Origin of the sequence: Alkalihalobacillus sp. NPDC127517 (genome assembly GCF_050276055.1) — a bacterium.
In the GTDB taxonomy this organism is placed as follows: Bacteria; Bacillota; Bacilli; order Bacillales; family Bacillaceae_D; genus Alkalicoccobacillus.
Genome location: NZ_JBNNQX010000016.1, coordinates 1 through 57,671, shown reverse-complemented (window position 1 = coordinate 57,671; position 57,671 = coordinate 1). Strand labels below are relative to the sequence as shown.

The following is a 57,671-nucleotide window of genomic DNA, read 5'->3' as shown; positions in this document are numbered from 1 at the left end:
GGTCAGCTGCTCATCTGACCATCTACGTTTTTCGTAGATTTCAGCAACAACACTTTGGTGCCAGCTAATCGAAAGGGCGGTCGCACCATCCATACTTCCTAACGTTTCTTGAAATAAAACAAGGTCAGCAATGGAAAGGCTGCTTCCACCGAGTGGTTTGGGTAGTGGAAGGGATGTATAGCCACTATCGACAAGAGCTTGAATATGGTTAGTTGGGAAGGATCCCGACTCATCATTTTCTCTAGCAGTTGATTCAATTTGTGAACGCATGGCCTCGAGCTTATTCAGCCATGTCTGTTGCAAATCAGTTTTTGCAAATAATGCTTTAGACAAGGTCATCCATCTCCTTTTCTGATATCTCTCTTTACCCTTATTTTATCATGATCATTCGATTTATTCTTACTTAACAGATAAGAATGATACAAATGCCGAAACCTTGCATGGTTCTCTTAAAAAGCGGTAAGATCTTTGGCATAGACACAGATAAAGTGAATGGAGGATCACCATGTTATTTGATACACATGTACATTTAAATGCAGACCAATTTGAAGACGATCTTGAGCAAGTACTTGAGCGAGCGAGTGAAGCAGGAGTAGAACGAATGGTTGTCGTTGGTTTTGATGAGAAAACCATCAAAAAGGCTATGGAATTAGTCGAAACGTATGACTTTTTGTACGCGGCTGTCGGATGGCATCCAGTTGATGCGATTGATATGACGGAAGATCATCTGATTTGGATGGAAGAGCTTGCTGCCCACCCAAAAGTGGTTGCATTAGGTGAAATGGGGCTTGATTACCACTGGGACAAGTCACCAAAGGATGTTCAAAAAGACGTATTTCGTAAACAAATCCATTTGGCAAAAAAGGTAAAGCTTCCTATTATCATTCACAATCGTGATGCAGATCAGGATGTTGTTGAAATATTAGAAGCAGAAGGAGCAGATGAAGTCGGAGGAATCATGCATTGCTTTGGCGGAAGTGTTGAAATTGCCGATCGGTGCTTGAAGATGAACTTTTACATCTCACTAGGCGGACCTGTCACCTTCAAAAATGCCAGACGACCTAAAGAAGTAGCCAAGCATGTTCCGGCAGACAAACTTCTTATAGAAACAGACTGTCCTTACCTAGCTCCACACCCAAACCGTGGAAAACGAAACGAACCAGCCTACGTCAAACTAGTCGCACAAGAAATCGCAGCCCTGCGCGAAACAACATACGAAGAACTAGCAAAACAAACAACAGAAAACGCGAAGAAGTTGTTTAAGATCAAAGATTAATTAAGTTTAATTGGTAAATAGAGGTAGGGTTGTTACTTACTTTTTCTCGGATTTTAAAAAGTCTGAGCACTAAACAACGTACTTCCAACTTACGAAGCGGACGGGCTGACCGGCCGACTCCGAAGGGAAAAAGAGGCAAAGTTGAAATACACTGGCGAAGCCAGTTTAGTTCAACGCCTCCCTCGGAAAGCGTGGCGGCCATTCCGGGAGCGGGGTTAGATAACTTTATTGTTAGCTTTCGACACCTTGTCTCAAATCCTGAGACAAGGCTCTTTTGTTCTACAAATCAAGTTTGGGACATAAGAGTAATTGTCGAAAGAATTTTCTTTTCAATTTCTAATTGTCAAGAGATAATAAGGGCAATATTCACGTTAAAAATGAATTTTTTCTAAAGTTTATTTGACAAGAGGAGGGACAATCAGTATACTTCATAGCGTTAAGAGGAGGAATGTATACATATGGAAGCGACTAAGACATATAGGCTTCTTTTGGATCATGTTTCTAATCATAAGTATCTCATTTCAATCATTGGTTTTGCTTTAGCAATAGTTGCCGTTTTTTATGCGGTTTTTGAAATGACCAAACACACAGTGACTGTCAGCATTGATGGAACAGAAGAAGTTGTCCTATCAACACACGCAGACACGGTTGCTGAGTTATTCGCTAATGAAGATTGGGATACAAACCAATATGATGTCATAGAGCCGTCACTCGACACACAGATAAACGAAGACACAGAGGTTTTATGGAAACAAGCAAAAGAAGTAGCTGTCTCAACCGATGGGGAAACAGAAACGGTTTGGACAACACAAGAAGACGTTCGTGGGTTACTTGACGAATTATCCATTGAGTATAAAGAGCATGACGAGTTAGAGCCACAAGTAGATACTGCTATTACAGATAATATGAATGTTCAATATGATTCGGCCTTTCTTGTTACGTTAAAAAGCGATGGGGAAGAGCAGGATGTTTGGACAACTTCGACGACTGTCGCTGACTTTTTGGATAGAGAAGAAATTGAACTAGGAGATTTAGATCGAGTCGAGCCTGTGGTAGAGGACCGTTTAGATAAAGAATCAATTGTTCAAGTTACACGCATTGAAAAGGTCACCGATGTGGTGGAAGAGAACATTTCGTATGAAACGATTACGAATAAAGATGACACGATTGACAAAGGCAAGGAAAAGGTTGAAGAAGAAGGCGAAGAAGGTACCCTTCAGAAGACCTATGAGCTTGTTCTTGAGGACGGAGAAGAAGTATCACGTGAGCTTGTTAAAACAGAAACAACGAAGGAGCACAAAGATCGAGTCGTTGCTGTTGGTACACGTGAGGAAGCCGTTGTGGCGAAAGCCGAACAAGAGCCTGTAAAGGAAGCAAAACAAGAAACAAAGATCGCCAGTGAACAAGTAGAAGCCCCGGCCGAGGAGCCTGCATCTGAGAAGTCATTTACCATGACAGCTACAGCCTATACTGCTAGCTGTGCTGGATGTAGTGGGGTAACGGCGACTGGTATAGATTTAAATAACAATCGGAATATGAAAGTGGTCGCTGTAGACCCTAGTGTGATTCCGCTCGGATCAAAAGTCCACGTAGAAGGCTACGGAACGGCGATTGCTGGAGATACAGGCGGAGCCATATCTGGGAATAAAATTGACCTACATGTTCCGTCTCAAGCTGAAGCGGAGCGCTTTGGCCGCAAGCAAGTGAAAGTCACAATCGTTGAATAATGTGCGATTACATGAAGTCGATCCATGGATAAGATATCCAAGGTGATCGGCTTCTTTTGTTTTGATCAGAATCAGGATACAATAAGGAACAGAAGACAAGAGAGCGGAGAATCGATATGAAGATAAAAGAAGTCATTGTTGTTGAAGGCAGAGATGACACAACGGCCATCCAACGAGCTGTAGATGCAGATACAATTGAAACAAATGGCTCAGCCATAGGTGAATCGGTACTCGCTCGTATTGCACTTGCCAAAGAAAGACGAGGCGTCATTATCTTAACGGATCCGGACTACCCTGGACAACGCATTCGGAGGATTGTTAGCGACCGCGTACCGGGCTGTAAGCATGCATATCTGCCAAAGCATGCAGCCATTTCAAAGAACGGTGATGATCTAGGCGTGGAAAACGCTACGCCGGATGCCATTCGGGCTGCGCTAAACGCGGTCCAGGAGATCACAGAGGAAGCCCCAGCTCATATTTTTTGGGAGGATCTGCACGCCGCGGGTCTAGTAGCGGGTGCACATGCGAAACAAAGAAGAGAACGCTTAGGCGAGGAGCTTTCTATTGGATATGCGAATGGGAAGCAGCTACTTAAACGACTACATATGTTTCAAATCAAACCTGAGGAATTCAGGGAAGCGTTAATTTTAGTTCTTAAGGAGGAACAACAGCATGACTAAAGATATAGCCACCCCATTACGTACGAAAGAAATCCTACAAAAGCATGGATTTCAGTTGAAAAAAAGTTTAGGACAAAACTTTCTCATTGATACAAACATCCTCACAAATATTGTAGAGGCTGCAGAGATAGATGAAGAAACAGGTGTCATTGAAGTTGGACCAGGGATTGGTGCACTGACAGAATATATTGCCCGAAAAGCGAAAAAGGTTGTGTCCATTGAAATTGATCAACGTCTTTTACCAGTTCTAGCTGATACACTGTCTCCGTACCCAAATGCCAAGGTTGTGCATTCGGATGTATTAAAAATAGATCTTGATCAGCTCATAAAGGATAAATTCTCAGATGTGAAACAGGTAAAGGTTGTAGCGAACTTACCTTACTACGTGACCACTCCCATTCTTATGCGCTTTTTAGAAGGTAAGGTTGATGTAACAAGCATCACAATTATGATTCAATCTGAAGTTGCACACCGCCTTGCTGCTGTTCCGGGAACTAAGGAGTACGGTGCACTCTCTATTGCGGCCCAGTATTATGCTGAAGCCGAGCGTGTCATGACTGTGCCTGCAAGTGTATTTGTTCCACCACCACGCGTGGATTCTGCAGTGCTTCATTTACGTGTGCGGGACGAGCCAGCTGCTAAGGTAATTGACGAGCGCTACTTTTTTGAAGTGTTTCATGCAAGCTTCGCCAACCGCAGGAAGACCATTTTAAATAATTTGGTGCATAATCTTGGTCCGAAAGAACGTAAGGCAGAAATTGAAGAGGCGCTTGCGGAAGCTGCTATTGATCCAAAACGACGTGGAGAAACATTGTCCATTCAGGAATTTGCCACGCTTAGTGATGCGCTGTATTCTCGTTTGAAGGCATAAGGGTGCACCGTTTCCTCCTATGAATCATAGGCTGAACAGGAGGGGGCGGAGCGATGAAGTATATGGTGGGCGATAGTGTAACAAGAAATTCGTACCAAAATGACATGCTGTTTCGGATAGTTGAACTAACAGACAAAACAGCGATGCTCGCAGGAGAAGAAATGAGACTTCTGGCAGATGCTCCATTAGATGATCTGTTACCAGTTTCTGATATAGATAAGCGTAAAAGACGTGAGCTTGGTAAGCAAAAGGAAGATGTATCCTACCGATTATTCCGTCAGGATGCGAAGTTAATGAAGAAAAGGAACGAGTATGCCGCAACATCGGGATACGTTGCAGATGCGTCTTTTTTTGAGTTGAGGGGAAGAGTGCTTCATTTAGATGGAGATGCCTTTTACTTGCAACGGTGTACCGAGCTGTATGAACGATTTGGTGTGCCTGTATACGGCGTTCATCTCGATGAGAAAAAGATGCCAGATCAAATTGGTTCCTTGCTCGAAATGGTTCAGCCGGACATTGTTGTGATTACCGGGCATGATGCTTATCTTGAGACCAGAGGCAACCGGGATGATCTGCGAGCATATCGACATACAAAGTATTTTGCGGAATGTGTGCGGATTGCACGTAAGTACTGTGCGAACAGAGATCAATTAATTATCTTCGCGGGTGCCTGCCAATCTCATTTTGAGACGTTGATTAAGGCGGGTGCAAATTTTGCAAGCTCGCCGGATCGGGTGAATATACATGCGCTAGACCCGGTATATATTGCCTCAAAGGTAAGTCAGACCTCTTACTTAGATGCTATTAAGCTGTGGGAAGTCTTACGTAATACCATCACTGGCGAAAAAGGGTTGGGTGGTATAGAAACAAAGGGTATCATGCGACTTGGAATGCCACTCAAAAACCCTGAATCCTAAAAGAAACACCTCGTTTTCATCAGAGAAACTGATGGAATGAGGTGTTTTTCTATTTTTATACATAACTTTCGTTAAAAGGAGCAAGCTAGTTGTATCTAATAGTTGGAAGATTCTTTTTTTGTGCAAAAACGTTGACATGTTTGAGATAGGATTGTTATAATTAAAAATTTATTTGACGAATTGTGACGAATGTGTTATGATGAGTAAATAGTGAGGTGGGTGTCAGGATGGCAAAAACATTGATTGATATCAAGCGAACACTGGATGCAAACGTAGGGAAGAGAATTACGATCAAAGCAAACGGCGGTCGTCGCAAAACCATGGAGCGTTCTGGATTATTAGAAGAAACATATCCATCGGTATTTATTGTTAAGCTCGACGAAGAGAATGCGTTTGAACGAGTATCCTACAGCTATGCAGATGTATTAACTCAAACAGTTGAACTCCTTTTGACTGAGTCAGAAGAAGGAGACAGCGAGGTAGCACTTAACGCCTAACAACAGGATAAGACCTAATAACGTGACTTTCTGTAAAATACAGGGAGTCATATTTTTTTGTTTTTTAAGCAACCTAATACTGTTGTCGTACACAATACGTTTTGGGGAGATGTTCCGGATGAGTAGAAGACGCGGGGTCATGTCTGAACGATTGAAAGTAGAACTAGCAAAAGAGCTTGGTTTTTACGACACAGTTGAAAAAGAAGGCTGGGGCGGCATCCGTGCCATTGATGCAGGAAATATGGTGAAGAGAGCCATTGAAATTGCAGAAAATCAATTGGCTAACGAGCATAACTCGAAGTAATACATGACGACAACGATTCAAAACAGTCCTGCGAAACGCGGGACTGTTTTTTTTATAGATGTTTAAACAACAGTGAGAAGGGGAATGATAAATCTAACAAACAATTACTAGATTAGGAGGTTAGGTCAATGAGTTTAAAGGAATACATTGAGTCCATTAATGAAATGCTCGAAGAAGCCAAAGAACAAGGCCAAGTGAACGCTAGTGAAAGCTCTAAGTAATCGTTTAGACTTATTACTTAACCCATTAGGTGTGTCGCATACACTCTAGAACCTCTACAATTGTTGAGGTTTTTTATTTTGCAGAAAAAAGCAAAATGGAATGATGGTGGTATGTTCAGGGAACTAGTGATAAAATAGCGTAAGCATATCTATAGAAGGTGAAGACGTGAAATGTTCAGTAAAAGCACCGGCAAAAATCAACCTCTCTCTTGATGTATTGGGAAAACGAGCAGATGGGTATCATGAAGTAGAAATGATCATGACAACGGTTGATTTAGCCGATCGGATTGATTTAACAGAAACGACGGACAGGCGAATCACGGTTGAGGTTTCAGAAGGCTTTGTCCCAAGCGACCATCGAAACTTGGCATGGCAGGCTGGGGATTTGCTTCAAAAACGCTATAAGGTGAATAAGGGTGCGCATATCTACATTACTAAGCGAATTCCTGTTGCAGCAGGACTCGCAGGAGGAAGTAGTGATGCGGCTGCGACACTGCGTGGCTTAAATGAACTATGGGGACTTGGGCTTTCCCTTGATGAATTGGCGAAGCTTGGCGGGGAAATTGGGTCAGACGTTCCTTTCTGTGTATATGGAGGAACAGCCATTGCAACAGGTAGAGGAGAAATCATCCGCCACATCGATGCGCCCCCTCCTTTCTGGGTTATTTTGGCCAAGCCTCCAACAGGTGTATCTACGGCAGATATTTATCGAGGCTTGAAGGTAGATGCCATCGAACATCCGGATACTAGAGGAATGGAAGCGGCGATCGCGAATCAAGACTTTGATCAGATTTGTGGGTTATTACACAATGTTCTTGAATCGGTTACACTCGACCTCTATCCCGAGGTCGATAACATTAAAAAGCAAATGCAAAAGTTTGGTGCAGATGGTGTCTTGATGAGTGGAAGTGGGCCGACCGTTTTTGGTTTAGTTGATAAGGAATCAAGATTAAATCGAATTTATAATGGATTAAGAGGATTTTGTGACGATGTCCATGCCGTTCGATTAATTCGTTCCAGTAATACTTGCTTAAAACCGTACAAAGATGATATGTTATAAACAATTATTCGGTTTTTGGCGGAGGTATTATGAAAAAACTTAAACGAAGTGGTCGCCTTGTAGATATGACTTACTATTTACTACAGCACCCTCATGAGGTCATCTCCCTTTCTCACTTCTCAGAGCGTTATCATTCGGCCAAATCTTCAATCAGTGAAGACTTGGTGATTGTTAAGGAAATCTTTGAAGAAGAAGGATATGGATCTTTACTAACGATCCCTGGGGCTAGTGGTGGCGTAACATTCATTCCTAAAATGAATAAGCAAGACACAATGGAACTCGTGGACAAATTAATTGAACAGCTTTCAGATCCAGAGCGAATCCTCCCTGGTGGCTACCTATATATGATGGATTTACTTGGAAATCCACGACTTATGCATGAAGTCGGTCGATTATTTGCATCTGTTCTTTCAGATAAGCAAATTGATGCGGTATTAACGGTTGCGACAAAAGGAATTCCGCTCGCGTATGCAGTTGGTCATTATTTAGATGTACCAGTACGGATTGTTCGCCGTGATCTCAGGGTTATGGAAGGCTCTATGGTCAGTATTAACTATGTCTCAGGCTCATCAAAGCGTGTTCAAACGATGACACTTGCTAGACGCAGCCTGGAGCCAGGTGCTAGAGTCTTTGTGATTGATGATTTCATGAAAGCGGGCGGTACACTTAAAGGGATGGTCGACCTATTAGAGGAATTTGAAGCAGACCTTGTTGCGGTTGGAGTGTTAACCGAAACAGTAGGTGTTGAAGAACGACTTATTGATGACTATATTTCCATTACCCGTCTTAATGAAATGAACCTGCGAGATCGTACGATTACGATTGAACCAGGTAATGTTTTAGACAAAATAGACAAACAAACAGAATCATAAGGAGGAGAACAAAATGAAAACCGTTTACACAAGTCTTGCTCCAGAAGCGATTGGCCCATACTCCCAAGGAGTGATCGTAAACAATTTATTTTACAGTTCAGGACAAATCCCTCTTAAGCCAAATGGTGAATTATTAGAAGGGGATGTCCAGGAGCAAACACACCAAGTGTTCGCTAACCTTAAGGCAGTCCTTGCTGAAGCGGGCTCATCCTTAGATTCTGTTGTGAAAGCAACAGTGTTCATTAAAAACATGGACGAGTTTCCTCTTATTAATGAAGTGTATGGTTCATACTTTGATACACATAAGCCTGCCCGCTCATGCGTAGAAGTGGCGCGTTTACCAAAGGATGTACTTGTAGAGATTGAAGTCATTGCACTAGTGAAATAACGAGTAAGGTCAGAGTGAACACAAATGTTCGCTCTGGCTTTTTTATTGAAGAAAACTTATAAAGAGACACCTGCGACATCCTAAAAGTATTCCTCTTCAACCAATCTACATATCATTCGACTAATTTCGTGGTAAAAATGGATATTTTAAACGTATTTTTTTATTTTTTTCATTTTTGTTGCAGGAAAACGCATTCTTACAGCGAAATGAATGGGTAGTAAGAAAGTATATAACGGAGGGATGGCTACATGGAAATCACAGATGTCAGACTACGACGCGTACAGACAGATGGACGTATGCGAGCGATTGCTTCAATAACGATGGATTTTGAGTTTGTTGTACACGATATTCGAGTTATTGATGGGAACAACGGTTTGTTTGTAGCTATGCCAAGTAAACGAACGCCTGAAGGTGAATTTAGAGACATTGCTCATCCAATTTCTTCAAAAACACGTGACAAAATTCAGGATGCCGTCCTGAAAGAGTTTGAACGAGCTGGAGCAGCAGAGGAAGTCTCTTATGAAGAGGCCGGTGCCTCTTAATTCAGGATTGTGAGCTACTGCATTTTTTGCAGTAGCTCTTTTTGTTGTAAAACCTTGAAGAACTAGGGGAGTAACAATATATCCCTGTTGAAATAGGTCGATCTTTCCTTGAAAAGACCTGATATTTAGGATATATTCGTAAGGGATATAGAAGATGGGGAGGAAGCTATGACGAATCGTTATGCGGTGATTTTAGCAGCGGGTCAAGGTACTCGAATGAAATCAAAGCTTTATAAAGTACTTCACCCAGTTTGTGGGAAACCTATGGTTCAGCATGTATCAGATGCGCTTAATCAAGTAGGGTTCGATGAAACGGTGATTGTAGTTGGCCATGGTGCAGAATCAGTGAAAGCACAGCTTGGGGAAGAGTTTCATTATGTACTACAAGCAGAGCAACTGGGAACAGGCCATGCCGTTCTGCAAGCAGATGAATTATTAAAGGATAAAAAAGGGATCACAGTTGTACTAGCTGGGGATACACCATTACTTACAGGCGAAACCATTGATGCGTTAATTCAAGAGCATCAAGCAAAACAGGCAAAGATTACAGTACTTACAGCCCTTGCTGAGGATCCAACAGGTTACGGCAGGGTCATTCGTGGTGCAAACGGACTTGTTGAGCGAGTGGTAGAACATAAGGATGCGAGTGAGGAAGAACAAAAGGTACGTGAAATTAATACGAGCACCTATTGCTTCGATAATGAACTCTTGTTTCAAGCGCTAAAGCAGGTTGGAAATTCAAACGCACAAGGTGAGTACTATTTACCCGATGTGATTGAAATTCTGCAAAAGCAAGGAGAAGTGATTGCAGCTTATCAATCTCCTACGTTCTCAGAAACATTTGGAGTAAATGATCGTGTCGCTTTATCAGAGGCAGAATCAATCATGAAAAAACGTATCAATGAACGCTGGATGCGAGCTGGAGTGACAATTATTGATCCGGTACAAACATACATTTCTTCTGAGGCAATAATCGGTCAAGATACGGTGATTTATCCAGGGGCATCCATCCAAGGGGCAAGTGTCATTGGTACTGAATGTGTGATTGGCGCAAACAGTGAAATTAAAAATAGTGTGATCGCTGACTTTGTTGAGGTCAAACAATCTGTTATTCACGATAGTAAGGTAGAGTCTCGCGTAACCATTGGACCTTTCGCTCATATTAGACCAGGGTCTGCGCTTGGAGAAGACGTGAGAATTGGAAACTTTGTTGAAGTGAAAAAATCTTCGCTAGCAAAAGGTTCAAAGGCTGCTCACTTAAGCTATGTAGGAGATGCAGAGGTGGGCCAAAACGTGAATCTTGGCTGTGGTACAATAACAGTTAATTATGATGGTATGAACAAACATAAAACAACCATTGCTGATGGTGCATTCATAGGCAGTAACTCGAATCTTGTTGCACCCGTACACATAGGTGAAAATGCACTGGTTGCAGCTGGTTCAACCATTACAGAAGATGTTCCACACCAAGCATTATCGATTGCAAGAGCAAGACAGGTTAATAAAGAAAACTATAAGAAGTCAAATTGATTCAACAAAAGTGTGGAGGGTACAACAAAATGGCTAAGTATGGCGATCCAAGCTTAAAGGTGTTTACACTTAATTCAAACAAAGATCTTGCCCAGGAAATTACAGAAAATATCGGTGTCTCACTCGGAAAAAATTCCGTTATGCGTTTTAGCGATGGAGAAGTTCAAATTAATATTGAAGAAAGTATTCGTGGGTGCGATATTTATTTAATTCAATCAACCTCTGCTCCTGCTAATGAACATATTATGGAGCTATTAATTATGATTGATGCTCTAAAACGAGCGTCTGCTAAAACAATTAATATCGTTCTTCCTTATTATGGATATGGACGTCAAGACCGTAAAGCGCGTGCGCGTGAGCCGATTACAGCGAAATTGGTTGCAAACCTATTAGAAACAGCTGGCGCTACTCGTGTGCTAACTGTAGATTTACATGCAACTCAAATTCAAGGTTTCTTTGATATCCCGGTTGATCAGCTGATGGGTGTACCAATCTTGTCTGATTATTTTAGTGACAAGCAGCTTGATGACATTGTCATCGTATCTCCAGACCATGGTGGTGTAGTTCGTGCGAGAAAAATGGCGGATCGCTTAAAAGCACCAATTGCAATCATTGATAAAAGACGACCAAAACCGAACGTGTCTGAGGTTATGAACATTGTCGGTAATATTGAAGGCAAAACATGTATCATCATTGATGATATTATTGATACAGCAGGAACCATTACTCTAGCAGCTAATGCGCTTGTTGAATATGGTGCGAAGGAAGTGTACGCATGCTGTACACACCCTGTATTATCAGGACCTGCCATTGAGCGTATTCGTAATTCAAAAATTAAAGAGCTTGTTGTAACAAATACGATTGCTTTAAAAGAAGAGCAGCAAATTGAAAAAATTACTTCGTTATCCGTTGCTCCATTGCTTGCAGAAGCGATCATTCGTGTACACGAGAACTCTTCTGTTAGTACATTATTTGATTGATACCATCTAAAATTGTTCGTTTTTTTGTGAAGTCGGTTTGAAACCTTCTGTTTAGGGGAACACATACAGTAGAGTGTTAATCTAATCAGAGGTGATAAGGATGACAGTTTTAAAAGCAGAAAAACGTACAGATATGAGAGGATCAGGCACTAGAAAAGTCCGTAATGCAGGATTTGTACCTGGCGTATTATACGGAAACAAAACAGAATCTACTCCAGTATCAGTAGAAAGCGTAGATTTCCTAAAAACAATGCGTGAAGTTGGCCGTAATGGTCTTTTCTCTCTAGAAGTAAGTGATGGGAAGAAGCATCAGGTTATGGTGCAGGAAGTTCAAACAGATCCATTAAAGGACTCATTTGTTCACATTGACTTCTTTGAAGTAGATATGAAGTCTGAAATAGATGTTGAGGTTCCTGTTCGCGTGGAAGGTGAAGCTGCGGGAGTGAAGGAAGGCGGAGTTCTTGCACAAGTGAAGCACGAAATCAGTGTAAGATGTCTTCCGGGAGATATTCCTGAAGAACTTGTTGTAGATGTATCTGAACTAGGAATTGGCGACGGATTAACGGTTGCTGACGTGAAAGGTTCCCTTTCAGTTGAAGTAACAAGTGAAGATGAAGAAGCCATCGTAACCGTTCAACCACCAACTATTGAACCAGATCCAGACGAGGAACCAGAAGAAGACGTTTCTCCGGATCAAGTGGAAGCAACAGAAGAACGTAAGGATGAAAATAAAGACGGTAGAGTCGAATAATTTTATCTCCCTAAAAGGTATAGCCGCTGCGGTTATACCTTTTTCGGGAGTATGATTGGTGGGTGTAGGGTAGGTATGAAACTAGTAGTAGGACTTGGAAACCCAGGGGCTAAGTACGCAGGTACACGACATAATATAGGGTTTGATATCCTTGATCATTCGGCAAAGGACTTAGGATTTTCGTTTGATCAGTCCAAATTCAAGGGAGTTTTTGGTACATACCTTCATAAAGGGGAAAAGATTCTTTTCCTGAAACCACTCACCTATATGAACTTATCAGGTGAGTCTGTTGTACCTTTAATGAAGTATTTTCAAATTCCGCTTGAAGATTTGGTTGTTGTATATGATGACCTTGATTTGCCTGCAGGGAAAATTCGTCTGCGTCAAAAAGGAAGTGCAGGTGGGCATAATGGAATTAAATCTCTTATCGCACACTTAGGTACAAATGAATTTAATCGCATTCGAGTAGGAATTGATCGTCCGGAACCGGGAACACAGGTTGTTCATTATGTGCTTGGGGGATATCGTCCGGAGGAAAAAGAAGCGATTCAAGAATCCATCGTTCAATCATCCAAGGCGATCGAAGTTTGGTTCGATAAACCGTTTCTTGAAGTAATGAATGCTTTTAACTAATCACTTTGTATAGCAATTCACCCCTCTGCTTATACTACACCGTAGAATAAGCGCAAAAGAGGTGGACAAGTTGGCTATACATTATACATGCAAACACTGCGAGACAGATATGGGATCCCTGTCACAGACAGTCGAAACAAGTCATTTAGGGATTGATGCACTGGATCACAGTCATCGTGAGGAAGTATTGACATATGATGATAACGGTGATATACATGTGAGAGCAATATGTGAGCACTGTCATGAGGCGCTTACGCGTAATCCGGCGCTCTACGAATTAGATTCATTTATCCAGTAATGTAAGTAGATTTATATACATGAAGCTTTGGCTCATTATGCCAAAGCGTTTTTCTATTCAAACTACCTGTCCGTTGTCATAAGTTCGGGGCAATATGAGTAGCAATAAATAAATAGAAGTGTGTACGACCGATTATATAGGTTTTTTTACGAAACAGGGGGATCCACGATGTTAGGATTGCAATCATATTTTAGTCATAGTCAGGAGCTTAAGACGGTTCTCGAGAGCTTAGAAGCATCAATGAGCGAGCAGCTCATCTCTGGTTTAAGTGGTTCATCGAGAACCTTGGCCATGGCTTCTTTGTATCGGGAAACAAAAAGAAGTCAATTGGTCATCACACATAACTTATTTCAAGCTCAAAAGATTCATGAAGACCTGGTAGACCTTTTGGGAGAAGAGCAGGTCTATTTGTACCCAGTGAATGAACTGATTTCTGCTGAAATTGCCGTCGCAAGTCCCGAAATGAAAGCGCAGCGCCTTGACCTGTTGAACAAACTGGCTGAAGGCTTTTCTGGCGTGGTGATTGCTCCGTTAGCCGGGGTACGCAGAATGCTTACTCCAAAATCGGTTTGGCAGGATAGCTTTTATTCCTTTGAACTTGGGTCAGACATTGGGTCCATTGATCAATTGTTAACCAAGCTTATTAAAATGGGTTATCGTAGAGTGGATATGGTGTCTGCACCAGGTGAGATGAGTGTTCGCGGTGGAATTATTGATTTGTATCCGCTAACAGAATCAAACCCTGTGCGAATTGAATTATTCGATACGGATATTGATTCCATCCGTACCTTTTCATTAGATACACAGCGGTCCATTGAAAATGTTGAGAAGTTAAAGGTGGGTCCTGCAACAGAGATTATCTTATCTGATCAACACTATTCACAGGCGGCCAGTCGATTAGAAGAGAAGCTTGCGGTCACACTCAAGAAGGTCTCAGCAAAAACAACACGAGCCCAGCTTGATGAAAAAATCACAGCTGACATTGATAAATTAAAACAGCGGACTAGCTTTGAAGGTATGTACAAGTATATGTCCTTGTATTTTGATCAGGCAGAATCACTGCTTGATTATATGCCTGAGGGTACGATGTGTATCGTAGATGAATTAACCAGAGTGAAGGAAATGGCAGATAACCTGCAAAAGGAAGAGGCAAATTGGAGTCTTTCACTGATTGAGAATGGAGACCTTGTACATGACGTGCAAATGTCGATTGATGTGCTACCGTCGATTCAAAAATCTCCGTACCCGGTTGTTTATCTATCCTTATTCTTAAAACACGTTCCTTCGACATCACCTCAAAATGTGGTGAGTATCTCGTGCAAATCCATGCAAAACTTTCATGGACAAATGCAGCTTCTTGAGTCTGAGGTAAAACGTTGGCAGAAAGCGGGCAACGCGGTTTTATTTGTTGCAGGGACAAAGGATCGTGCGGATCGCCTATCACTTAACTTAGAAGAAGAGGGTATCGACGTTCACGTGGTAGATCGTGACACAGAGCTGACAGCTGGGAAGATTCACATTATCCAAGGTCAGCTGCATTCTGGATTTGAATTGCCTTCACAGAAGCTTGTCGTTCTGACTGAGGAAGAAGTCTTTGCTAAGCAAACAAAGCGTCCTAAACGAAATCAGAAGCTCTCCAATGCAGAACGTATTAAAAGCTACTCTGAGCTTAAGGTAGGCGATCTCGTTGTCCATACAAATCACGGGATCGGGAAATACTTAGGGATTGAAACACTTGAGATTAATGGCCTTCATAAGGATTACCTGCACCTTCGTTATGCGGCGGATGACAAGCTATATGTTCCGGTGGATCAAATTGATCAGGTTCAGAAGTATGTTGGATCTGAAGAGAAGGACCCTAAGATCTATGCATTAGGCGGAAGCGATTGGAAGAAGGTTAAACGGAAGGTACAATCCTCTGTTGAAGATATAGCAGATGATTTAATTAAGCTATATGCAGAACGAGAAGCAAGTAAAGGACATGCTTTTAGTCAGGATGGACATGAGCAACGTGAATTTGAAACATCCTTCCAATACTCTGAAACAGAGGATCAGCTGCGTGCAACGGAAGAGATAAAAAAAGACATGGAGCTTATCCGTCCTATGGATCGTCTTTTATGTGGGGACGTTGGTTACGGGAAAACAGAAGTGGCGATTCGAGCTGCTTTCAAAGCAATCATGGATGGTAAGCAGGTGGCGATCCTTGTCCCAACAACAATCCTTGCCCAACAGCATTATGAAACCATTGTTGAGCGTTTTTCTGATTTTCCGATTAATATCGGTGTATTAAGTCGTTTCCGTTCACGCAAAGAGCAAACAGAAACGTTAAAAGGAGTAAAAGCAGGCTCCATCGATCTTGTTGTTGGTACACATCGTCTCTTATCTAAAGATGTGGTCTTCAAGGACCTTGCTCTACTTATTGTTGATGAAGAACAACGATTTGGTGTAACGCATAAAGAAAAGATTAAGCATCTGAAAGCGAATATTGATGTTCTAACATTAACAGCTACACCTATTCCACGTACATTACATATGTCGATGCTAGGTGTGCGTGACCTTTCTGTTATTGAAACACCACCTGAAAACAGATTCCCGGTACAGACGTATGTGGTTGAGTTTAATGAATCGCTTGTTAGGGAAGCAATTGAACGTGAGATGGCCCGCGGGGGTCAGGTTTACTTCCTATATAACCGAGTTGAGGATATCGAGCGGATGTCAGAACGGATTTCAATGCTTGTTCCAGATGCAAAGGTTAGCTTTGCCCATGGGCAGATGAATGAACGTGAGCTTGAGTCCATCATGCTCGATTTTCTAGAAGGCAATAGTGATGTCCTTGTGACCACTACGATCATTGAAACGGGTGTAGACATTCCAAACGTGAATACATTATTCATTTATAATGCGGATAAGATGGGACTTTCTCAACTGTACCAAATCCGTGGACGAGTGGGACGTTCGAACCGCGTCGCATATGCGTACTTTACGTACCAGCGTGATAAGGTGTTAACAGAAGTGGCTGAGAAACGTCTGCAGGCTATTAAAGAGTTTACCGAGCTTGGTTCCGGCTTTAAGATCGCGATGAGAGATTTAACGATTCGTGGAGCAGGTAATCTACTTGGGGCCCAGCAGCATGGCTTTATCGAGTCGGTTGGATTCGACCTATACTCTCAAATGTTAAAACAAGCCATTGAAGAACGGAAAGGTGAAACTCCTAAAGAGCCGCCATTCCAAATGGAGATGGATATAAAAGTGGACGCTTATATTCCTGAAACGTATATAACGGATGCCAAACAAAAGATCGAAATGTATAAACGATTTAAAGCGATTGAACAGCTTCAGGAGCTTCAGGATTTAAAAGATGAAATGTTTGACCGCTTTGGTGAATACCCAACCGAAGTCAGTGATTTAATTCGTTTAACAGCGATAAAATTAATTGGTGATGCAGAGCGAATTGAAAAGATAATAGAGAACAAGGATCAGTTGACCATTCTGCTCACTGAAGAAACATCAGAGCAAATGGATGGTAGTAAGTTATTTGATGTGGTGAACACGCTTGGACGTGACGTATCCCTTGGTACAGAAGGCAAACGAATTAAAGTGGTCATTAAAACAAGGAAGCTCACCAACGAACAGCTGCTTGATTTATTGGAGAAAGCGGTTCAGGCCATTCCGCGTTCAAAGAAAAAGAAAAAGTCAAAAACACCTGCTTCCTGACCAGCTCGCTGGTTGATCCATCCAAGACACTGAAACAAATTCAAGAATTGGGGAATAGTTCTTATTTCAAGACAAATACTACCTTTAACCCGAACTTATAGAAGCAGCCAAAAGTGTCCAGGGATTACATCAGCGAAAGTGAGGAAATACAGCATGAAAGCAACTGGAATTGTAAGACGTATTGATGATTTGGGTAGAGTTGTTATCCCTAAAGAGATCAGAAGAACACTTCGAATCCGTGAGGGGGATCCGCTTGAAATTTTTGTGGACCGAGACGGAGAAGTCATCCTTAAAAAATATTCACCAATCTCTGAGCTTGGAGATTTTGCAAAGGAGTATGCAGAAGCCCTTTATGGAAGCTTGAACCACCATATTTTAATTTCCGATCGCGATACGTTTATCGCTGTTTCAGGTGCACCGAAAAAGGAATTTGCGAATAAAGCAGTTGGTGAAGTTGTAGAGTCTGTCATGACCAACCGTAAAACGAAGGTGGAGGCTAACCCGGGAGAATATAATCTTGTCAGTGAACATCACGATGATTATAAGGGCTATGTAATTGCTCCAATTATTGCGAATGGAGACCCGATTGGTACGGTCGTTATTTTTAGTAAAGAACAGACGCTGAATGGGATGCTTGAGCAAAAAATGGCGGAAACCGCAGCAAGCTTCTTAGCTAGACAAATGGAATAGAATAAAAAGAACCGTTACCTACATGGATAACGGTTCTTTTTGTTACGAGGATGCATATGAATTCATTTCTGATAAGATCGTTTGAATGGCGTCCGTTTCACGGGACTCATCCATCTTTTGTATAAAGTCTGTTTCATTCTCTTTTAATCTTGTCAGGTGGTCGAGCAACGTTTCTTTTGTTAAGCTTTCCTCTTCAAGAGTCAGACTGTACCCTTTTTTCTCAAATGATTTGGCATTTAAGATTTGATCGCCTCGACTTTGAGAACGTGAGAGCGGAATGATCAGCATCGGTTTCTTTAATGCTAAAAATTCAAAGATTGCGTTGGAGCCCCCGCGAGTAATGACGTAGCTTGTTGCCGATAAAATATTAGATAGCTCATCATGTACATATTCAAATTGCTTATAACCAGGCTGTTCATTTAAGGCAGGATCTAAGTGACCTTTCCCGCATAAATGAACAATCTGAAATTCAGTCAGCAGTTCTGGTAGTGCGGCACGAACTGCTTCATTCACAGCTTTTGCCCCCAGACTTCCACCCATGATCGTTAAGACCGGCTTACCTGGACGAAAACCAAGAAAGTCAAGTCCGTGCTTCGGGTTGCCTTCAAGTAGCTCACGACGGATAGGGGAGCCGATTGCAGTGGTCTTATCAGCCGGAAAGTGTGCGGCTGCTTCTTCAAATGATGTGAAAATACGAGTGGTAAAACGTTGAGCGATCTTATTAGCAAGCCCAGGTGTGAGATCACTTTCATGTAGAAAAACAGGAATCTTTAAGCTAGAAGCTGCAATCACAACAGGGACGGTAACGAATCCTCCCTTTGAGAAGACAAGATCAGGCTTACGTTTCTTTAGCACTTTACGGGCGTCCAGAATTCCTTTTAGTACGCGAAACGCATCTGTCGCGTTTTTTAAATCAATATACCTGCGTAGTTTCCCGCTTGAGATTGCATCGTATGGAATATTTGTGCGAGCGATTAGTTCTTTTTCAATGCCAGAATGCGATCCGATATAGGAAATGTCCCAAGCGCTTGGATCAAGTGAATCCATAATGGCGATATTAGGTGTCACATGTCCGGCAGATCCTCCGCCGGTAAAGACGATTTTTTTCATTGTTAATTCTCCTTATGCCACATTTAAGAGGGGCGTACTTTCAAACGATTACTCGTTCACTTTACTTGAATTTTGTGTCTAGCTCAACCGCTTCAAGCATGAATGGCGATTTTTAGATAAATTGAGTATGATAGAGACAGGTACCAATGGTAAGGAGGAAGACGTTTGAATAGAAAAAGCAGTCAGAAGACGTCTTTCCTTGGAGGCGCTGTATTACTATCGATTGCTGCGATCTTAACAAAAATCATTAGCGCAGGGTATCGGATTCCATTTCAAAACATGGCTGGTGATTTAGGATTTTACGTGTACCAGCAGGTGTATCCATTCTACGGATTCATGACCATCATTTCATTATATGGGTTTCCGCTTGTTCTTTCTAGACAGCTTGCTGAAAATCCTAAAAAACAACGGGCAACAACTGGTTTTTATTTTATAGGTTTGCTTTTATTTTCTGTGGTGACGTGTGTTGGAATGGTGGTATTGGCCCCGTGGCTCGCCGTTTTGATGGGAGATCCCGCACTAACAGATGTGTTACGCGTAACAGGACTTTCCTTTTTATTTGTCCCGTTTTTAAGCGTAGCAAGAGGTGTAACTCAAGGACAACATGATATGTTGCCTACCGCTATCTCTAACGTGGGGGAGCAACTTGGCAGAGTTACAGCGATCTTACTTATTACATATCTACTAATGAATTCAAGTGCTAATGCCTACCAATTAGGAACAGGAGCAATCTATGGCTCCCTTTTTGGTAGCTTAACAGGTGTTATTCTTTTGTTTACGTTCTTACATCAACGAGGGATCACACTAGGCATAAATGAGTTACGGCAGGTTTCGTTTGGGCAAATCACAAAGCAAGTGAGCTTACTTTTAGGTCAAAGCGTGTTCATCTGCATTAATGCGCTTGTCTTAATTCTTTTTCAATTTGTGGATGTATTCTCTATGATTCACTTGCTCAACATGTTTGGCTTATCTGAAGGAGAAGCGTATGAGCTGAAAGGGGTGTATGACCGAGGGCAGCCACTTATCCAACTAGGTACGATTCTTGCCACAACCCTTGCATTAGCTCTTGTACCCGCAATGTCAGAAGCAAGGGCACGCAAAGAGAAGCTGGCCGTATTGCGGTATCAGGATATGTCTTTACGACTCGCCTTTTTAATCGGTGGTGCAGCTACAATTGGTTTGGTTATCATTATGGAGCCTTTAAACCATATGCTTTTCACAGACATAGAAGGATCAGGCTTTCTAAGAGTGTTGGTTTTATCCATTGCACCTGCCGCGGTTTATTTAACCGCAGCGGCCGTCCTGCAGGGGCACGGACGCATCCGAGTCCCTGTCATTATCTTAGGTATTGGACTGACCTTAAAGATGATTGCGAACATTGCGCTCATACCGTTATATGGAGCGATCGGGGCTGGAATTGCAACAACAATCGCAACAATAACCATGGCGAGTCTCGGAATGATTGCCATTAAGCGTGCATCAGGTAAGGTGATGGTACATGGCACTCCCTATGTGGCGCTTTCCATCACGCTTACTACACTGGCAGTGGCGACAAGCATTTGTTATGGATTGATCGTACATTGGACAGAAATAAGCATAGGAGAGAACCGTTTGCATGATGCGGGAGTCGCCTTAGTACTAAGTGGGATAGGTGGTCTGGTTGTACTTGTATGTCTGCTCACCTTACCGGTTTTTACAGCATCTGAATGGGATCAGATTCCAAAGGTAAAGAAAATTAGAGGATTTTTTATACGTAGGAAGGAATGAAAGAGTAGATGGCAAAGATACATATTGTAGGACTTGGTGCGGGTGATCTAGACCAGATGCCAATGGGTCTCTATCGACATCTAAAGGTAGCACGTAATCTGTTTGTTCGGACAAATGATCATCCGGTTTTAACGGAGCTCGCGGAAGAGGATTTAACGTGGAACTCTTTTGATCAGATCTATGAAAAACATGATCAGTTTGAAGCTGTGTATGAAGAAATCACAGAAACCTTATTAAAAGAAGCCAAAAAAGAAGACATTACGTATGCGGTGCCCGGACACCCATTTGTAGCTGAGCGTACCATTCAGCTTTTAGTGGAACGTGCCGAGTCAGCGAATGTCGAGCTTCATTTTCTTGGAGGAACAAGCTTCCTTGACTCCATGTATACCGCTCTTAAAATTGATCCGATTGAAGGCAGTCAAATCCTTGATGGCACCCATTTTAAAAGGGATGAATTTCAGCTGACACAGCATCTGATCATTGTGCAGGTGTATGATGCAATGATTGCTTCAGATGTGAAGCTGACGCTAATGGAGCGTTTACCGGACGAATATGAAGTGGTAGTTGCCACAGCAGTAGGCTCTAAACATGAAAGCTTGTTGCGTGTACCGCTTCACGAGCTTGACCGAGTGACAACGCTAAATAACCTGACAGCTGTATATGTGCCGCCTGTACGGGAGGAAACGTTGTTAAGAGAGGAATTTTCAACTCTCAGACAGGTAATTGCGACTCTTCGCGGACCAGACGGCTGTCCGTGGGACAAAAAGCAAACGCATGAAAGCTTAAAGCCTTATTTGATTGAGGAAGCTTACGAGGTACTTGATGCAATTGATCAAGAAGATGATGAGCATTTAGTAGAAGAGCTTGGTGATGTTCTTTTGCAGGTGATGTTGCACGCTCAAATTGGAGAGGATGCAGGCTGGTTTTCTATTCAAGATGTAGTAGCTGCTGTGACGAATAAGATGATTCGTCGCCACCCTCATGTTTTTGGTGAGGGTACAGCCAATACGGCAGACGAGGTGCTCACCAATTGGGACGCAATCAAGAAGCAGGAAAAGGGCGGGGCAGAAGCAGGCTTGTTAACAAATATACCTACTGCACTGCCTGGATTAATGAAGGCAATGGCCTTGCAGAAAGCTGCAGCTAAGGTAGGCTTTGATTGGGGCGAGCCCGAACCTATTTGGGATAAGTTTGATGAGGAAGTAAAGGAATGGAAGGATGAGCTTGCAGGCGCTGATAAACAAAAGATGGAAGCAGAGCTTGGAGACGTTCTTTTTACAATTGCTAATGTGGCACGCTTTTATAAGCTCGATGCAGAACAAGCCATTGCCAAAACAAATACGAAGTTCAAAAAGCGCTTTGAATACATTGAAGATCGGGTAAAAGAACAAGGTAAACAAATGACTGAGCTGGACCTAGACGATCTAGAAGCGATCTGGCAGGAAAGTAAACAATACGATTAAAAGGGAGAACCAACGATATGAGACTAGATAAATTTCTAAAAGTATCACGTTTAATTAAACGCAGAACCCTTGCAAAGGAAGTATGCGATCAAGGAAGAATCTCTATTAATGGAAACCAAGCAAAGGCCGGTTCGGATGTAAAAGCAGGAGACGAGCTTGTTGTTCGTTTTGGTCAAAAGCTTGTAACCGTGAAGATTAACGAGGTTCGTGAAACGAGTCGGAAGGACGATGCAGATAACATGTATACCATTGTCAAAGAAGAGCCGGTGAACGGATGATGAAGGCCTTTATTTTTGATATGGATGGAGTCATTATCGATAGTGAGCCTCATCATATTGAGGTTGAAATCGCAACAGCCAAACGGTACGGGGCGACGATTACAGAAGACGATCTTGCCGAATACACGGGTATGGTAAGTGCAGACATGTGGGATCAAGTGAAGAAGAAGCATGGCCTATCAGGTGAGGTTCACGAGATTCATGCGCATGCACACACCGAGAAGCTAAAACGCTTAAAGGAATCCGATCTTACGCCGATTAAAGGAATACCAGAGTTAATGCAGAAGCTATCAGAGCGCAACATTCCGATGGCGGTTGCTTCTTCTTCCCCCCGGGCGTACATTGAAGCAGTCCTTCAGAAATTTAACATTGAAGATCACTTTACATCCGTAATTAGTGGAGAGGAAGTAGATCAGGGAAAACCAGCTCCAGATATCTATCTTGAAACTGCATCTGTTCTTGGCATTGATCCAAAGCATTGTGTGGTTTTGGAGGATTCTCATAACGGAGCGCGTGCTGCTAAGGCTGCAGGGATGACATGTATAGGATATGCTGCACCAGATGCTGGTGATCAGGATTTAACGATTACCGATACGATTGTTCAAGCGATTGATGAGATTGATGTAGACCAGCTTTAATGTGAAAGAGGGATGTAAATGAAGCCTCATTTGTATGGATCTGTGCATTTGCTTTTTTATCAGGATGATCAAGTTCTACTTCTTAAACGGAAAAACACAGGCTTTGAAGATGGGAATTGGAGTGTTGTGGCGGGTAAGATTGATCCGGATGAGGACATGCTTACATCGGTTCAGAGAGAAGCAAAAGAAGAAATTGGAGTGACTGTTACTCGCGATGATATCAAAGTGAATGGTGTGCTGCACCGCTTATCAGGAACATTAAATTGGATCGATTTCTTTGTGGAAATTAAGACTTGGTCCGGAACGCCTTTTAATGCTGAGCCCGACAAGTGCCAGGCTCTAGAATGGTTTCCGACTAATCAAATGCCATATAATACAATTCCCTATGTTCAGCATGCGATTAACAAAGATCAATCGTCCATGTGGTATGACAGTGATGGCTGGCAGTAACTAGACGGGAGGGGAGGTCTCCTCATGAAAATAGGGTTAGTCAGACATTTTAAAGTCACACGAGGGTATCCAAAGCAATTGCTGATCTCGAGTACAGATCTTACAAAATGGGTAAGTGAATATGATGAATCAGACGTCGAGGAGATTCCTGTTGATCTAGGGTCTGTGACATGGAAAAGCTGTTATTCTAGTACTCTACCACGAGCAAGAACAACCGCTGCGACCATCTATCGGGGAAAGATTAAAGAGACAGAGAAGCTACGTGAAATCGATCTCGTCCCTCCATTTCCTTTATCCTTCCGCCTGCCGCTTTTTCTTCATCTGATTATGATTCGGCTCGCGTGGCTGTTTAAGCATTCATCACAACCGGAAAGTAAATGGGACACACGTAAACGACTCGATGAAATTCTTAATCAGGCGGAGAAAGAAGGCAAGGACTGTTTGATTGTTAGTCACGGTGGGGTCATGGACATAATGAGGAAGAATTTAAAAAAACGCGGATACAAAGGACCATATTTTAAAATCCCAACCAATGGAAAGCTGTATTTATTTGAAAAGTAAACTGTCAACAGAATCTCACATTAGAGATCTGTTGACAGTTTTTTTGGTGAAAGCTCGACCTTTCTCTGAACAGGTAGCTCTCGTTTTTTGACCACATACGCTTGCTTATAGTAACTAATTACTTTTGAAGTAACAGCAATTGATAGTACGGAGAAAAAGCCTTTTACCCATCCAATTGCATATAAACTTGAAGCAACGACTACACAATCAAAGAGAAAATTGGTTTTACCAGGGTCAAAACCAAAGCGCTTCTGCAAGAAGAGTGCGAGAATATTAGAACCACCAAGCGAAGCCTGATGACGAAACAAGACACTTAGCCCCACCCCAATGAACATACCGCCCGCCAACGCCCCTAACCAGTAAGGGATAGAGAAGTTTGGTAAAAAGGCATTTATGCTTGTTATAAGCGTTAAGATAGAGACTGATAGAATCGTTGTAATTGTGAAGGAAAGCCCCATCCGACTCATTGAGAATAAATAGAATGGGATGTTAATGAGAAAGAATAGGACGGGAAATGGCAAGCCTGTAAGGTATGCAATACTTAAAGAAAGACCTGCGGTACCACCTGTAACAAGATCTGAATGAGTGAGCACAATCACTCCTAATGAAGCTAAAAAACAACCAACAAAAATAAGTAACCAGCGTTTCATACACACCGTTCCCTTCTACGTATTCGCTACAATGCTCCTTCTATTAGCGTATCGAAAGAAATAAAAAGTGCGCATATTACTTTGAAGGAATATCTAACAAAAAACCAACTTTATGAAGTCTTTTATTTTATAATAGGGTAAAAGTGAAGGAGGACCTAGAATGGACCAGATAGATCGCAAAATTATCGCTGCGATTCAGGAAGATTCAAGGATGACCGTTAGTGAACTCTCTAAGCTTTTATCCTTAAGTCGTCCAAGTACAGCAGAGCGGTTAACTCGGTTAAGAGAAAAAGGGGTGATCGAGGCATACACAGCTCGAATCTCACTTCCGGCTGTTGGTAAAGAAATAATGCTGATTATTCAGGTGGCTGGTTTGAAGGTATCTATCCAAGAATTCGAAGCGATCATTCAAAAGGACGAAGCGATTATTGAGTGTCATCGGGTAACAGGAGAAGTCAGTTACTTTTTAAAGGCAGCCGTTTCTGATATGCATGCGATGACCATGTTAATTGACCGGCTTATTCCCTATGGAACGATTAACACGTCTACTGTCCTCAATTCTCCAGTCCCATTTCGCATCATTTCTCCCTCACAAAAGGAGAAGTAAACCTGTGTGGCGAATAGATTAAACAGAAAAGAAAGGGAGTTTAACGATGAAATTTGAAGCGATCCCATATGAGCGTCCAGAAAAAGAAGAAGTAGAAGAAATATTTACTGAACACATCCAGCTTTTTAAAGAATCGGATACAGTGGAAGGGCAGGTTGAAGCCTTAAAATCCCTGCAAGACTACTCAAACTGGCTTGAAACGCAGGCGAATTTGGTCTCTATCCGTCATTCGATTGATACAGAGGATGCATTTTACAAGGCAGAGAAGGAATACATAGATGAAGTCATGCCTGTTATGCAGGAATTTAAAACAGATTATTACCGTGCAATCATCGATTCACCGCACCGTAAGCAATTGGAGGAAAGATGGGGGAGTCAGCTATTTAAGCTTGCTGAGCTAAGCCTCAAAACCTTTAGCCCGGACATCATCCCGGAGCTTCAGCTTGAGAACAAGCTAACAACGGAATATGGTCAACTGATTGCTTCCGCAAAAATTGAATTCGAGGGAGAAGAGCGTACACTTGCTCAGCTTACCCCTTTTGAACAATCAACGGACCGTGACGTACGAAAAAAAGCTTCTGCTGCTAAATTTCAATTCCTTACTGACAATGAGGAGCAGTTAGATCGGATCTATGATGATTTAGTTCACGTTCGTACAAAGATGGCTCAAAAACTCGGGTTTGCGAACTTCGTTGAGATGGGTTATGCCCGGATGACACGCACAGACTATGATGCAGAGATGGTCGCAAACTTCAGGGTTCAGGTGCAGGATGAGATTGTTCCTGTAGCGACCAAGCTTAGAGAGCGCCAGCAGCGGCGAATTGGAGTAGATACGCTACATTTCTATGACGAGAATTTTACGTATCAAACCGGAAATGCAACGCCTAAAGGCGATGCAGACTGGATTATAGAAAATGGAAAGCTTATGTATAAAGAGCTTTCAGAGGAAACAGACGAATTTTTTACGTATATGATTGAGAATAATCTAATGGATCTTTTAAGTAAAAAGGGCAAGGAAAGTGGAGGCTATTGTGCATATCTTCCTGAGTATGGTTCTCCCTTCATTTTTTCAAATTTTAACGGGACATCCGGAGACATTGATGTGTTAACACACGAAGCGGGGCACGCATTTCAAGTGTATCAAAGCCGTCATTTAGCTGTACCTGAATATGCGTTTCCGACGATGGAGGCAGCTGAAATTCATTCGATGAGTATGGAGTTTTTCGCATGGCCATGGATGGAGCACTTCTTTGGTGAGGACACTGAAAAATATAAGTTTGCCCATTTAGCGGATGCGATCTTGTTTATCCCTTATGGTGTAGCCGTGGATGAATTCCAGCACTTTGTCTATGCGAATCCAGAAGCGACGCCAGCGGAGCGCAAGCTTTATTGGAGTAAGCTAGAAAAACGCTATCTCCCACATCGGAGCTATGATGGGAATGCATACCTTGAGGCGGGTGGATTCTGGCAACGTCAGTCACATATCTATCAAGTGCCGTTCTATTATATTGACTACACCCTTGCACAGATTTGTGCGCTTCAGTTCTGGAAAAGAATGAATGAAGATCAACAAGCTGCATGGCAGGATTACTTAAACCTATGCCAAAAAGGAGGGAGCTTATCTTTCCTTGAACTGGTTAAGGTAGCAGGCTTGCGATCTCCATTTGAAGATGGCTGTGTCTCGTCTGTCATTGGTGAGATCGAAGGTTGGTTGAATGAAGTGAAGGATGAGGAATTATAAATCATCGGACACTCCTTAAGAGATAGCAAGTGAATGTCTGATCACTTCTCTACCAAACGAAATAAAAAAGTGAGACAAATGGTTCAATTAGAATCATTTGTCTTTTTCGATTAAACTTCAAGTTTATACTTTATTTTACAGGGAACATGAAAAAGGTAGCACTAATAAAATACTTTTTTCAGGTTGGAGTGGTTAGTTTGAAGAGGTTTATCATGTTAATGGTATTGATGAGCATTTTTGTTGTGGGTTGCTCATCTGATGCCGAAGTATCCGAAGAGAATGAAACGTCTGATGAAGCGGTGACGGAAGAAGAGGGTGAGTCATCTGCATTGTCCGAAGAGATTATATTTGAATATAACCATGAAGGACTGTCTGATTATGACTTACAAAGTCTAAGGACAAGTGCTTCTGGTGAAACGTCAGTCATTACCGGTCATGAGGACATTGACCGTGTAAGCGAATACTATACATATGTGGTTGATCTGACTGGTGAGGCAGTTGAAGGTCGGGAGTTTGCTCAGGAAGAAGATGTTGAAAGGCGATGTGTAGGCTTATCGCCGTCGCCGAATGGCCAGTACCTTTTATATGATTGTCATGATGAGGGGATTGCATTTTCGGTATATGATTTAGAAAATGATGAGTTAGTACACCAGGCACCTGAGACAGACGATTATATAGATGATTTAGCTGGAATCACCGATGACCTAATTGTTTATATGGTGACAGATACCATCGATCGAGAATTACTTATTACCTTATACGATGTTAAGACCGAAGAGAAAACAGACTTTTCGCTAAGTGAGCTGTTGGATACAGATGATGTTTCTTTAAATGGAATCACGTTGACGAAGGATGGGTCTAAGGTTTTAATTGATACCGTTCTAGAGCTTTATTTACTAGATATTGAGTCCGGAACAGTAAATGAATTAGCGAGTGTTGAAGAGGCTGCCGAAGAGTTTGATAGTAATAATATGTTTATTTACCAAGCGAAAATGTCACCTGATGGGACATATCTTTATTACCTTATTACAGAGAACCGAGGAAGTGACTCGGCGTTTGCAGAATACTATATTATGAACCTTGAGAGTGGAGAAACCGCTGCGTACGAGTCTATGGGACATGATCAAGTAGTCGGTTTTGATTCAAATGGAAACATGTTGTTAAAGGATGATGATCAGCTCATTATGCATAATCTGGAGACAGAAGAGACAAGAGCGATTCCAGATGATATTGATTTACGGTCTTCAACAGGTTTTCATATCACGATGAACGGTGATTATATATTTTATACAGATAAAGATAGTGAAGACGACGGTACATATACCTCTCGTTTGTACCGAGTGGCTCTCGGAGACATCGCAACATTTGAGGAATCAGAATTTAAAGCAGTAGACGTGCGAGAAAGAGACGAGCCTGAGCAGGATGAAATTGTATTAACCGAGCAAAACGCAAATGAAAGAGGGGTACTTCGCGATGTCTTAGAAAGTAGTACGCGTGTTATGTATCCAACTGAATTTCCTGAGACCCTCGACCACCGATTTAATCATGCTTCTGAGGAAAGCTATTGGCAACGAATTCATTTAGACACATCAGAATATGCAAAAGATCAAATAGACGTTAGAGCCTACGTTCATGAAGATGAAGACAGGCAATGTAGAATGGATGACAATGCAGAAGTTGTTGACACGATGGATGGATCAGATCTCTATTTCTATGAATTTGGAAATAATGATGTAGAGCTAGCTGTTAAGATTGATAATATTTGCTATCAATATGAAGCGCGAAAGTACTCACAGGATGAAATGGTTGCGATGGTTAAGTCAATGGAACCAATTGAAGAACCGTTTCAAGATATGCCCATAGAAGAACAACAGTTTCCGACCCTTCTCCCTATACAGGAAGTCGAGCAGATGAATCCTCGATTGAGCACTGGGAGAGATGGGGAAGTTGATAACTACTTCCTTGAATATAAAGGAGAAGGCACAGGAGATCTCTCTCTTAAGCTAACGATTAAGAATGGAGATGAACCATCCTTCTTTATGAATGAGGATTATGGTGATGTTGTTGAATTAGACGGATGGGAAACGGCATTTTATCTAGATGATTATGTTCGTTTACTAATGTTTGATGGGACCTACTATTATGAGGTGGAATTTGATATCAATAATGACATTCTCCAAGCCTATGGTCCAGAGCATGTGAAGGAAACCTTGATCAAAATTGGAGATTCATTTGAATAGCCTGAAAAAATTCATACGATTGCAAAGTTCTCAAACGGGGTAACTAGAAAGTATAGGTATCGACCTAACCAAAAGTGAGGAGGATATCTATGGTACATCGCTTAGAGCGAGAACTGTTTCATCGAGAGCTAGAATTCCTCAAGATGTTAAAGGGTAGGGCGACGAATGAAAATAGTCGCCTTTCAGCAGCACTTGAGGAGGAGATTACACATCTAGAACAAGTTCTCGAGGAAACAGAGATGCACGTATTGGATTAGTTTATGGACGGAGATCATACTCCGTCCTACATACCTTTCTTAGTAACCGAGGCAGATTCACTCCTCTCGTAAGGTTGGTATCTAATCTTTTTCGCTCTAAGTGTTCCATCAAGCACACGCGCTTTGTGTGCTTGATTTTTTACATGTATCCAATCCATGTTTCATAACATGATAGAATAGATCTGAGATGACGGAGGAGGGGACCTATGAAGACAAAGAACAAAAACTGGACCATCCTTATAGTGGGGGCATCCATTATCATTGTTGGCACCATTCTACTACTTGTCCAGATTAGTCGGAATCATCAGGAAAATATGAGTATTATTGATGAATGCTTTGAACGATTTGATGAAGGGAATGGGGTTGTTGTTCAAAAAGAAGGGTTCTGGTCACCCGTTACCTGTGAGAAGCAGTAGCCATCGCTACTGCTTTTTCTCTTTGCAATGGAGAACATTCTTGTTATAATTAAGAATGAGAATCAATATTAATGAAAAGATCGGCAAATAGAGGATCAATGCACCAATTGGAGGGATCGTTGTGGCGAATCACGAAGAGGTATTTGATGTGACCATTATAGGCGGTGGGCCTGCTGGATTATACAGTGCGTTTTATAGTGGGATGCGCGATATGAAAACTAAAATTGTTGAGTATCAACCACAGCTGGGTGGTAAGATCTTGCTTTATCCAGAGAAAATCATCTGGGATATTGGAGGACTTCCTCCCACTCCAGGGCAACAGGTCCTTACAAATTTAAATGAACAAGCTCGAACCTTTGAACCAACCATTTGCTTAAACGAGCAAATTCAAACGCTGACAAGACGCGCGGATGGAGTCTTTTTACTAAAAGGTTCATCAGGTGAAACGCATTACTCAAAAAGTATTGTATTGGCTGTTGGGCATGGAATCTTCAAAACCGCCAAGCTTGAAATTGAAGGTGCTGACCGCTTTGAGGTCACCAACCTACACTACACGGTGCAGCAGCTTGATACGTTTAAAGGAAAGCATGTAGTCATTTCAGGCGGAGGAAACTCGGCTGTTGATTGGGCAAATGCTCTTGAGCCCTTGGCTGCAAGTGTAAAGGTTGTTCACCGTAGAGATGAATTTGGCGGTCATGAAAGCAACGTAAACCAAATGAGGTCTTCGTCTGTTGAAGTCTTTACGCCTTATTGTTTGGAGGAGCTGCACGGAGATGCAGCTGGTACAGCTATTGAGCGCATTACATTAAAGCACTTAGAAACAGAGATGTGTACGGACTATCCAGTAGATGCAGTCATTGTAAACCACGGGTACAAGATGGATCTGGATTTTCTTTTAGAGAGCCCGCTTCAGTTTGAAACAAATGAAGGAATCTTAACTGTTAATGAAAAGATGGAAACGAGTGTTCCAGGAGTCTTTGCAGCTGGGGATTTAGTTAGTAACGACGGCAAGCTGCGATTGATTGCAGGTGCATACGTGGATGGAGCAAAAGCTATTAATCAGGCGAAGGTATTTATTGAGCCTGAAGCAACGGCACAAGCCTATGTTTCCTCTCACAATGAGCGATTTAAAGAGAAGAATGAAGAGATCCTCAAAAAAGACCAGCTCGTTTTTGCAGGAACCGAATAAGAAAGGAAGAGACGTGCAGCACGCACGTCTCTTCCTTTGCCTTTAGGCTATCGCACCTGAAAGGTCTTACAATCCGTTTCAGCGGATTCTTTTGCCTTCGATTTATCGTGATGGTTCACCACGTAAATCTCAGTTGCCCCACAATGGTTATCTCCAGCCCAGTGCATGCAGCTAGAGACTTCACATAGAATCTGTTGTGCCATGATTTTCCCTCCTGTATTAAAAATGGGCCACCAGGAAAGAAACCAAAATCAGAGCCAAGCCCCATATGAAGGGGTTTTTTTTGTGGGACCCGTTGATAAAACGGGTCTGACGTATCATATCAAATCGATATTCCATAAGCAAGAAATGAAAGAAAATAGTGACAGTATTCATAGTCTCTTAACCATTTTAGATATATATTCATACACTTTTCTATGCCATAATAAACGTACATAGCTAGTTAGAAACAGAGAGGGGGAGAAAGGTTGTTTGAGGCAGTCATTGATTTTCTGAGGGATTTTGGCGCCTGGGGTTTGTTTATTCATTCCTTTGCCGATGCCATTATCTTTCCAATACCGGCATTTTTCCTTCAAGTCTCCCTTAGTTTATTAAACCCGGCAGACGCGATTTGGCTCGCAACTGTTGGATATGTCGCATGCTTACTTGGCACCCCCGTTGGGTACTTAATTGGTCATTTTCTCGGGGATTCCATACTCCAACGTCTACTAAAGAAGGATGCGTTAGAGAAAGCACAAGCCCTTTTTACAAAAAACGGAGAAGCCGCCATCTTAATAGGGGCTTTTACACCGATTCCATTTAAAGTGTTTACGATTATGGCGGGAGCAATGAAGTTCTCTATCTGGAAGCTGATCGGGTATGCAGCTCTTGGCCGTGCGGTTAAGTTTTATGCAGTTGGGTTCTTGTTTTACTTTTACGGGAGAGCAGCAGAAAACTTAATTGATTCGTATCTAACCTATATCTTCTTAGGTATTGCCGTGCTCCTTCTTATCGGTATTTACATGAAGCGAAAGCTCCAGAAAAAACGCTCTGACGTATCAGATGTGCAAAAGGAAAATGGATAATAGAATGGCGAACCCCTTCGCTTGAAGGATTCGCCATTTTTGCGTTTATTAATCAATTTACACCTGAGTGCGGAATCGTTCAAGGAAGTTCTTAAGTCGCTCACTCTTAGGATTGTCGAGCACATCACTTGGTTTGCCATGCTCAACAAGCTTGCCGTCAGCAATAAAAACAATTCGATCTGAGACCTGCCATGCAAAGTCCATCTCATGTGTGACTAGAATCATAGACATATCACCTTGCTGTGCCAGGTCTTTAATAACCTCGAGTACTTCTCCAACAAGCTCGGGATCAAGTGCGGAGGTTGGTTCATCAAACAGCATAATCTTAGGCTGCATAACGAGTGCACGGGCGATCGCAACACGTTGCTGCTGACCACCTGAAAGCTGAATTGGATAATTGTCTACCTTGTCACCCAGTCCAACCTTTTCAAGCATCTGGGTCGCACGTGTTTCGGCTTCTTTTTTTGATAATCCAAGTACGTGAATCGGCGCTTCTGTACAGTTACGCAAGATCGTCATGTGAGGAAATAGGTTAAAATGCTGAAACACCATTCCGACGTTTGATCGAACCTTTCGTAAATGCTTCTCATCCGCATCAACCCATTTTCCTTTCGCTTGCATCTTCCACAGATTTTCGCCTTCTACGATAATATCGCCCGCAGTTGGTTTTTCAAGAGTCATTAACATTCGTATAATAGTTGTTTTACCAGAACCACTTGGTCCAATAATGGATACAATTTCACCTGGGTCTACATCAAGGGTAAAATCCTTCATTACTTCTAATTCGTCAAAGGATTTACCGAGTCCTTTAAATTGTACAATAGGTTGTGTCATGCTGATGCCTGCTCCTTTTCAACTTTTTTGGCTTTTCTTTGAATTCGATTATTCATCCGTTTTTCCGCATAGCCGACTAAGAGAGAGGACGGATAGCTAAGTAAAAGGAATAACAAACCGACGATCGTATACACCTCTGTATATTGAAAGTTTGATGCACCAAGCTCACGAGCTGCTGCGAGCATTTCATATACAGAAATCGCCATGAGGAGCGGCGTTTCTTTAAATAAAACAATTAAGTAGTTCCCCATCATCGGAATAACCGGAGGAATTGCCTGTGGCAGGATAACCTTTATCCACGTTTTGGGACGACTGAAGTTGAGCGCCCGACTCGCTTCCCACTGGCCTTTTGGAACCGAGTTAATACCAGAACGATAAATCTCAGATAAATACGTAGCATAGTGAATCCCAAGTGTCGCAATCCCTGCTGTGACTGCACTCATCGAAACACCAACCACTGGAATTTGTGGCCACGCGTAATACACAAAAAACAATTGAACAAGTGGCGGAGTACTTCTTACAAATTGTACAAAGCCATATACGGTCCAGGCAAGAGGTTTAAATGATGAACGGCCGAGTAGTGTCAGCACTAGTCCAAATACAACGGACACAAGATACGCTCCAAGCGTAATCCCCAGTGTGACAAACATCGCACGAAAAATCACAGGAAAGGCATCTACAGCAACCTGCCAATCGATCATGTGCTAGCCACCCCCCTTGATGCCCGCTTTTCAAAGTATTTAGAGAGCAGAATGAGTGGTAGGGCAATTAAAAAGTACATAACGAGAAGTATAGCAAAAACGGGAAGAGCACTACTGTAGTCAGCGCCACGCAAGTTCTGTCCCCAATACATCATATCCTGAAGGGTAATTAACGCAACTAAAGAAGTTCCCTTTAGTAGCTCAATTGAATTATTCGTTAAGCCAGGAATCATGGTTCGGAAGGCTTGCGGGAGAATAATGCGAAACATTTGTTGGGTTCTTGTCATATTTAAGGCGATGCCCGCTTCGGTTTGCCCCTTTGGAACAGACAAGATCGCACTTCTCACAATTTCAGAGCCGTATGCACCATAGTTTAATCCTAAGGTAACGACCCCAGCCACAAATGGATCTAGGCGGACTCCGAAGGCTTCTGGTAACACAAAAAATAACCAAAACAATTGAATTAATAAAGATGTGCCTCGAAAAAACTCGACATAAATCATTGTACCAATTCGAACAAACTTGTACTTAGATACTCTTGAAATACCAGCAATAAATGCAACGGTAAATGCTAAAGCTGTTGCCGTTAACAGAAGTGAAACGGTTGTGGGCAATCCTCGCATAAGTACTTGTACAATATCTACTGCGCTCAATCATGTTCACTCCTAACGGTTCGGTTCATTTAAATAAAACAGGGATATCTCGTTGTACGGTTTACGTCTTAGAGATATCCCCCGGATACATTTAATTGATTATCCTGCGCAAAGCTCTTCAGTGGTCATATCGTCCACCATATTATCCTCAGTGAAACCAAATGGCTCCATGATTTCTAGGATTCTGCCAGACTCTTTTAGTTCTTCTAGCTTCTCGTTGTAGGCATCCTTAAATTCTTCATCATCAGGATGAAAAACAGCAGCTCCATATCCATAGACTTCTTCGCCATTAATGACAGGCTGTTCAAAGTCTTCAACGATCTCGACATTATCATCATCTTGATCCTGAAGGGCAGTACGTAATGTAAGATCTGTCATCGTAATGGCGTCGGTACGACCAGATGAAAGCGCAGAGATGTTGTCTGTAATACTAGAAACCTGCTCAATTTGCGAATTATCAACGCCCATTTCTCTGAGATATTCAATTTCAATCGCTCCAGACATAACGGTGACTGTCAAATCCGGGTTGTCAGCGATATCCTGATAGCTTGTTATGTTATGTGGGTTTCCAGGTTGAACGGCTAGTCCCTCCCCAATTCGGTAATCTGGCTCAGAGAATAATGCATTCTCACATCGATCAGGTGTGACATAGACACCGGCAGTTACGACATCAAAGTTTCTGGAGTTTACTCCATTAATGAGCGCATCAAATTCAACCACGCTGCCTTCAAGCTCATCAACGCCCAGCTCACTAAACACAGCTCTTGCAACTTCGACGGAGGCTCCAGTCACCCCACCATCAGCTTCCTCGTACCCATATGGACGTTCGTTTGCTACGCCTACCTGTACTTTTCCATTGTCTTGAATGTTCTCTAGTGTGTCACCGCCAACACTCGAACACGCACTAAGAATAGCGACAGAAAGTAAGCCTGAAAGTATGTAACCTGTTTTTACGTTCAAAAAACCAATCCCTTCATATATGGTAATTTTGTTAAAAACATTCTTACTTAGTTAATTTTTTCACGATTTGCACTTATTTAGCGTACCAAAATGTAAAAGGGAAGACAAAAGCACTATGAGAGCATATTAGCGAATTATGTTGCTTTTTAGCGTGTTAAGTGGGAGGGATGCCTACTATTCATAGATTAAGCATGCGATAACGTCCGAATCATCTGAATTGCGAATTAAATGGAAGCGGTTTGATTTATGTGTATTTTAAATATGGAATTACTTATACCCGTTGAACAGATGGAGTAAACACTTTTTTTAGTGAAAATAAAATGGCTCTGTTTAATTAGATCGTCATGTCAAGATTCGTAGGTTCATATGATGACATACGGAGGTTTGCTTATGCCTACTAAATCAATTCAAGTAAAAACTTCATCACATCAATTGACTCTTTTTGAGAATGGGCAAGTGATTAAAACGTATCCTGTAGCCATTGGTAAGGTTGCAACAATGACTCCATACGGACAATTTACAATCGTAAATAAACAAGCGAATCCAGGAGGTCCGTTCGGAGCATTTTGGATGGGGCTATCTAAGCCTCACTATGGAATTCATGGAACGAATGATCCATCATCCATTGGAAAGTCAGTATCACACGGCTGCGTTCGTATGTACAATGAAGACGTGTTGGAACTGTCAAAGCTAGTGTCAGTAGGAACACCAGTCTCGATCAGTCCATAACGAGAAGAACCGATGAGTGACTCTGCACTCATCGGTTCTTCTGTCTTCTTATGTCTATGTTTATCGTAGGAGGAATGGGGAACATATGAAGATAGCTAGACTCGAATAACAGGAGATGGTCTAAAATGGGACATTATATAGAGGTTGATCAAAACGTAAACGTATATGTTGAGGACGTGGGCGAAGGAACGCCCATCTTGTTTCTACATGGTTGGCCAGTCAGCCACAAAATGTTTGAGTATCAACAAATAGAACTACCGAAACATGGCTATCGTTTTCTTGGAATGGATTTGCGTGGATACGGAAAATCCGATGCACCATGGAATGGATATGATTATGATACGATGGCTGCAGACGTAGACAAAGTTGTGAAAGCGTTAGATCTACAGGATGTTGTTCTCGTTGGTTTCTCCATGGGTGGACCCATTGCCATTCGCTATCTGGCGAAGTACCAAGAAAATCGGGTTCAGAAGCTAGTCTTGCTTGGAGCGGCAGCACCCCTGTTCACGCAGCGTGATGAATTCCCACATGGTCTTGAAAAGTCAGGTGTGGACGACATCATTGAAAATCTTAAGGCTGACAGACCAGCTATGCTTAAGGACTTTGGTGGCATGTTCTTTCACCAAGACAGATCAAATGCCTTCTCAGAATGGTTTCTAAACCTAGGACTTACAGCTACACCACATGCAACGATTCACTCAGCTGTAGCATTACGAGATGAGGATGGACGAGTTGATTTAGCAAGTGTCCATGTTCCAACATTAATTCTTCATGGCAAACATGATGAGATCTGCCCATTTGAATTTACTTCTTACATGAAACAGGGCATCGCAGAAGCTACTGTTATTCCTTTTGAAAATAGTGGACATGGGTTAGTGTTTGAAGAGAAAGAAAAAGTAAATCAAGAGATTCTGAAATTTATAAAGCTGTGAGCCAAAAGGGCTACAGCTTTTCCCTCTGCCTAAGGGCTTGTTCTAATTCGCTTCCTCCTATCATATAGTGAACTACTAAAGTTGTTGGAGGGAGATACGGATGGATCAGTTTGAATTCGGTACACCAATGGGCAGAGCAAGTGAATCCAAGGATCACGACATTACGTTAAAAGGTCGTAAACAGCTCGATATTACAGGTGTAAAACAAGTAGAAAGCTTCGATAATGAAGAATTCTTAATGGAAACAACAATGGGGTTCTTATCAGTAAAAGGACAAAACCTGCACATGAAGAACTTAAATGTCGAGCAAGGACTCGTTTCAATAGAGGGTAAAATTCATGATATGATCTATCTCGATCATTCCGGTCAGGATAAGTCTAAAGGATTTTTAGGGAAGTTATTTAAGTGACGTTAACCATACAGCTTCAGACCATGTTATCGATGCTGGCTATGGGTGCGTGTTTAGGTGCCTCATTAGATACGTATGGAAAACTCACGCGCCACCCACACGGATTTAGCTGGGTGGCCGCAGTGAGGGATTTTCTGTTTTGGTGTAGCTTGGGGCTGATCGTCTTTTATGTGTTATTCCTCTCTAATATGGGGGAACTGCGTTTTTATGTGTTTTGTGCTTTATTATGTGGGTATGCCGCCTACAGAGCTCTTTTACAACGACTCTTTAACTACTTACTGGACAGGCTCATTGCAATCATTGTTGGGATTATTCGTTTTACGAATAAAAGCTTGTATTACGTTATTGTTAAGCCGATAAAATGGATATTGTATCTAATCCTTAGCTTTTGTATGATGATAGTAACGATCGTTTGGAAGATATGTCTAATCCTATTTATGATTATTTGGAGACCACTCGAGTGGTTGATGCGGCCAATCAATCGGATAATCGGGGGCACAAAGCTTTGGCGAGGGTTGCAACCTTTTTTTCTGAAAATAAAGGAGGTTGTCCGTTCTGTATGGAAGAAGAAAGACAAGAGGTGATCATGAATGGCCAACAGAAAACCTACGATAAGAGAATTAGATTCTGCTTATATTAAGCAACGTGAGCAAGAAAAGCAGTTACAGCTTAAGCGTAAGCGAGGATTAATGAGACGATTGACAGTGCTAGGGTTTGTCGGGTTCATTATACTTGGTATTGTATCAGCAACACTGATTGCCCAGGCTAAATCCATTGGTGAAAAGAAAGAAGAACAGGCAGCATTAAAAGAAGAACAGGATGCTCTCATTGCGGAGCAGGAAAAACTTGAACAGGATATCGAAAATTATAATAATCCTGACTATATTGGTGAAGTTCTCAGACGGGATTATTTTTTGACACGTCCTGGAGAAACATTATATAAATTACCAGAATCATCATCAGATTGACACCTTTTTTTGCTTTCGGTTATACTATATTTCAAAGTGATTTTTTTACAGATATTTAAGGAGGATCTATCTTTTCATGTCAATTGAAGCAGGCAGCAAGGTGCAGGGCAAAGTGACGGGCATTACACATTTCGGTGCATTCGTAGAACTACCGGGCGGAACAACGGGACTTGTTCACATTAGTGAAGTGGCTGATAACTATGTCAAAGACATTAATGAGTTTTTGAAGGTTGGCCAGGAGGTACTGGTTAAAGTCGTAAACGTTGAGAAAGACGGAAAAATTGGTTTATCAATTAGAAAGGCTCAAGATCGCCCGGCTAGTGTGCCAGACAAGACATCACGTCCTAGTCCTGCCTCACGCCCCTCCAGACCATTTAACAATAGTCGACCTCAAGGGGGAAACCGCAGTCAAAGAGGTAATGTTAGGCAAACCGTTACGTTTGAAGATAAGGTTAGTCGCTTCTTAAAGGATAGCGAGGAACGTTTAACAACGATCAAGCGTCAAACTGAATCTAAACGTGGGGGACGCGGCGCAAAAAGAGGCTAAACTGCTGTTTGGATAAGCTCCTTATAGAATAGACAAAAGAGGCAGATCTCGAATCTGTCTTTTTTTATGCGGAAAATGATTGACATGACCGGCATATGAGGGTATATTAAGTCTTGTCGTCATTTTCATGCGACATACTTGAGGCGGTGTAGCTCAGCTGGCTAGAGCGTACGGTTCATACCCGTGAGGTCGGGGGTTCGATCCCCTCCGCCGCTATAATTGTAAGACGTAAGAAAGATCGGCAGGGTGATTCCTGTCGATCTTTTTTTGTCGTTTCAAAAAAAGCCCTTTAGTATGCTAGATTCACGATTATTTTAAAATGAAACAGAAACCGTACGCCAAATTATCGCAGACACACTGATAAAAGGTGGTTATGTGCGCCCGTTTGAACACGCTTTTCAACCTTCTGTGTGTCATTCCTTTATTTCTGGCCGAATGAAGTCGAACGATTCATTTATTGCCACCTGTGATTGTGACAAATTCTTGCCCGCGCTTCTGTTTATAATGAGACCACGAATCTAATAGGGTGGTGGGTCTCTTATGTTAAAGAAAGCTGTAAAGTTATGGAATGAACCTGTATGGATCGCGAAAGTCGGTCAAGTCTATCAAGGAACCACAGATTCAATGAAGCGACAAGCCATCAGTTGGTTTGATACAGCATTCTATAAATGGGGTCTTCTAATAGCCATTATGGGGTTCTTACTTGGACGAGCCGTCATCTTAACAGAGTTAACTCCTTTTGTATTACCACTTCTAGCAGCGGTGTATCTACTTAAACGTGATAAGGCAGCCATTGCCGCATTCTCACTTTTGGGTGGGGCAATATTCAGTTACCACGGTCAGGTCGGATTTGTCATTACAGCGATCATAGCATACATCCTCCTACAAAAAGCGGTTACGCGATTTGTCTCTGACCAAACAAGTGCACTTCCTTACTTAGTTTTCTCTGCCAGCTTACTTTCAAGACTTGGTCTTGTCTTTATAGGAACCGGAACCATATCAGGCTACGCTCTTATGATGGCAGCAGTAGAATCGGGACTTAGCTTTATCTTAACAATGATCTTCCTGCAAAGTGTGCCGCTTTTAACGGCAAAACGAATTCAACGACCCTTAAAGAATGAAGAAATTATTTGTTTAATTATCCTGCTTGCATCTGTCATGACCGGGACCGTCGGGTGGGCGTGGAACGATATGACCGTTGAACACGTGATGGCTAGATATTTATTACTTATTTTTGGATTAGTTGGTGGGGCAGCGATTGGTTCCACAGTCGGGGTGGTAACCGGACTTATATTAAGCCTAGCTAGTCTCGCTAATTTGTATCAAATGAGCTTACTTGCCTTCTCAGGACTACTAGGGGGTCTTCTTAAAGAAGGGAAAAAAGTGGGTGTAGCGGTCGGTCTTCTTGTCGGTACCCTTTTAATTGGTATGTATGGGGAGGGCGGGCCGGGCATCGCAGCCACGCTACTCGAGACATTTGCTGCGATTCTATTGTTCTTCCTTACGCCAAATCGCCTCATTCATAAGATATCGCGCTACATACCAGGCACGGTGGAGTATGCGAATGAGCAGCAGCAGTATTTAAAGAAAATACGTGATGTTACAGCAGGTAGAGTTGAACAGTTCTCTACGTTATTTCAGACGCTATCCAAAAGCTTTCAGATGCCTCCTCCTGCGGATGACCGGGAGCGAGGCGAAAAGGAAGTGGATTATTTCCTGAGCAATGTAACGGAAAAAACATGCCAAACCTGCTTTAAAAAAGAGAAATGTTGGGTTCAGAACTTTTCTAAAACATATGAAACGATGAATAAAATTATGACTGAAACAGCGAAAAATGGGGAGGTGAAGGATCAAATTCTTCAAATGGAATGGAATAAGCATTGTATCAGACCGGAAAAGGTCGTTCAGGCAATTGTGACAGAGCATAGTCATTATCAAGTGAATCAGATGCTTAGAAAGCAAGTGTCAGAAAGCCGAAAGCTTGTAGCTGATCAATTACTTGGTGTGTCTCAAGTAATGGGAGATTTCGCTAAAGAGATCCAAAAAGAGAAAGAGGCTCATTATCAGCAAGAGGAGGAGCTCCTAGAAATGCTAAGGGGTGCAGGTATTGAAGTGGGCCATCTTGATATCTACAGTCTGAGAGCCGGCCAAGCTGAGATTGAATTAAGTATTCCGTTTGATGGAGGGCAGGGAATTGGCGAAAAAGTAATTGCTCCTATGCTCTCATCTTTATTAAATGAAACGATCGTGCTGCAGAAGGAAGAGGCAGGCTTTTATTCAAATGGACATAGTCATATGACCTTTGCTTCAGCAAGACAATTTGTGATCGAAACGGGTGTAGCAAATGTTGCTAAGGGAGGAGCTTGGATTTCAGGTGATAGTTATTCTACGCTTGAACTCGGCTCAGGACAGTTTGCACTCGCTATTAGTGATGGAATGGGGAACGGGGAGCGGGCACATCTGGAAAGTACAGAAACGTTAAAGCTGCTTCAAAAGGTGCTCGAGTCTGGTATTGAGGAGATGGTCGCGATCAAATCTGTGAACTCGGTTCTCTCTCTCCGAACAACAGACGAGATCTTTTCAACGCTTGATTTAGCGATGATTGATCTACAAACGGCTAAAGCAAAATTTCTAAAAATCGGTTCGATTCCTACTTTTATTAAACGACGGGATAAAGTACTCCAAATTGATGCAAGTAATTTACCAATGGGTATGTTCCAGGATTTTGACGTAGATGTAGTCAGTGAACAGTTAAAGGCTGGTGATATTATCATCATGGTTAGTGATGGAATCTTTGACTCTCCAACGCACGTTGAAAACAAAGATCTATGGATGAAGCGAATGATTGGAGAACTGGAGGGGGCTGATCCACAGGATATGGCGGATATGATTCTGGAGCGTGTGATTCGGTCAGATAGTGGCTATCAAATTGAAGATGATATGACCGTCATTGTGGCTGAGGTGAAACGAAATACACCAAAATGGGCATCCATCCCACTTTATCGCCCTTCACCACCTTTGAAAAAACGGGCTTAAGCGATGTAACTATAGGTATAGATTCTCTCTAAAGCGTGAAGGATGGTACCAAACACACACTTGGAGGGATTGTCGATGAAAGGTACATTGAAGCAAATCCTATTAATTACAGACGGACATTCAAATCAAGGAGAAGATCCGATAGCAATCGCGGCGATCGGCAGGGAACAAGGGATTACACTTAATGTGATTGGGATCGTCGATGGAGATTCGTTAAATGAACAAGGTATAAAAGAAGTAGAAGCGATTGCTCTTGCAGGAGGCGGTGTTAGCCAGATTGTTTATGCCAAACAGCTTGCAAAAACGGTGCAGATGGTTACTAGAAAAGCTATGACACAAACGTTGCATGGGGTCGTAAATAAAGAACTGCAGGATATATTAGGTAAAGGCCAGGAGCTTGAAGACCTGCCTCCTGAAAAAAGAGGGCAGGTTATGGAGGTTGTTGATGACTTAGGAGAGACGATTTCACTTGAAGTGCTCATTCTAGTTGATACAAGTGCAAGCATGCGAGATAAGCTGCCTATGGTACAAGAGGCTCTGACGGACCTGTCTATTAGTTTAACTTCTAGAGTAGGAGAGAATCGCTTTGCTTTGTATTCATTCCCTGGGAAAAGACGAGAAGTTGACCGTTTACTCGAATGGACACCTCGTTTGGATAGCCTAACTAGTGTGTTTCAAAAGCTATCACCTGGGGGGACGACGCCAACTGGTCCTGCGATTCAAGCAGCCGTTCGTATCTTTACTCAAAAAGGTTCGAAAAGGAGCTTGCTGAATCATGAGGAACAGTTACTCGACGAAATCGCCGATTAAGTTTGCTTCCGGTGCTCGTTTTTTGGGTAAGTGGAACAAAAAACAGTACACTGTAATCCGCACCCTTGGTGAAGGTGCAACAGGAACGGTGTATCTCACTCAGTCAACGGACGGTTTAGTGGCTCTTAAAGTGGGTACCGATGGCATGGCCATTACAAATGAAGTGAATGTACTCAGGCAATTCTCGAAAAAGTCAGGGGTTGTTCTAGGGCCAGCGTTAATGGATGTGGACGATATTCTGTTTGATGGGACGACTTATCCATTTTATGCAATGGAATACGTAAAAGGTGAAGCGTTAATTACGTTCATGCATGGCAAAGGGCCAGAGTGGTTGGGACTTATGATCCTGCAATTACTTGGAGACTTGGAGAATCTTCATAAAGAAGGCTGGGTATTTGGCGATTTAAAACCAGATAATTTACTTGTAACCGGTCCTCCTTCACGAGTAAGGTGGCTCGATGTAGGAGGAACCACTCTTCTAGGGCGATCGATCAAAGAATACACGGAGTTTTTTGATCGAGGGTACTGGACACTAGGTACAAGAAAGGCAGAGCCTTCTTATGATTTATTCTCAGTTGCCATGATTATGATTAACTGTGCATATCCAAAGCGATTTGATAAGAAATCCGCATCACCTCTTCAGCAGCTTAAAACATCGATCCATGGTCAGCCCCTTTTAAGACCGTATGAATCCATTCTAGTTAAAGCTTTAACGGGCCATTATCATCAAGCTGGACTTATGAAAAGAGATCTGACCCATGTCATGCAGCGAGTGGCTGCGTCTGAGCGAACTGGCACAACAAAGCGTAATCGTGCAAAAAAACATACGAAAAAGCGTGGATTTAAGGTGGAGCTAGCATTAAGTGCGACCTTACTTTTTATTGGGTGTCTTTTATACGTATTCATTCTTACAATGTAAGGGCCTAGTATGTTAAGGCCTTTTCTTTTTTTTGAGACATGTTTTCATCTAAACGCGCTATAATAAACTCAAGTAGAGTAAATAGATGAGATAAAGGGGTCGTTTTGGTTTGAGCGTGGAAGAGTCGGTGCATACGTTTATGAAGCACACAGAAATGGGTATAGATGGGCAGCATGTTGTTGTTGCCGTTTCTGGAGGACCAGACTCAATGGCTTTACTCCATTTTCTCTATGAAGAAAGGCGACGGTATCGCATACGTGTAACAGCTGCTCACATTAACCATCAGCTCCGTGGAGAAGAATCTGAGCAGGATGAACGCTTAGTAAAAACGTACTGTGAACAGGCGGGGATCGACTTTATTTCACAGAGAGTGGATGTTAAGCGGTATGCACAAAAGCAACGAATTGGTTCATCACTTGCAGCAAGGGAATTACGTTACAGCCAATTGGAAAGAATACTGGATGAGTCCAAAGGAGACTGCTTAGCCGTTGCTCATCACGGGGATGATCAAATTGAGACGGTTCTAATGAAATTTGTTCGAAGTGCAAATGCCCTGCAAAAGCCAGGAATGGAAGCGATAAGACCCTTTCATCAAGCGAAGCTGATCAGACCTTTTTTAGCTTTATCGAAATCAGATATTTTTACATACTGTGATGAAAATAGCATCCCCTATAGGATTGATTCGAGTAATGCTTCATCGGCGTATACACGTAATCGTTTTAGAGAAACCATTTTACCATTTGTAACCGAAGAAAACCCGAATATACATAGACACGTCCAGCGGTACCATGAATGGCAATCAGATGATCAAGACTTTTTAAATGGATTAGCAGAAGAGGCGATGTTGCAGGTAGTCCATGCGAAACGTGAACAAATTGTTACAATCTCCATTGATTTATTCCTCTCGGTGGCGCTCCCTTTACAAAGGAGAATGATTCATCTAATATTAAATTATCTTTACAAGGGGTCTGCCCGCATTACTTCTGTACATATTGAGCAAACGATAACAATGCTAGGAGCGAGTAATCCTTCAGCTACGCTCGAACTGGCTGATGGACTGAAAGTAAATCGCGAATACAACCGTTGTCACTTTGTGCGAAACGAGCCAAACGAACAGGGTCAGATAACCAAAGAGCTTAAGGTTCCGGGTAAAGTGGTTCACTCTTTAGGTGAGGTAAGCGCTACTTATGTAAGCCAGGAAGAACCGAGTGGACCATTTGAAGTGCTCCTGGATCTAGACTCCATTCAATTGCCGTTAATGATCCGTGCTCCCTTACCAGGTGATCGGATTGATGCTTTAGGGATGGACGGCACCAAGAAGCTTAACCGGCTTTTTATTGATCGGAAGTTACCTAAATCGTTAAGATCAGAGTGGCCAATTGTAACGGATGCAGATGGATACATTATTTGGGTGCCATACTTACAAAGATCACGTATAGCAGTCGTTACAGAAGAAACTAAGAACATTGTGAAGCTGACATTTTTAAGGAACTAAACCGATTCATGCGGTTTAGGAACCGAATTAAACAGGAGGGTCTAAAGCCTTTGATGAAAGATGAATTGAAAGAGATACTGATTTCCGAAGAAGAAATCCAGAATAAAGCCCGTGAATTAGGAAGCGAAATTACGGAACAATATAAAGACGCGTTCCCGCTTTTTGTAGGAGTTCTAAAAGGTGCGCTCCCTTTTATGGCAGAGCTAATTAAGCACGTAGATGCTCATCTTGAGTTAGACTTTATGGATGTGTCAAGCTACGGGAATGCTATGGTTTCATCTGGTGAAGTGAAAATTATTAAAGACTTAAACACGTCTGTTGAAGGACGTGACGTCTTGATTGTCGAAGATATCATCGACAGCGGACTTACCCTTAAGTATTTAATTGAGCTGTTTCATTATAGAAAAGCCAAATCAGTTAAGGTTGTCACTCTTTTAGATAAGCCTGATGGACGCAAGGTAGATCTCGTCCCTGATCTGTGTGGTTTTACAGTGCCAGATGCCTTTGTTGTAGGGTTTGGACTTGATTACGCAGAACGCTACCGTAATCTTCCTTACATCGGTGTGTTAAAACCAGAGATTTATGAGGGGTAATGTTTGTGGACTTAAAGTCCGGTATGGTACTATTATTGCAGCTTTGTTGGACGTGGGAGGAGGTCTAGAATGAAATATCGGGTGTTTAGAAATACGATCTTTTATCTACTTATTTTCTTGGTAATTATTGGGATTGTAAGTGTGATTAATACAGATCAAAATACTGTAGAAGATTTAAATTACAATCAGTTTACTGAACAACTTGAGCAAGGAAATGTAGAAACGTTTAGTATAAAACCAGAACGAGATGTTTATCTGGTACGTGGTCAGCTTGTTGGGGCCAAAGAGGATGAATTTTTCGAAACGTACGTACTTCGTAGTGAACAAACCTCTGAACTACTCGCGCAAGCACAGAGTAACTTAGAGATCCAGCCTGCTGATGAAACAAACAGCTGGGTGGCAATCTTCACGTCTCTTATTCCATTTGTCATTATTATCATATTATTCATCTTCCTTATGAGCCAAGCGCAGGGCGGTGGTAACCGTGTCATGAGCTTTGGTAAGAGTAAGGCTAAAATGGTGAGCGATGATAAGAAAAAAGCTAAGTTTAAAGACGTAGCAGGTGCAGATGAAGAGAAAGCCGAACTCGTTGAGGTTGTGGAGTTTCTTAAGGATCCACGTAAATTCGCTGCAATTGGTGCACGTATTCCAAAAGGTGTTCTTCTAGTAGGACCTCCAGGAACAGGTAAAACTCTACTTGCTCGTGCTGTTTCAGGTGAAGCAGGCGTGCCGTTCTTCTCGATCAGTGGTTCTGACTTCGTAGAGATGTTTGTTGGGGTAGGGGCTTCTCGAGTGCGTGACTTGTTCGAGAATGCAAAGAAAAACGCTCCTTGTATTATTTTTATTGATGAGATTGATGCAGTTGGTCGTCAGCGTGGTGCTGGTCTTGGTGGTGGACACGATGAGCGTGAACAAACACTTAACCAACTACTTGTTGAGATGGATGGATTTAGTTCAAACGAAGGGATCATTATCATTGCGGCGACAAACCGCTCAGATATTCTGGATCCAGCATTACTTCGTCCAGGACGATTTGACCGTCAAATTCAAGTAAACCGCCCAGATGTAAAAGGACGTGAGCAAGTTCTTGTTGTTCATGCCCAAAACAAGCCATTAGGCGATGATGTAAAACTTGATGTAATTGCAACAAGAACGCCAGGTTTCTCAGGTGCGGATCTTGAAAACCTTCTAAATGAAGCAGCACTTGTTGCTGCCCGAGAAGACCAAACAAAAATTGGTATGTCTCATGTTGAAGAAGCCATTGACCGTGTCATTGCTGGCCCGGCTAAGAAAACACGTGTGATCTCTGCAAAAGAGAAAAACATTGTTGCTTGGCATGAAGCTGGTCATACGGTTGTTGGTGTGAAGCTGGAAGGTGCTGACATTGTTCACAAGGTAACAATTGTTCCTCGTGGAATGGCTGGCGGATATGCCATGATGTTACCTAAAGAGGATCGTTACTTTATGACAAAGCCTGAGTTAATCGACAAGATCGTTGGTCTACTTGGGGGCCGTGTCGCTGAGGAAATTCAATTTGGTGAAGTAAGTACCGGGGCGCACAATGATTTCCAACGTGCAACGGGTATTGCTCGTAAGATGGTAACGGAATATGGAATGAGTGAAAAGCTAGGACCGATGCAATTTGGTCAATCATCTGGTGGTCAAGTATTCCTAGGACGTGACATCCAAAACGAACAAAATTACAGTGATGCAATTGCTCACGAGATTGATTTGGAAGTTCAAAAGATCATTAAGGATGCCTACGAAAAATGTAGACAAATCCTTCTAGAACATAAAGACGCGTTAGATCGTGTTGCTGAATCGTTAATTAAGCTTGAAACATTGGACGCTGAACAAATTCTTTCTCTTGTCAACGAAGGAAAGCTTCCGGAGAATCATCACGGAAATAAGCTAGGCGATTCTGATTTGAAAGTGAACATTAATGGAAAGCAAGAAGGAACTCCATACGAAGAAACAACAAACCTGGATCAAGGTCAAAATGAACCACCAGCTGATGGTGGAAGCCAGGATACCGATCGTCGGTACTGACTAAGACTAAGAGAAGATGCCCGTTTCGGGTATCTTCTTTTTCTATGACTAGGCACGATCTTTGCCAAAAAGATCATTTACACGCATAATATAAAACGAATCAGCGGGGACGGTGAAGAGATGATTCTTGTCATGGACGTTGGAAATTCATCAATCGTGTTTGGTGTGTACAAAGAAAATGAATGTATTCGTTCTTGGCGCATGGCAACCGATCGGCAAAAGACAGCAGATGAGTATGCGGTTCTGGTTAAGTCGATGTTTGCAGATGTCGGCATAACGTTTCCAGATATTACTGGGATAGCCATTTCATCAGTCGTTCCGCCTATCATGCACACGCTTGAATTGATGTGTAAGATGTATATGAATCAGACAGCATTAATTGTTGGTCCTGGGGTAAAGACAGGGTTAAACATCCTTTATGAGAATCCTCGTGAGGTGGGTGCGGATCGAATTGCGAATGCAGTTGGTGCGCTGACTCATTACAAGTCACCTGCAATCATTGTTGATTTTGGAACCGCAACTACGTATTGTTACATTAATGATAAGGAACAATATGTCGGAGGGGCCATATCTCCTGGTATGGCAGTATCGGCAGAAGCTTTATATATGAGGGCATCAAAGCTTCCTAAAATAGAATTAACAAAACCAAAATCAATGCTTGGAAAAAACACGGTTCACGCAATGCAAGCAGGTACATTTTATGGATATATTGGAGGAGTGGAAGCGATCATTTCTCGTATTCATAAGGAATCGCGGCTAGCCGTAAAACCAAAAGTGATCGCAACAGGTGGTCTTGCTGAATTGTTGGCACCTGAATCGTCTATGATAGATATTGTAGACCCCTACTTAACGTTAAAAGGGCTCAAAGCCATTTACGAAAAAAACATCTAGAGTGGAGATGAAATACATGAACGATTATTTAGTAAAATCAACAGCGTTTGACGGGAAGGTTCGTGCGTATGCGCTAGTTGCAACAGACATGGTAAATGAAGCTGTACGAAGACAAGGAACATGGCCTACTGCATCAGCGGCTCTTGGTCGTACGATGATGGCAAGCTCAATGATGGGTATGATGCTTAAAGGTGAAGAAAAGCTTACCGTAAAAGTAGAAGGTGGCGGCCCGATTGGCGCCATTGTTACAGATAGTAACGCAAAAGGAGAAACACGTGGATATGTCTCTAAGCCTCAAACTCACTTTGATTTAAATGAACACGGAAAATTAGACGTAGCGAGCGCTGTAGGTACAACTGGAACACTTTCCGTTGTTAAAGATCTTGGATTGCGCGAACCTTTTACAGGAAGTGTGCCAATTGTTTCAGGTGAACTTGGCGAAGATTTTACGTATTACTTCGCAAACTCTGAACAAACACCTTCTTCAGTAGGAGTGGGCGTTCTAGTTAATCCAGATAACACGGTTCAAGCTGCCGGTGGGTTTATTCTGCAATTAATGCCTGGTGCAGATGACGCGGTCATTGATGAGATTGAAAAACGCTTATCCACGATTCCGCCAATCTCTAAACTTGTAGAGCTTGGTATGCCTCCTGAGGAGATTCTATATTCTCTTTTAGGGGAAGAATCAGTCACGATCCATGAAAAGTTACCAGTTGTCTTTAAGTGTACTTGCTCAAAAGATCGAATTGCTAACGCGATCATCAGCTTAGGCCAAGCTGAAATTACAGCAATGATTGAAGAAGATGGTGAAGCAGAAACGGTGTGCCATTTCTGTAATGAAAAATACCATTTCACAGGCGCTGAGCTTCAAGAGTTAAAAGAACAAGCCGTTTAATAAAAATGTAAAATCCTTCTTTTTCATTTCGTAGATTCATTGACTTATAAGTAGAGTTCTGATAGTATCAACTTATAAAACCAATAAATTTACTAGGAATTAAGGAGGCTCATTATGACTGCTGTCAATTCTGTTCTCGATTTAATTGGAAACACGCCTTTAGTGAAATTAAATAGGTTAACGACGGATCAACATGCTGATGTTTATTTGAAATTGGAATATTATAATCCGGGTAGTAGTGTAAAGGATCGGATCGGTTTAGCGATGCTAGAAGCTGCTGAGGAAGCTGGGAAAATCAAGCCTGGTGATTCATTTGTTGAACCTACAAGTGGGAACACAGGAATTGGCCTTGCGATGGTTGCTGCAGCAAAAGGATTTAAAGCGATTCTCGTAATGCCTGAAACCATGAGTTTAGAGCGTCGTAACCTTCTACGTGCATACGGAGCAGAGGTTGTTCTCACTCCTGGCCCTGAAGGTATGGGTGGTGCTATTCGCAAAGCAACGGAGCTTGCAAATGAGCATGGATACTTTATGCCTCAACAGTTTGAAAATGAAGCGAACCCTGCTATTCATCGCAACACTACAGGAAAAGAGTTGCTTGAACAAGTAGATGGTCAGCTTGACGCTTTTGTTTCTGGAATTGGAACAGGCGGAACGATTACAGGTGCAGGTGGGTTCCTAAAGGAACACTTCCCTGAGCTTAAAGTGGTTGCTGTTGAACCAAAAGATTCCCCGGTCCTATCTGGTGGTAGCCCGGGTCCTCACAAAATCCAAGGAATCGGTGCAGGCTTTGTACCAAAGATTCTTAATCAAGACGTATATGATGAAGTAGTTCAAGTTTCTACAGAACAGTCCTTTGAATTTGCTCGTAAGGCAGCAAGAGAAGAAGGCATTTTAGGTGGAATTTCTTCTGGAGCAGCCATCTATGCTGCACTTGAAGTAGCGAAAAAGCTTGGACCAGGTAAAAAGGTCGTAGCGATTATTCCATCAAACGGAGAAAGATACCTAAGCACAGCTCTTTATCAGTTTGAAGAAGAGTAAGTGTCTATACAAAAAGGCAGTCCAGAACACGGGACTGCCTTTTCTTATGGTTCGATGTCATGTAAAATAGAAGCCATATCTTACGGTCAAAAGGGAGAAGGTGAGATGTCTACATTGAACTCAACGACATCCAGAATTACAAGAGCAAGATCATTCTCATTTAAAAAAGAAGATTGGTTTGGTAAGTACCAGCAAATGGCGAGCCATTCTGAGCACCACATTCTGCTTGAAAGTGGACGTGGTGGCCAGTACAGCATAATGGGTCTCGATCCATTTGCGATTATTGAGGGTCACGATCAAACATTAACTCTTGAGATCAATCAAGAAAAGCAAGATTGGCAGGGACCATTACTTGAAAGTCTTGAATTAGTGATGAAGCCATATATGATTGATGCTGCTGAAGCGATTGAGGGAATCCCTTTTAGTGGAGGGGCGATCGGTTACTTTAGTTATGATTTGATGAGAGAAATGGAACAAATCCCAACTCAAGCAGAAGATGACCTTCCGCTACCTGAAGTGTACCTCATGTTGTTTGAAGATGTGTTTGTTTACGATCACCATCGTGAGATTCTTTATATATGTGGTAATGGCAAAAATGAATCTGAACTTAAAACACGTTTAGATGAGTATAAGAGTCAGTGGCAAGAGGACGTTGGGACTAAGCCCATCTGGAAGAAATCGAGTACGAACGAATCGGTCCGTTCTAGTATGACGGAACAAGAGTTCGTATGTGCGGTAAATAAGATTAAAGCGTATATCGCGCAAGGTGATGTGTTTCAAGTAAACCTGTCACTCAGGGAAACCAAACCACTCACCGTTTCACCTATGCATGTGTATGAAAAACTCAGAACGTTGAATCCTTCGCCATACATGGCATATATGCAAACACCAGGATTCCAGCTTGTTAGTGCATCACCTGAATTGCTTGTGAAAAAACAAGGCAATCAACTAAGTACAAGACCTATTGCAGGGACTCGTTCTCGCGGGAAGACAGAAGAAGAAGATCAGCAGCTTGCAGATTCGTTGTTTTCCAATGAGAAAGAACGGGCAGAGCATGTGATGCTTGTGGATCTTGAGCGTAATGACCTCGGTCGTGTCTCGAGCTATGGTACAGTTAAGGTAGATGAACTAATGGTCATCGAGCGGTACTCACACGTGATGCATCTTGTATCAAATGTGATTGGTGAGCTTGCGGAGAAGCATTCTAATTATGATGTCATTCGCGGTGTTTTCCCTGGAGGCACAATTACAGGAGCACCCAAAGTACGAACAATGGAAATTATTGAAGAGCTTGAGCCTGTGCGTAGAGGTGTATATACTGGTGCCATTGGCTGGCTTGGTTTTCATGGAGATATGGAACTTAATATCACCATTCGAACAATGGTTTGTCATGACAACCTTGCACATGTTCAAGCTGGTGCTGGTATTGTAAGTGATTCCAACCCACACCACGAGTACAAAGAATCATTTAAGAAGGCGCGTGCATTATGGCGTGCGCTAGAGTTGAGCGAAGAAGAGTGTATGACAGAAACACAGATGAGCTGAGGAGGAATAAACATGATTCTTATGATTGATAACTATGATTCATTTACGTATAACCTGGTTCAATATTTAGGTGAGATGGGTCAAGAGCTTGTAGTCAAACGAAATGATCAGATTACCATTTCAGAAATCGAAGAGCTAGATCCAGCAATTCTAATGATCTCACCTGGACCGTGCAGTCCAAACGAGGCTGGAATTAGCTTAGAGGCCATTCGTTATTTCGCTGGAAAGCTTCCGATTTTTGGAGTGTGCTTGGGGCATCAGTCCATTGCGCAAGTTTTTGGTGGGGATGTTGTACGTGCGGAGCGTCTCATGCATGGGAAAACGTCTGAGATGAAGCACGATGGCAGGTCTATCTTTAAAGATCTTCCATCTCCTATAACGGCAACTAGATATCATTCTCTTATTGTGAAGCGTGAAACGTTACCGGATTGTTTTGAGATCTCCTCTGAAACCGAAGAGGGAGAAATCATGGCAATTCGTCATAAAGAATTAGCAATAGAGGGTGTTCAATTTCATCCGGAATCGATTATGACAGGGGACGGCAAACAGCTGTTGCGTAATTTTGTAGAGGCTCATTCAGGGAATCAGGCATGTTCGTCTATTTAAATGGCAAGTATGTAGATGAGAGCATGGCGACAGTATCGCTTTTTGATCATGGGTTCTTATATGGATTAGGCTTATTTGAAACCTTTCGTTTATATAACGGTCATCCTTTTTTATTGGATGACCATTTTCAACGTATGGGAGATGGGCTAGAGCAGATTGGTATCGATTGGACGATTCCAAAGGATCGCGCAATCGAAATCTTACAAGAGCTAGCTAGGATAAACAAAATAGAAGACGCATATGTAAGATGGAATGTGTCAGCTGGAGACGAGGGGCTCGGACTATATACTGGTCGTTATTTGGAGCCGACTGTTGCAGTCATGATGAAGCCTCTCCCTTCCTTAGATAGAAGCAAAGCAATGACGATGTTGAAGCTCCCGCGTAATACACCGGAGGGTGATTACCGGTTGAAGTCTCATCATTACTTAAACAATGTTCTTGCTAAAAAAGAGCTAGGGTCCATGTTGAATACAGAAGGGATTTTTCTAACGCAAGAGGGATGGATTGCAGAAGGTATTACGTCAAACATCTTCTGGGTAAAAGGAGATACGGTCTATACCCCTTCGTTAGATACAGGAATTCTGGATGGAATCACCCGGCAATATGTGAAGGCGTTGTTAAACAAAAAGGGAATTTCTCTTACAGAAGGGTTGTACCCTCAAGAGGTTCTGTTAAAGGCGGATGCAGTATTTTTAACAAATTCCATTCAGGAAATTGTTAAAGTAGAGAGCTGCGATGGGACGTCGTTTAAAGATCACCCAATCTTAGACACACTTCAACAGATGTACAAGCGGGAATCAACATGGCGATGGAGCATTGCCGAATAGGAGTGTTAACGTATGGCAGATGGACAAGCAATTGATCCGGCGCAACTAGGCCCTACACAAATTATGGGTATATTGAATATCACCCCCGACTCGTTTTCTGATGGTGGTAGGTACAATGAAGTGGAGCTAGCGGTTAAACGAGCTCGTGAATTAGTAGACGCTGGTGCGGATATGATTGATATTGGCGGAGAGTCTACTAGGCCGGGAGCCGAGAAGGTTAGTAAAGATGAAGAGCTACATCGAGTGATCCCAGTGATTGAAGCGCTTGTACAGGAAGTGGATGTTCCGCTATCTATTGATACATACAAGGCAGAGGTAGCTGAACGTGCACTTCAAGCTGGTGCTTCCATCATTAATGATGTATGGGGGGCTAAGGCAGACGGAAATATGGCGAAAGTTGCAGCACAAAACGGTGCGTCGATTATTTTAATGCATAATCGCTCGAACCGTGAGTATGGGAACTTTATGCAAGATGTTCTATCCGACTTAAAGGAAAGCATCGCCCTTTGCAAGGAAGCAGGCGTCTCAGATGAACAGATCATCTTAGATCCTGGAGTGGGGTTTGTAAAATCCTATGAGCAAAATCTAGAGGTGATACGTAGACTCGACGAAATCGCTAAACTTGGATACCCTGTTTTACTAGGGGTTTCTAGGAAATCGTTTATATCTAAGGCGTTGGATCTTCCTGTAGATGATCGGTTAGAAGGAACAGGGGCGGCGAATTGCTTAGGGATTTCAAAAGGAGCTTCCATCATTCGGGTTCATGATGTGAAGGAAATGGGCCGAATGGCAAAAATGATGGACGCTTTGCTTGGAAAGGGGCACTAAAAAGAATGGATAAAATCCGGTTAAACAGAATGAAATTTTACGGGTATCATGGGGTCTTTGCTGAAGAGCAAAAGCTCGGTCAGCGTTTTCAGGTTGATTTAACACTCGAACTTGATCTAACAGAGGCCGCTTCAACAGATGATCTAACCAAATCAATTGATTATGGGGACGTATATGCAAGAGTTCAGAAGATCGTAGAAGGAGAACCACGACAGCTTTTAGAAGCCGTGGCAGACTCCATTACGAAAGAGTTACTATCTGCATATCCCATTTTAAATCAATGTACAGTCGTATTGATTAAGCCAGACCCTCCAATACCAGGCCACTACGACTCTGTTTCAATAGAGCTGACAAGGGCCAGAGCAGGTAATGGCTAACGTATATTTATCGCTTGGCTCAAATATGGAGAGTCGAATTGGTTATTTAGAGAAAGCGATAAGCAAGCTGCGTTTAATGAAGGATAGTGAAGTGACAGCCATCTCTTCAATTTATGAGACCGATCCTGTTGGCTATGTTGATCAACCTTCCTTTTTAAATCTGGTTGTCTGCCTGAGTACTACCTTGCCACCGTTTGAACTTCTAGCTGAAACTCAACAAATTGAGAATGAGCTCGGGAGAAAGCGCGAAATTAGATGGGGCCCAAGGACAATAGATCTTGACATTCTTCTGTATGATCAAGAAAATATGAAGATGGAGAGTTTAACCCTCCCGCACCCAAGAATGTGGGAACGTTCGTTTGTTATTATTCCATTACTTGAGCTTGCTCCCGATTTAAGCTTTAATGTGCAGGGAGTGACCTTGAAAGAAGTGTATAATCAACTACATGATAAAGAGGGTGTACGAATGTGGAAACCTTAAACTGGGGCAGGCGTATTCGTGCATTTCGTAAACTAAAGGGATACACTCAAGAAAGCTTTGCAAAAGAAATTGGGGTGTCCGTTTCTGTATTGGGCGAAATTGAACGTGATACACGTTGCCCGGATGAACAGTTAATTGGTCACATTGCATCTGTATTAGGTATATCAATTAATGAATTACGCCCTTAATGCTTGTAAAAGGCATAAGGGGAACGATTATAAAGAAGTAACTGGTAAACTGGCTACTATCATTTAGGAGATGAAGAATCAATGAGTGAAGAACTAGAATTGCATGATTTGTTAGCGGTACGACGTGACAAATTAAAGCAGCTTGAAGAACAAGGGATTGACGCGTTCGGTCATAAATTTGAACGGACTCACTCTTCGGCACAAATGACGAAAGAGTTTGATGAGTACTCTAAAGATGAGTTAAGTGAAAAAGAAGCTCCTGCTGTCTTGGCTGGTCGCGTCATGACTAAGCGTGGTAAAGGGAAAGCGGGATTTGCTCATATACAGGACTTAACGGGACAAATCCAAATCTATGTTCGTAAGGATGCCATAGGTGAAGACCAATACGCTTTGTTTAACTCACTAGACATTGGAGACATTATTGGTGTATCTGGTATGGCTTTTAAAACAAATGTAGGGGAACTATCATTAAAGGTAACTGATCTGAAACTTCTAAGTAAGTCGCTACGTCCACTACCTGATAAGTTCCACGGATTAAAGGATGTTGAACAACGTTACCGTCAGCGTTATGTGGACTTAATTGTAACGCCTGATGTGCGCGATACATTTATTGTTCGCAGCCGTATCTTGCAATCAATGCGTAGATATTTAGACGACCAAGGGTATTTAGAAGTTGAAACACCGATGATGCATTCAATAGCTGGAGGAGCATCTGCTAAACCATTCATTACCCACCATAATACACTTGATATGACTCTCTACATGCGTATCGCAATTGAATTGCATCTTAAGAGACTCATTGTTGGTGGACTAGAAAAAGTATACGAAATTGGTCGTGTCTTCAGAAATGAAGGAGTATCAACACGTCATAACCCTGAGTTTACAATGATTGAATTATATGAAGCGTATGCGGATTATAAAGACATCATGGCCTTAACAGAAAATCTAGTTGCTCACATCTCGAAAGAAGTGTTGGGTTCAACAGTTATTCAGTATGGTGATTACGAGGTAGACCTTACTCCTGAGTGGAGAAGAGTTCATATGGTTGATGCCATTAAAGAACAAACAGGTGTGGACTTCTGGAAGGAAATGACGGACGAGGAAGCCCGTGCGCTTGCGAAAGAACATAAGGTACCTGTTAAAGAAACAATGAGCTACGGGCATGTAGTTAATGAATTCTTTGAACACTTTGTAGAAGAAACATTAATTCAACCGACGTTTATTTATGGACATCCGTTAGCCATTTCTCCTTTAGCTAAGAAAAATCCAGAAGACGAGAGATTCACAGATCGTTTTGAGTTATTCATTGTTGGTCGTGAGCACGCAAATGCGTTTACGGAATTAAATGATCCAATTGATCAACGTGCGCGTTTTGAACAACAACTTGTCGAACGTGAGCAGGGTGACGATGAAGCACATATGATGGACGACGACTTTATTGAAGCGCTTGAATATGGTATGCCTCCAACAGGTGGTCTAGGAATTGGTATCGATCGACTTGTTATGCTACTAACGAATTCTCCTTCTATTCGTGATGTTCTTCTATTCCCTCAAATGAGAAACAAAGAGTAGGGAAGTATTCATGGATAATGGCTTCACTTGCTATAGTTAATAGGGAAGTGGAGTCATTACACATGGAACTTTAAATTCTTTTAATTAATTTTCGAAAAGTAGTTGCATTCTTTTTCTCAGGGTGGTATATTATTTCTTGTCGCCAAGAACGAAACGGCGTCGAAAAAACAATTGTTGACAAGTTAAATGAGATTTGTTAACATTGAAAAGTCGCAATGAACGGCGGCAAACAAGTTCTTTGAAAACTGAACAAAAGCCAAGCGTACGAAGAGATACATGATATCTCATAAGTATAAAAAAGTCGTAGCGTAAGCTACGCAATTGGAAAGTTGATGGAGACATCAACGCCAGCAGTTGAGCAATCAACTCACCACTTTTATGGAGAGTTTGATCCTGGCTCAGG

Annotated in this window: 62 protein-coding genes, 1 tRNA gene and 1 pseudogene (1 of these 64 running past the window's edge); 55 read left to right on the top strand and 9 right to left on the bottom strand. The window is 42.2% G+C overall.

The window, feature by feature from the left end; all coding sequences use genetic code 11:
* A protein-coding gene (locus tag ACQKKO_RS18500; protein WP_498649789.1) for an acyl-CoA dehydrogenase family protein crosses the window boundary here: on the bottom strand, positions 1-333 show its start. The gene continues 825 nt to the left of window position 1, outside the view; only the first 333 of its 1,158 coding nucleotides appear in the window; the start codon lies at positions 331-333; its stop codon lies off the left edge, out of view.
* A 172-nt stretch (positions 334-505) separates the two neighbouring features.
* On the opposite strand from ACQKKO_RS18500, the gene ACQKKO_RS18495 reads away from it, so the two are divergent.
* The 18 genes from ACQKKO_RS18495 (at position 506) to spoVT (ending at position 17,951) form a co-directional block, all read left to right on the top strand.
* Positions 506-1,276 carry a TatD family hydrolase gene (locus ACQKKO_RS18495; protein ID WP_498649788.1) on the top strand — a complete coding sequence of 257 codons (771 nt, stop codon included), beginning with the start codon at positions 506-508 and terminating at the stop codon, positions 1,274-1,276.
* Between the two features lie 458 nt (positions 1,277-1,734).
* Positions 1,735-3,003 (top strand): ubiquitin-like domain-containing protein, encoded by a 1,269-nt coding sequence (locus tag ACQKKO_RS18490; protein WP_498649787.1) that lies wholly within the window; start codon positions 1,735-1,737, stop codon positions 3,001-3,003.
* A 116-nt stretch (positions 3,004-3,119) separates the two neighbouring features.
* Positions 3,120-3,683 (top strand): ribonuclease M5, encoded by a 564-nt coding sequence (gene rnmV / locus ACQKKO_RS18485; RefSeq protein ID WP_498649785.1) that lies wholly within the window; start codon positions 3,120-3,122, stop codon positions 3,681-3,683.
* Positions 3,676-4,554 carry a 16S rRNA (adenine(1518)-N(6)/adenine(1519)-N(6))-dimethyltransferase RsmA gene (gene rsmA / locus ACQKKO_RS18480; protein WP_498649783.1) on the top strand — a complete coding sequence of 293 codons (879 nt, stop codon included), beginning with the start codon at positions 3,676-3,678 and terminating at the stop codon, positions 4,552-4,554. Before rnmV ends, rsmA begins: the two co-directional genes overlap by 8 nt.
* Positions 4,555-4,607: 53 nt before the next feature.
* On the top strand, positions 4,608-5,471 hold the full coding sequence (gene yabG / locus ACQKKO_RS18475) for a sporulation peptidase YabG (protein WP_498649781.1): 864 nt from the start codon (positions 4,608-4,610) through the stop codon (positions 5,469-5,471).
* Between the two features lie 227 nt (positions 5,472-5,698).
* Positions 5,699-5,968 carry a biofilm formation stimulator Veg gene (veg, locus tag ACQKKO_RS18470; RefSeq protein WP_498649779.1) on the top strand — a complete coding sequence of 90 codons (270 nt, stop codon included), beginning with the start codon at positions 5,699-5,701 and terminating at the stop codon, positions 5,966-5,968.
* A 118-nt stretch (positions 5,969-6,086) separates the two neighbouring features.
* Positions 6,087-6,272, top strand: a complete 186-nt coding sequence (locus ACQKKO_RS18465; RefSeq protein ID WP_479826527.1) for a small, acid-soluble spore protein, alpha/beta type — start codon at positions 6,087-6,089, stop codon at positions 6,270-6,272.
* Positions 6,273-6,659: 387 nt separating this feature from the next.
* Entirely contained in the window at positions 6,660-7,553 is an 894-nt protein-coding gene (gene ispE, locus ACQKKO_RS18460) for a 4-(cytidine 5'-diphospho)-2-C-methyl-D-erythritol kinase (RefSeq protein ID WP_498649777.1), read from the top strand.
* Positions 7,554-7,582: 29 nt separating this feature from the next.
* A complete protein-coding gene (gene purR / locus ACQKKO_RS18455; RefSeq protein ID WP_498649776.1) occupies positions 7,583-8,425 on the top strand; it encodes a pur operon repressor in 843 nt (280 codons plus the stop codon).
* Positions 8,426-8,438: 13 nt separating this feature from the next.
* Positions 8,439-8,813, top strand: coding sequence for a RidA family protein (locus tag ACQKKO_RS18450; RefSeq protein ID WP_343128888.1), 375 nt, complete (start codon positions 8,439-8,441; stop codon positions 8,811-8,813).
* Positions 8,814-9,061: 248 nt separating this feature from the next.
* Complete coding sequence (spoVG, locus tag ACQKKO_RS18445) at positions 9,062-9,355, top strand: septation regulator SpoVG (RefSeq protein WP_479826533.1); 294 nt, start codon at positions 9,062-9,064, stop codon at positions 9,353-9,355.
* Positions 9,356-9,523: 168 nt separating this feature from the next.
* Entirely contained in the window at positions 9,524-10,885 is a 1,362-nt protein-coding gene (glmU, locus tag ACQKKO_RS18440; RefSeq protein ID WP_498649775.1) for a bifunctional UDP-N-acetylglucosamine diphosphorylase/glucosamine-1-phosphate N-acetyltransferase GlmU, read from the top strand.
* A gap of 29 nt (positions 10,886-10,914) precedes the next feature.
* On the top strand, positions 10,915-11,865 hold the full coding sequence (locus tag ACQKKO_RS18435) for a ribose-phosphate diphosphokinase (RefSeq protein WP_498649774.1): 951 nt from the start codon (positions 10,915-10,917) through the stop codon (positions 11,863-11,865).
* Positions 11,866-11,965: 100 nt separating this feature from the next.
* The gene (locus tag ACQKKO_RS18430; protein ID WP_498649773.1) at positions 11,966-12,616 is read left to right on the top strand and encodes a 50S ribosomal protein L25/general stress protein Ctc; all 651 of its coding nucleotides are present in this window, start codon (positions 11,966-11,968) and stop codon (positions 12,614-12,616) included.
* Positions 12,617-12,691: 75 nt separating this feature from the next.
* Positions 12,692-13,249 (top strand): aminoacyl-tRNA hydrolase, encoded by a 558-nt coding sequence (gene pth, locus ACQKKO_RS18425; RefSeq protein WP_498649772.1) that lies wholly within the window; start codon positions 12,692-12,694, stop codon positions 13,247-13,249.
* A 70-nt stretch (positions 13,250-13,319) separates the two neighbouring features.
* Positions 13,320-13,547, top strand: a complete 228-nt coding sequence (fin, locus tag ACQKKO_RS18420; RefSeq protein WP_498649771.1) for an anti-sigma-F factor Fin — start codon at positions 13,320-13,322, stop codon at positions 13,545-13,547.
* Positions 13,548-13,715: 168 nt separating this feature from the next.
* Positions 13,716-17,261 (top strand): transcription-repair coupling factor, encoded by a 3,546-nt coding sequence (gene mfd / locus ACQKKO_RS18415; protein WP_498649770.1) that lies wholly within the window; start codon positions 13,716-13,718, stop codon positions 17,259-17,261.
* Between the two features lie 153 nt (positions 17,262-17,414).
* Positions 17,415-17,951: a stage V sporulation protein T gene (gene spoVT, locus ACQKKO_RS18410; RefSeq protein WP_498649768.1), complete on the top strand. Its 537-nt coding sequence runs from the start codon at positions 17,415-17,417 to the stop codon at positions 17,949-17,951.
* Between the two features lie 42 nt (positions 17,952-17,993).
* Here spoVT and murG read toward each other — a convergent pair whose 3' ends face one another.
* Positions 17,994-19,061, bottom strand: a complete 1,068-nt coding sequence (gene murG / locus ACQKKO_RS18405) for an undecaprenyldiphospho-muramoylpentapeptide beta-N-acetylglucosaminyltransferase (RefSeq protein ID WP_498649766.1) — start codon at positions 19,059-19,061, stop codon at positions 17,994-17,996.
* Positions 19,062-19,226: 165 nt separating this feature from the next.
* On the opposite strand from murG, the gene ACQKKO_RS18400 reads away from it, so the two are divergent.
* The 6 genes and pseudogenes from ACQKKO_RS18400 (at position 19,227) to ACQKKO_RS18375 (ending at position 24,218) form a co-directional block, all read left to right on the top strand.
* Positions 19,227-20,828, top strand: coding sequence for a putative polysaccharide biosynthesis protein (locus ACQKKO_RS18400; protein ID WP_498649764.1), 1,602 nt, complete (start codon positions 19,227-19,229; stop codon positions 20,826-20,828).
* A gap of 8 nt (positions 20,829-20,836) precedes the next feature.
* The gene (yabN, locus tag ACQKKO_RS18395; protein ID WP_498649763.1) at positions 20,837-22,291 is read left to right on the top strand and encodes a bifunctional methyltransferase/pyrophosphohydrolase YabN; all 1,455 of its coding nucleotides are present in this window, start codon (positions 20,837-20,839) and stop codon (positions 22,289-22,291) included.
* A gap of 17 nt (positions 22,292-22,308) precedes the next feature.
* Positions 22,309-22,588, top strand: a pseudogene (locus ACQKKO_RS18390) (RNA-binding S4 domain-containing protein).
* Positions 22,569-23,207 carry an HAD family hydrolase gene (locus ACQKKO_RS18385; protein ID WP_498649762.1) on the top strand — a complete coding sequence of 213 codons (639 nt, stop codon included), beginning with the start codon at positions 22,569-22,571 and terminating at the stop codon, positions 23,205-23,207. The pseudogene ACQKKO_RS18390 and the gene ACQKKO_RS18385 overlap by 20 nt, the downstream one beginning before the upstream one ends.
* Before the next feature lie 18 nt (positions 23,208-23,225).
* Positions 23,226-23,657, top strand: coding sequence for an NUDIX hydrolase (locus tag ACQKKO_RS18380; RefSeq protein ID WP_498649760.1), 432 nt, complete (start codon positions 23,226-23,228; stop codon positions 23,655-23,657).
* A gap of 24 nt (positions 23,658-23,681) precedes the next feature.
* The gene (locus ACQKKO_RS18375) at positions 23,682-24,218 is read left to right on the top strand and encodes a phosphoglycerate mutase family protein (RefSeq protein WP_498649759.1); all 537 of its coding nucleotides are present in this window, start codon (positions 23,682-23,684) and stop codon (positions 24,216-24,218) included.
* Positions 24,219-24,238: 20 nt separating this feature from the next.
* Here the strand turns inward: ACQKKO_RS18375 and ACQKKO_RS18370 are convergent, their stop codons facing one another.
* Positions 24,239-24,868: a YitT family protein gene (locus tag ACQKKO_RS18370; RefSeq protein ID WP_498649757.1), complete on the bottom strand. Its 630-nt coding sequence runs from the start codon at positions 24,866-24,868 to the stop codon at positions 24,239-24,241.
* A 160-nt stretch (positions 24,869-25,028) separates the two neighbouring features.
* Here ACQKKO_RS18370 and ACQKKO_RS18365 point away from each other — a divergent pair, with 160 nt between their 5' ends.
* From ACQKKO_RS18365 to ACQKKO_RS18340, 6 genes are all read left to right on the top strand, one after another.
* Positions 25,029-25,475, top strand: a complete 447-nt coding sequence (locus tag ACQKKO_RS18365; protein ID WP_498649755.1) for an Lrp/AsnC family transcriptional regulator — start codon at positions 25,029-25,031, stop codon at positions 25,473-25,475.
* A gap of 46 nt (positions 25,476-25,521) precedes the next feature.
* Entirely contained in the window at positions 25,522-27,216 is a 1,695-nt protein-coding gene (locus ACQKKO_RS18360) for a M3 family oligoendopeptidase (RefSeq protein ID WP_498649754.1), read from the top strand.
* Between the two features lie 212 nt (positions 27,217-27,428).
* Entirely contained in the window at positions 27,429-29,456 is a 2,028-nt protein-coding gene (locus tag ACQKKO_RS18355; protein WP_498649752.1) for a hypothetical protein, read from the top strand.
* Between the two features lie 89 nt (positions 29,457-29,545).
* A complete protein-coding gene (locus ACQKKO_RS18350; protein ID WP_498649750.1) occupies positions 29,546-29,713 on the top strand; it encodes a hypothetical protein in 168 nt (55 codons plus the stop codon).
* A 206-nt stretch (positions 29,714-29,919) separates the two neighbouring features.
* Complete coding sequence (locus ACQKKO_RS18345) at positions 29,920-30,129, top strand: hypothetical protein (RefSeq protein WP_498649748.1); 210 nt, start codon at positions 29,920-29,922, stop codon at positions 30,127-30,129.
* Positions 30,130-30,250: 121 nt separating this feature from the next.
* Positions 30,251-31,318, top strand: coding sequence for an NAD(P)/FAD-dependent oxidoreductase (locus tag ACQKKO_RS18340; protein ID WP_498649746.1), 1,068 nt, complete (start codon positions 30,251-30,253; stop codon positions 31,316-31,318).
* Between the two features lie 47 nt (positions 31,319-31,365).
* Here ACQKKO_RS18340 and ACQKKO_RS18335 read toward each other — a convergent pair whose 3' ends face one another.
* Positions 31,366-31,521 (bottom strand): DUF1540 domain-containing protein, encoded by a 156-nt coding sequence (locus ACQKKO_RS18335; RefSeq protein ID WP_479826572.1) that lies wholly within the window; start codon positions 31,519-31,521, stop codon positions 31,366-31,368.
* 264 nt (positions 31,522-31,785) lie between these two features.
* Between ACQKKO_RS18335 and ACQKKO_RS18330 the strand changes: the two genes are divergently transcribed.
* Positions 31,786-32,382, top strand: coding sequence for a YqaA family protein (locus ACQKKO_RS18330; RefSeq protein WP_498649744.1), 597 nt, complete (start codon positions 31,786-31,788; stop codon positions 32,380-32,382).
* Positions 32,383-32,439: 57 nt separating this feature from the next.
* Here ACQKKO_RS18330 and ehuA read toward each other — a convergent pair whose 3' ends face one another.
* From ehuA to ehuB, 4 genes are all read right to left on the bottom strand, one after another.
* Complete coding sequence (gene ehuA / locus ACQKKO_RS18325) at positions 32,440-33,216, bottom strand: ectoine/hydroxyectoine ABC transporter ATP-binding protein EhuA (protein WP_498649743.1); 777 nt, start codon at positions 33,214-33,216, stop codon at positions 32,440-32,442.
* Positions 33,213-33,917: an ectoine/hydroxyectoine ABC transporter permease subunit EhuD gene (ehuD, locus tag ACQKKO_RS18320; RefSeq protein WP_498649742.1), complete on the bottom strand. Its 705-nt coding sequence runs from the start codon at positions 33,915-33,917 to the stop codon at positions 33,213-33,215. The genes ehuA and ehuD overlap by 4 nt, the downstream gene beginning before the upstream one ends.
* Positions 33,914-34,570: an ectoine/hydroxyectoine ABC transporter permease subunit EhuC gene (gene ehuC / locus ACQKKO_RS18315; protein WP_498649740.1), complete on the bottom strand. Its 657-nt coding sequence runs from the start codon at positions 34,568-34,570 to the stop codon at positions 33,914-33,916. The genes ehuD and ehuC overlap by 4 nt, the downstream gene beginning before the upstream one ends.
* Positions 34,571-34,669: 99 nt before the next feature.
* A complete protein-coding gene (gene ehuB, locus ACQKKO_RS18310; protein WP_498649739.1) occupies positions 34,670-35,530 on the bottom strand; it encodes an ectoine/hydroxyectoine ABC transporter substrate-binding protein EhuB in 861 nt (286 codons plus the stop codon).
* 390 nt (positions 35,531-35,920) lie between these two features.
* Here ehuB and ACQKKO_RS18305 point away from each other — a divergent pair, with 390 nt between their 5' ends.
* The 24 genes from ACQKKO_RS18305 (at position 35,921) to lysS (ending at position 57,268) form a co-directional block, all read left to right on the top strand.
* Positions 35,921-36,259 carry a L,D-transpeptidase gene (locus ACQKKO_RS18305; protein ID WP_498649737.1) on the top strand — a complete coding sequence of 113 codons (339 nt, stop codon included), beginning with the start codon at positions 35,921-35,923 and terminating at the stop codon, positions 36,257-36,259.
* Positions 36,260-36,384: 125 nt separating this feature from the next.
* On the top strand, positions 36,385-37,191 hold the full coding sequence (locus ACQKKO_RS18300) for an alpha/beta fold hydrolase (protein WP_498649735.1): 807 nt from the start codon (positions 36,385-36,387) through the stop codon (positions 37,189-37,191).
* A gap of 100 nt (positions 37,192-37,291) precedes the next feature.
* A complete protein-coding gene (gene yabP / locus ACQKKO_RS18295) occupies positions 37,292-37,600 on the top strand; it encodes a sporulation protein YabP (protein WP_498649733.1) in 309 nt (102 codons plus the stop codon).
* Positions 37,597-38,184 (top strand): spore cortex biosynthesis protein YabQ, encoded by a 588-nt coding sequence (yabQ, locus tag ACQKKO_RS18290; RefSeq protein ID WP_498649731.1) that lies wholly within the window; start codon positions 37,597-37,599, stop codon positions 38,182-38,184. Before yabP ends, yabQ begins: the two co-directional genes overlap by 4 nt.
* A 6-nt stretch (positions 38,185-38,190) precedes the next feature.
* Complete coding sequence (locus ACQKKO_RS18285; protein ID WP_498649729.1) at positions 38,191-38,568, top strand: FtsB family cell division protein; 378 nt, start codon at positions 38,191-38,193, stop codon at positions 38,566-38,568.
* A 76-nt stretch (positions 38,569-38,644) separates the two neighbouring features.
* Positions 38,645-39,115 carry a S1 domain-containing RNA-binding protein gene (locus tag ACQKKO_RS18280; RefSeq protein WP_498649727.1) on the top strand — a complete coding sequence of 157 codons (471 nt, stop codon included), beginning with the start codon at positions 38,645-38,647 and terminating at the stop codon, positions 39,113-39,115.
* A 142-nt stretch (positions 39,116-39,257) separates the two neighbouring features.
* A tRNA-Met gene (locus tag ACQKKO_RS18275) sits at positions 39,258-39,331 on the top strand.
* A gap of 324 nt (positions 39,332-39,655) precedes the next feature.
* On the top strand, positions 39,656-42,151 hold the full coding sequence (gene spoIIE, locus ACQKKO_RS18270; RefSeq protein WP_498649725.1) for a stage II sporulation protein E: 2,496 nt from the start codon (positions 39,656-39,658) through the stop codon (positions 42,149-42,151).
* A gap of 75 nt (positions 42,152-42,226) precedes the next feature.
* On the top strand, positions 42,227-42,961 hold the full coding sequence (locus ACQKKO_RS18265; protein WP_498649723.1) for a vWA domain-containing protein: 735 nt from the start codon (positions 42,227-42,229) through the stop codon (positions 42,959-42,961).
* Positions 42,927-43,880 carry a serine/threonine protein kinase PrkT gene (gene prkT / locus ACQKKO_RS18260; protein WP_498649720.1) on the top strand — a complete coding sequence of 318 codons (954 nt, stop codon included), beginning with the start codon at positions 42,927-42,929 and terminating at the stop codon, positions 43,878-43,880. The genes ACQKKO_RS18265 and prkT overlap by 35 nt, the downstream gene beginning before the upstream one ends.
* A 115-nt stretch (positions 43,881-43,995) precedes the next feature.
* Positions 43,996-45,375, top strand: coding sequence for a tRNA lysidine(34) synthetase TilS (tilS, locus tag ACQKKO_RS18255; RefSeq protein WP_498649821.1), 1,380 nt, complete (start codon positions 43,996-43,998; stop codon positions 45,373-45,375).
* 53 nt (positions 45,376-45,428) lie between these two features.
* Positions 45,429-45,968, top strand: coding sequence for a hypoxanthine phosphoribosyltransferase (gene hpt / locus ACQKKO_RS18250; RefSeq protein ID WP_498649719.1), 540 nt, complete (start codon positions 45,429-45,431; stop codon positions 45,966-45,968).
* Between the two features lie 69 nt (positions 45,969-46,037).
* A complete protein-coding gene (ftsH, locus tag ACQKKO_RS18245) occupies positions 46,038-48,017 on the top strand; it encodes an ATP-dependent zinc metalloprotease FtsH (protein ID WP_498649717.1) in 1,980 nt (659 codons plus the stop codon).
* Positions 48,018-48,137: 120 nt separating this feature from the next.
* Positions 48,138-48,908: a type III pantothenate kinase gene (locus tag ACQKKO_RS18240; protein ID WP_498649715.1), complete on the top strand. Its 771-nt coding sequence runs from the start codon at positions 48,138-48,140 to the stop codon at positions 48,906-48,908.
* A gap of 16 nt (positions 48,909-48,924) precedes the next feature.
* A complete protein-coding gene (gene hslO, locus ACQKKO_RS18235; RefSeq protein WP_498649713.1) occupies positions 48,925-49,803 on the top strand; it encodes an Hsp33 family molecular chaperone HslO in 879 nt (292 codons plus the stop codon).
* Between the two features lie 114 nt (positions 49,804-49,917).
* Positions 49,918-50,844 (top strand): cysteine synthase A, encoded by a 927-nt coding sequence (gene cysK, locus ACQKKO_RS18230; RefSeq protein ID WP_498649711.1) that lies wholly within the window; start codon positions 49,918-49,920, stop codon positions 50,842-50,844.
* 105 nt (positions 50,845-50,949) lie between these two features.
* Positions 50,950-52,389: an aminodeoxychorismate synthase, component I gene (gene pabB / locus ACQKKO_RS18225; RefSeq protein WP_498649709.1), complete on the top strand. Its 1,440-nt coding sequence runs from the start codon at positions 50,950-50,952 to the stop codon at positions 52,387-52,389.
* Positions 52,390-52,401: 12 nt separating this feature from the next.
* Positions 52,402-52,995: an aminodeoxychorismate/anthranilate synthase component II gene (gene pabA / locus ACQKKO_RS18220; protein ID WP_498649708.1), complete on the top strand. Its 594-nt coding sequence runs from the start codon at positions 52,402-52,404 to the stop codon at positions 52,993-52,995.
* A complete protein-coding gene (gene pabC / locus ACQKKO_RS18215; protein ID WP_498649706.1) occupies positions 52,980-53,822 on the top strand; it encodes an aminodeoxychorismate lyase in 843 nt (280 codons plus the stop codon). Before pabA ends, pabC begins: the two co-directional genes overlap by 16 nt.
* A gap of 12 nt (positions 53,823-53,834) precedes the next feature.
* The gene (folP, locus tag ACQKKO_RS18210; protein ID WP_498649705.1) at positions 53,835-54,650 is read left to right on the top strand and encodes a dihydropteroate synthase; all 816 of its coding nucleotides are present in this window, start codon (positions 53,835-53,837) and stop codon (positions 54,648-54,650) included.
* A gap of 5 nt (positions 54,651-54,655) precedes the next feature.
* Complete coding sequence (gene folB / locus ACQKKO_RS18205) at positions 54,656-55,027, top strand: dihydroneopterin aldolase (protein WP_498649703.1); 372 nt, start codon at positions 54,656-54,658, stop codon at positions 55,025-55,027.
* Positions 55,020-55,508: a 2-amino-4-hydroxy-6-hydroxymethyldihydropteridine diphosphokinase gene (gene folK / locus ACQKKO_RS18200; protein ID WP_498649701.1), complete on the top strand. Its 489-nt coding sequence runs from the start codon at positions 55,020-55,022 to the stop codon at positions 55,506-55,508. Before folB ends, folK begins: the two co-directional genes overlap by 8 nt.
* Positions 55,496-55,696: a helix-turn-helix domain-containing protein gene (locus ACQKKO_RS18195; RefSeq protein WP_498649700.1), complete on the top strand. Its 201-nt coding sequence runs from the start codon at positions 55,496-55,498 to the stop codon at positions 55,694-55,696. Before folK ends, ACQKKO_RS18195 begins: the two co-directional genes overlap by 13 nt.
* Positions 55,697-55,777: 81 nt before the next feature.
* Entirely contained in the window at positions 55,778-57,268 is a 1,491-nt protein-coding gene (gene lysS, locus ACQKKO_RS18190) for a lysine--tRNA ligase (RefSeq protein WP_498649699.1), read from the top strand.
* A 129-nt stretch (positions 57,269-57,397) separates the two neighbouring features.
* Here the strand turns inward: lysS and ACQKKO_RS18185 are convergent.
* Positions 57,398-57,671, bottom strand: a 274-nt coding sequence (locus ACQKKO_RS18185) for a hypothetical protein (RefSeq protein ID WP_498649697.1), incomplete at its 5' end; no start/stop codon positions are given.

Excerpts from the sequence above, each read along its gene's own strand:
- pth (WP_498649772.1), top strand. The coding sequence starts at position 12,692 with ATGAAACTAGTAGTAGGACTTGGAAACCCAGGGGCTAAGTACGCAGGT.
- folP (WP_498649705.1), top strand. The coding sequence starts at position 53,835 with ATGGCAGATGGACAAGCAATTGATCCGGCGCAACTAGGCCCTACACAA.
- yabP (WP_498649733.1), top strand. The coding sequence starts at position 37,292 with ATGGATCAGTTTGAATTCGGTACACCAATGGGCAGAGCAAGTGAATCC.
- ACQKKO_RS18495 (WP_498649788.1), top strand. The coding sequence starts at position 506 with ATGTTATTTGATACACATGTACATTTAAATGCAGACCAATTTGAAGAC.
- ACQKKO_RS18465 (WP_479826527.1), top strand. The coding sequence starts at position 6,087 with ATGAGTAGAAGACGCGGGGTCATGTCTGAACGATTGAAAGTAGAACTA.
- mfd (WP_498649770.1), top strand. The coding sequence starts at position 13,716 with ATGTTAGGATTGCAATCATATTTTAGTCATAGTCAGGAGCTTAAGACG.
- yabG (WP_498649781.1), top strand. The coding sequence starts at position 4,608 with ATGAAGTATATGGTGGGCGATAGTGTAACAAGAAATTCGTACCAAAAT.
- ACQKKO_RS18435 (WP_498649774.1), top strand. The coding sequence starts at position 10,915 with ATGGCTAAGTATGGCGATCCAAGCTTAAAGGTGTTTACACTTAATTCA.
- ftsH (WP_498649717.1), top strand. The coding sequence starts at position 46,038 with ATGAAATATCGGGTGTTTAGAAATACGATCTTTTATCTACTTATTTTC.
- pabB (WP_498649709.1), top strand. The coding sequence starts at position 50,950 with ATGTCTACATTGAACTCAACGACATCCAGAATTACAAGAGCAAGATCA.
- ACQKKO_RS18285 (WP_498649729.1), top strand. The coding sequence starts at position 38,191 with ATGGCCAACAGAAAACCTACGATAAGAGAATTAGATTCTGCTTATATT.
- ACQKKO_RS18360 (WP_498649754.1), top strand. The coding sequence starts at position 25,522 with ATGAAATTTGAAGCGATCCCATATGAGCGTCCAGAAAAAGAAGAAGTA.
- ehuA (WP_498649743.1), bottom strand. The coding sequence starts at position 33,216 with ATGACACAACCTATTGTACAATTTAAAGGACTCGGTAAATCCTTTGAC.
- hpt (WP_498649719.1), top strand. The coding sequence starts at position 45,429 with ATGAAAGATGAATTGAAAGAGATACTGATTTCCGAAGAAGAAATCCAG.
- murG (WP_498649766.1), bottom strand. The coding sequence starts at position 19,061 with ATGAAAAAAATCGTCTTTACCGGCGGAGGATCTGCCGGACATGTGACA.
- ACQKKO_RS18375 (WP_498649759.1), top strand. The coding sequence starts at position 23,682 with ATGAAAATAGGGTTAGTCAGACATTTTAAAGTCACACGAGGGTATCCA.
- hslO (WP_498649713.1), top strand. The coding sequence starts at position 48,925 with ATGAACGATTATTTAGTAAAATCAACAGCGTTTGACGGGAAGGTTCGT.
- folB (WP_498649703.1), top strand. The coding sequence starts at position 54,656 with ATGGATAAAATCCGGTTAAACAGAATGAAATTTTACGGGTATCATGGG.
- yabN (WP_498649763.1), top strand. The coding sequence starts at position 20,837 with ATGGCAAAGATACATATTGTAGGACTTGGTGCGGGTGATCTAGACCAG.
- ACQKKO_RS18365 (WP_498649755.1), top strand. The coding sequence starts at position 25,029 with ATGGACCAGATAGATCGCAAAATTATCGCTGCGATTCAGGAAGATTCA.
- glmU (WP_498649775.1), top strand. The coding sequence starts at position 9,524 with ATGACGAATCGTTATGCGGTGATTTTAGCAGCGGGTCAAGGTACTCGA.
- ACQKKO_RS18300 (WP_498649735.1), top strand. The coding sequence starts at position 36,385 with ATGGGACATTATATAGAGGTTGATCAAAACGTAAACGTATATGTTGAG.
- prkT (WP_498649720.1), top strand. The coding sequence starts at position 42,927 with ATGAGGAACAGTTACTCGACGAAATCGCCGATTAAGTTTGCTTCCGGT.
- spoVG (WP_479826533.1), top strand. The coding sequence starts at position 9,062 with ATGGAAATCACAGATGTCAGACTACGACGCGTACAGACAGATGGACGT.
- folK (WP_498649701.1), top strand. The coding sequence starts at position 55,020 with ATGGCTAACGTATATTTATCGCTTGGCTCAAATATGGAGAGTCGAATT.
- ACQKKO_RS18350 (WP_498649750.1), top strand. The coding sequence starts at position 29,546 with ATGGTACATCGCTTAGAGCGAGAACTGTTTCATCGAGAGCTAGAATTC.
- cysK (WP_498649711.1), top strand. The coding sequence starts at position 49,918 with ATGACTGCTGTCAATTCTGTTCTCGATTTAATTGGAAACACGCCTTTA.
- ACQKKO_RS18305 (WP_498649737.1), top strand. The coding sequence starts at position 35,921 with ATGCCTACTAAATCAATTCAAGTAAAAACTTCATCACATCAATTGACT.
- rsmA (WP_498649783.1), top strand. The coding sequence starts at position 3,676 with ATGACTAAAGATATAGCCACCCCATTACGTACGAAAGAAATCCTACAA.
- pabA (WP_498649708.1), top strand. The coding sequence starts at position 52,402 with ATGATTCTTATGATTGATAACTATGATTCATTTACGTATAACCTGGTT.
- ACQKKO_RS18450 (WP_343128888.1), top strand. The coding sequence starts at position 8,439 with ATGAAAACCGTTTACACAAGTCTTGCTCCAGAAGCGATTGGCCCATAC.
- ACQKKO_RS18430 (WP_498649773.1), top strand. The coding sequence starts at position 11,966 with ATGACAGTTTTAAAAGCAGAAAAACGTACAGATATGAGAGGATCAGGC.
- ACQKKO_RS18385 (WP_498649762.1), top strand. The coding sequence starts at position 22,569 with ATGAAGGCCTTTATTTTTGATATGGATGGAGTCATTATCGATAGTGAG.
- ACQKKO_RS18355 (WP_498649752.1), top strand. The coding sequence starts at position 27,429 with ATGTTAATGGTATTGATGAGCATTTTTGTTGTGGGTTGCTCATCTGAT.
- ACQKKO_RS18370 (WP_498649757.1), bottom strand. The coding sequence starts at position 24,868 with ATGAAACGCTGGTTACTTATTTTTGTTGGTTGTTTTTTAGCTTCATTA.
- ehuD (WP_498649742.1), bottom strand. The coding sequence starts at position 33,917 with ATGATCGATTGGCAGGTTGCTGTAGATGCCTTTCCTGTGATTTTTCGT.
- rnmV (WP_498649785.1), top strand. The coding sequence starts at position 3,120 with ATGAAGATAAAAGAAGTCATTGTTGTTGAAGGCAGAGATGACACAACG.
- lysS (WP_498649699.1), top strand. The coding sequence starts at position 55,778 with ATGAGTGAAGAACTAGAATTGCATGATTTGTTAGCGGTACGACGTGAC.
- ACQKKO_RS18335 (WP_479826572.1), bottom strand. The coding sequence starts at position 31,521 with ATGGCACAACAGATTCTATGTGAAGTCTCTAGCTGCATGCACTGGGCT.
- ACQKKO_RS18490 (WP_498649787.1), top strand. The coding sequence starts at position 1,735 with ATGGAAGCGACTAAGACATATAGGCTTCTTTTGGATCATGTTTCTAAT.
- spoIIE (WP_498649725.1), top strand. The coding sequence starts at position 39,656 with ATGTTAAAGAAAGCTGTAAAGTTATGGAATGAACCTGTATGGATCGCG.
- ACQKKO_RS18240 (WP_498649715.1), top strand. The coding sequence starts at position 48,138 with ATGATTCTTGTCATGGACGTTGGAAATTCATCAATCGTGTTTGGTGTG.
- spoVT (WP_498649768.1), top strand. The coding sequence starts at position 17,415 with ATGAAAGCAACTGGAATTGTAAGACGTATTGATGATTTGGGTAGAGTT.
- ACQKKO_RS18280 (WP_498649727.1), top strand. The coding sequence starts at position 38,645 with ATGTCAATTGAAGCAGGCAGCAAGGTGCAGGGCAAAGTGACGGGCATT.
- veg (WP_498649779.1), top strand. The coding sequence starts at position 5,699 with ATGGCAAAAACATTGATTGATATCAAGCGAACACTGGATGCAAACGTA.
- purR (WP_498649776.1), top strand. The coding sequence starts at position 7,583 with ATGAAAAAACTTAAACGAAGTGGTCGCCTTGTAGATATGACTTACTAT.
- pabC (WP_498649706.1), top strand. The coding sequence starts at position 52,980 with ATGTTCGTCTATTTAAATGGCAAGTATGTAGATGAGAGCATGGCGACA.
- ACQKKO_RS18265 (WP_498649723.1), top strand. The coding sequence starts at position 42,227 with ATGAAAGGTACATTGAAGCAAATCCTATTAATTACAGACGGACATTCA.
- ACQKKO_RS18345 (WP_498649748.1), top strand. The coding sequence starts at position 29,920 with ATGAAGACAAAGAACAAAAACTGGACCATCCTTATAGTGGGGGCATCC.
- ACQKKO_RS18380 (WP_498649760.1), top strand. The coding sequence starts at position 23,226 with ATGAAGCCTCATTTGTATGGATCTGTGCATTTGCTTTTTTATCAGGAT.